Raw genomic sequence first — 57,671 nt, forward strand, 5'->3', positions numbered from 1 at the left:
CCTGCCCGGCTGATTCAGAAGGCGTCGTTGTGACCGCCGGCTCTATAACTTTCGCGGAACGCCCTGTATCGACATCACGAACTTCGTAATACCACCATTTCATCGAAGAAACGCCATAAAGCCCATAGGTACGGCCACCGACCAAATCCACGGTCATTTCAATTGGACGTGAATATCCGGTTCCAATAGCGTACTTAACGGAAAGTTTATGCCTTCCTGCGCCTAGTCGATACTCGGTTTGGCGGGCTAGCCAATATAGCGACGTATCGTCATCGATTTTGTCTATCGACAAATGCTTGTCGAACTGCCGAATTGTCGCGACCTCGTCCCAGGGTTTTCCTTCTGCGCTTTTATGTTCGTAATGAATGCACCCGGTCAGCGTGAAGCAAAACAAAATTACTGCAATAAAGCGTAGAACAATATCGTGACGCATCAATGGCCCTCCTAGGCTCAGATCAAAGGTACGGATTGTTGTACCTTCCCCATCCTAACTCGTGGCAAAAACAGGAAAATGGAGATCCACTCGCAAACTAAACCACTACAACATCACCAGAATCCAAATAAATTGAATAGGCCTCATACCCACCTTCGCTATCAGCCTCAACGACGATCGTGTCGCCAGAATGGAATGTTATCTCCAACCCCGCGCCTTCAGCCTCTTTAACCGACACGACGTCTTGCAGTAAAAAATCCAATAAAGGCGCACTCGTATACGAGTCAGAAAACTCTCGCCGCCCTAAGGTGCCGCCGACCTTATACGTTAACCCTCCCTCTATACAGAAAGAGACTTTAYAAGGAGATACACCAGGGGCCGCTYGCGGACGTGCAAAGTCCAACTTGGTGATTGCCACCCCAAAACTAACCATTTCCAAGTAGCATTCGGCCAATAGAAAAAAATCAAAATCATCTGGCAATGCGTACATACGTCACCTATATCAAATCTAAAATTCAACGACGAACCGGCGGTAAAGTGTCGGGGGGAAGAGGAACATGTGTGTCGCCCTGACCTTTCCCAGGTTTTCCTGTCGCGGGATTCATTGGTTGTTTGGTATCCATTTTCATATCCGGGCACAGGTGATGAACCTGGGGGCATTACTCGAATGTGCTCCCCTTTAGCAGGGTCGGTTCCGGGTGGAAAATATATTTYCCCTCCGTTTTTCCCCGGCCGACTGACCCATCCAGATGGAATTACAGGCCCTTGCGGAGGATTAGATATCTGCTCAGGAAAGGGGACAGATCTATTTATAAACCAAGAAAAGCAATGAGCCTGATCCTCTGCGCCTCACAAAATAAATCTGTCCCCTTTTCACAGTCCCCTTTTCACACTCGCTGTCTACGCTTCGCAGCGCCGGTTACCCGAACACCACGCAAGACTCGCTTCCGGTGGATGGCTAGTCCTTGCCGGGCGGGGTTAGTACCCGCTGGGTTTCTTACGCCATTTCGTGACGGCTTGCGCCGTCAGTCGCTGGCGACCAAGCTTTGCCATAAATCTGTTCCCTTTTCAGTCTTTTGCACCATCAGTCCTTTATGCGTCCTAAGAACTCGATCATTGCTAGTGGGTCTCGCTCTACCAGCTCTTCGATCAGATCTTCCGCCGCCCAGTGAAGAATCATGTCTACCCCATCCCCATCCTTGCAGAGGATGAGATCACTTGACAAAAAAGAGTCTACAACATTGACATCTCTCTCACTGAGTGCCATCAGACCACCGTAACCATCATAAGGAATGACCCAATAAAAGCGCTCATTCTCTATCCAGTAAATCCCGAACACCTGCACGGGCTCTTCTCGCCCAATTTCTCTAACAATCATATCCACATCACTCAATAGTTCTTCCGGGCTGCAGNTCTCTATCCAGTAAATCCCGAACACCTGCACGGGCTCTTCTCGCCCAATTTCTCTAACAATCATATCCACATCACTCAATAGTTCTTCCGGGCTGCAGCGCAGGCGGCAGCTGCTGCGGCGTGGTGATTTTCATATCATATGCCTTATCGGTGACCGAGTTGTGCTGGTAATGAACGGTTATATTTTCTCCGCTAGGTAGTCGGTGGCTTACTTCCATTTTTCTCCAGCCCTCACTCCGTGGAAAATCTTTATCGCCCGCTAGTTTCGTATCACGACCAGCAGAGGGATTATCTATCACTCTATTCCACAAAGTCTGCTCATTCAAATCTCGTGGAACCGTTGACTGATAGCTCTTTGCGGTTGAATGAGTAGCATAATTTGGAAGACCAGCGGGAAACTCATTAGCCGTATTTTCCCGTCCATAGTCCTCTCTATTTACTTTAGACCTTTCAGTAACAACGCTTGGGCTATATGGATCATCCACCGCCGTTGGTTTACCGCCACTGAACCCACTCGTGCCTCCATCTTTTGCACCATCACGCCCTACAACCCCAACCTTAACCCCGGTTGTACCACCCTTACCCCCAGCCGTCGACGAGAACAAATCCCGATCCGGATTCAACGCATCCAACGCATCCAACGCATCCAACGCAAGCTCCGCCAAAAACGCCTCACCATCGCCACTTTCGACGCGGGACTTCTCCACGATGCTGGTGTTGATAGCCTGCGAATTACTCTGATTAGACAACCAGAGTGATATCGAACGTGCAAAACTGTCTTTATCCCCGGATACCCTGACGTCCTGCAACAACTGTTCATTAGCAGGAATCTCATCCACCAGTTGCTTTGTAACTTGCGCACAACTCGCCGGATTCCGCTGACAGTACTGGCCGAACTCGCTGTTCCGAGTCGCATCTAGGTTGTTGTAATAGTCCCTGACGGATTGGCAATCCGCCGGGGAGGCGCACGTATTGAGCTTCTGTTCTCTTTCGACCAGTTCGGCATGGAACAGATAGNTTTGTAACTTGCGCACAACTCGCCGATTCCGCTGACAGTACTGGCCGAACTCGCTGTTCCGAGTCGCATCTAGGTTGTTGTAATAGTCCCTGACGGATTGGCAATCCGCCGGGGAGGCGCACGTATTGAGCTTCTGTTCTCTTTCGACCAGTTCGGCATGGAACAGATAGTTGAATTCCGTCGCTTTCTTGGCGATCGTCGAACCTGTATTCAGGTCGCCATCGACCGCAGCCGCTGCCAGAAGCCCCGTCAGTTGCGACAGCATCAGTTGCAGATYTTTGTTTTCACCCGCCACCTTGGCCATGCCGGGAATCAGCGCTTCATTCAAACCGGCGGCAACCGCACCGGTCTTGAAGTCGCTGCCCGTCAGCTCAGCCAGCAGGCCACCCATGATCGCGTGGGCAACAATTTTCTGTGGGCCGCCATCGGGGAACTTGATGGTATCGCCCACCCAGTTGAAGCCGGTCGCCATCGCCACATTGCCGGCCTCTCCCAGCAGGGCAGCATTGAAATTGCTGCCAAAGCTGCCACCACCGATCGCGGTGGAGATACCGCTGGAGATCACTGCTTGCCCGGTTGTGCGGATTGCAGTGTCAGTCGCGGTGTTCCAACGGAAGATATCCTTGGAGGAGCGTGGGCAACAATTTTCTGTGGGCCGCCATCGGGGAACTTGATGGTATCGCCCACCCAGTTGAAGCCGGTCGCCATCGCCACATTGCCGGCCTCTCCCAACAGGGCAGCATTGAAATTGCTGCCAAAGCTGCCACCACCGATCGCGGTGGAGATACCGCTGGAGATCACTGCTTGCCCGGTTGTGCGGATTGCAGTGTCAGTCGCGGTGTTCCAACGGAAGATATCCTTGGAGGAGTTACTCGCGCTCGATGCCGAACCTGCCGACCCCGCCGAACCCGTCGAAGGCTCGACGCCTTGAGTGGTCGTGCTGGAGCTGTCGGTACTACTAAACCATTCTTGGTCCGCGTATGCGGATGCATAGGCAGTAAAACCGGCAATCGCCGCACTCTTCAAACTATCGGCGCTGACTGTTTCCTTCAGCGCAAGTCCCAGGTTGCCTTTGTTCTCAATGGTGCTGGTGACCGCCGTGGTGCTCAGGCTGGTGGCGACCGCAAGATTGGTACCCGACAGTCCGAAACCTGCCGGCCCCATGATGAAAGACATCAAAATCGCGATGGCGATCTTGGCCCCAGCTCCCAGACCAGAATTGTCATACTCGAAGCTGTCGTGGATTTCCTTCACCTGGCGCCAGTCAATGTCGCCACGCGCCTGGGCCTCTTTCATCCAGGCCAGGTCCGGTTCAGCCTTCACCATTGCATCGATGGTTTGGCTGACGCTCTGCTGATCCACTTGTTTGACATCGATGCGCAGCCCATCGACGGCCTTGATCACCAACTTTCCTTGGGCAACCAGAGCGCTCTGGCGCAAGGTTTCGTCGGTTCGCCCCTCGCCTTTCATCTTGTACCAGGCCAGGTCGCTTTTACTCTTGGTATGGCTCTCGTCGTGGAAGTCCTTGACCCCTTCGAAGGTGATGCGCCCGCCGCTGTCGATGATCAGGTCGTTGCCGCTTTGCAGCTTCGCTACTTGATAGGTCTGATCGCCACCGCTGACCAACATCAGGTCGCCCCCAGTGTTGATCTCGCTTCCGATATGGGTGAGTTGCGTCACCTCATCGCGCCGTGCGGCTTTACTGCCCCAGCTGCCCTTTTTCTTCATGTCATACAGCGAGTAATCACGATTCTGCTCAGCCAGCAGACTCAGCTGCTTACCCGCCACCAGGTAGGCCTCATTACCCGCCGCAATCTTGCTCGCGACCATCAACAGATCATTGCGCGCAGCAACCCTTACATCCCCCCCGGCATCGAGGGTGCTCGCCTGCTGCGAGACATGGTCTTCTTCCTTGTTGATCTTCTTGCCGCTGCGCTTGTAGCGGTATTCGCTGGAATCCTCGTTCGCTGCCGCGATCAGGGCGACATCGTTGCCGCTCAGGTTGATGTCGCCCTTGGCTTGCAGATGGCTGGCGACGATGGTCAGGTTGTTGCCGGCGGTGACGTTCAGGTCGCCGCCCGCCTTGACTTCACTGGCGTGCTGAACGGTCTGGCTCTGTTCCCAGAAGTGGCGTTTGTCCTGACGCATCGAGCCGCTTTCTTCGCGAGCCGCGGAGATGACAACGTCTTTGCCCGCACTCAAGTCCGCGTTGTTGCCCGCAGTGATCGCGCCGCCTACGTTGAGCAGATCGCCCGCTGCACGCATGGTGAGGTTGTTACCGGCCTCGATGCGCGCGGCGTTGTCGACAACGGAGGTTTTCGAACTGAAGCCCTTGCCGCTGTTCTCGAGGGTGGTGATGGTCCGGTCGTTGCGGATGTCGCCGGTCAAGGTCGACAGCTCGACGTCCTTGCCTTTGAGGATGCCGCCTTGCATGTTGACCAGGTCTTTGCCCGCGACCAACTTGAGCCGCTCGCCAGCCTCGGCCAGGCGCGTGTTGATCAGGTTGTTCCCGGCTGCCGCCGAGAGGTTCTCGCTGGCACGCAGCGTCCCGGCGTTCTTCAGGTCGGTGCCCGCAATCAGGGTGAGGTTCTTGCCCTGGATCAACGCGCCATCGGCCATCAGCCGGTTGTTGGCCTGTGCCAGGTAAAGCACCGGCACCAGGACATGTTGGCCGCTGACGACCTGGTCTTCCATCCAGACGATGTCGTGGGTCAGCGCGGCGACTTGTTGCGAAGTCAGGGTTACGCCAACGGCCAGGTTCAGTTGTTCCTTACTGGCGATGGCATTGTTCATCAGGTACTTGAACATGCCTTCGTCGCTGGTCTGTCCGGCAATGAAACGCTGCCCAGTGCGAGCCAGCACCGCCTGTTGGATCAGGCGTTGTTCGTACAAACCATCGCCCAGGCGCTTCCAGCTGGTATCGGGGTCATAACCCAGGTTATCCAGCAAGTAGTCCGAGCTCATGAACTTCCTGAGGTCGGTCAGCGCGGGGTTGGTTTCAATCAGGTATTTGGGGCCGGTGATGACCCGGCTGGCGTCCGAGCCCTGGACAGTGGCCCGGCTCTGGTCGTGGCTGTCTTGCGCTGCGGCCGCGCTGTCGACGACACGGAACAAACCATTCTCGCCAGTCGGCAAGGTGAACCCGGGCATGGTGGTCGGGTTGACTTGTTGTTGGGCCAGATCAGGCGGCAACTGCGGGTTGAGCACCACGACCGCTGGCTGTGCGGCGCTGGCCACATCGGTGGCCGCTGACTTGGTTGCACCCGCCAGCGGTGCCTGGAACTGCACGATACTGCTGTTCTCCAGGCGCTGCGTAGCCTGGATGCTGATATTGCCGCCCGATTGAACAACCGACGGTGCCAGCGACTCTCCTGGCGTCACGATCGTGATGTCGCCCACCTGACGGAAGTTGTTGAGCGCATCGACGGGCAGTTGTTTCGGGTTGGCCTGGGCGTTGTAGGGAACGATGACCCTGCCGCGAAAACGCTCGTCGGTGCCATCGGTGACCCGGCCGGTGTTCCAGGTCCGCGTCCTGACGCTGGTGCCAGAAGCAGCGCCAACGTTGGCGAAGTTGTCTGCGGTGATCAGCAGGTCGGAAGCCGAGGCCATTACACTGTATTGGTTGGTCACCGCAGAGCCATCAACGGTCAGCTTCGCCCCACTCATCAACGTGGCACTGGCTGAGTCTTCAAGCACTGCGCTTTGGTAGGTCTCCCGGGCTATATAGTCGACGTTGTGGTGATCACCGCTACAGTCATAGCATTTGACACTGATGGAGCCCGACACCAGCTCATCGGTGGTGGAAAAGACGTCCTTGCGATTGATCAGGGTGTCGCTGCGCAGCGACATGTCCTTTGCCGATTCAAGGGTGCCGGAGATGTTCTCCAGCAGCGTGCTGCGAGCGACGCCATCTCGCGCCGCGACATTCAGTGCCCCCAGGCTGTAGACGTCCGCACGATAGTTGGTGAAGCGATTGAAACGCAGGGCCATGTCCGCGCCGCTGAAGATCAGGCCGCGATCGTTACGGGCCTCGTTGGCAAGCAGTTCGACGGTGTCGGCGCCACCCAGCGTGCCCGTATTGACCAAGCTCGTGGCGGCCAGGGAGAACTTGCCCCCGCCAGTGATCCGGCCGGCATTATTCAGCGCACCGAGACTGCTGATGGTGGTCATGCCACCGCCAGCCAGGCGCGAGCCGCTGGAGATATCTAGGCTGGCGGCGCTCAGATCGAATTGATCGACACTGCTGAGGCTGCTGTTTTCGGTGCCGACATAAGCGCCGGTAAGCTTCAGATCCAGATCAACGTCGCTGCTGATGATGCCCGCGTTGTTCCAGGTGCCGCCCGTAGCCAACAGGCTTTGCACCGCGACCAACTTGCCGCTGCGGGTCTGATTGAGCTGGCCCACCTTCAGGTTCAGGGCATTGGCTTGGATATCCGAGCTGTTGTCCCAACGCGCAGCGTCGACGGTCAGGGTGCCTGAGGTCATCAGGCTGCCGCCGATGTTGCTGAACCTGGCGAGGTCCACACCCAAAGTGCCGGTGCCCACATGACGAACATTGCCGCCAGCATTCTTGAAGCCTGCCATCTGCAGGGACAGGTCCTGGGTGGCTGCTTCAATGACGCCGCCCTGGTTGTCCAGCAATTGATCAACCGTTAGCGTCGCGGTCCCCAGCTTGCCCACCGAGCGCAACTTGCCGCCCTGGTTATCAACTGACTCAGCACGGATCAGCAGGCCATTGGAGCCTTCCACCAGACCGCGCAGGTTGTTCAGTGCCCCGGTCAGACCGAAATCAACGGCGTTTGCCGCTGCGCGTCCGTCGCTGTTGTCCAAATCCTGCGCGCGTACTGTCAGTGTCTGTTTGGCGAGCACTGCACCGTCGCGGTTTTCGAGCGTGGCCGTGGAGAGCACAACGGCCCCGGACAAGGCCGAGACCTGCCCACCATTGTTGCGCAGCGTCTGTTTCGCATCGAGGTCGACGGATTGCGCCTGGATCAACCCAGCTGCGTCGACCGAGGTGAGCGACTCGCCGTTATCCAACACCGTGTCCAGCGTGGCTTTCAGCCAACCGCCGACACTGGCAAGGACACCGCCACGGTTATCGAGACTGCTCGCCTCGATGTCCACGTTCCCAGCCTGGGTGATGACGCTGCCATCCTGATTGAGAAAATCCCCAGTGATATCGACCTTCAGGTCACCTTGGCTGAGCAGGCTGCCTTTGGTGTTATCGAGACCACCGCCACTGATCGTCAGCCCCTGCTCAGTGCTGATGATCGCCTCGCCGTTATTGAGCAGTTGCTGGTAAGCGGTCAGGCTCATCGCCTTGACCGAGGCGATATAACCATCGTCGCTGTTGTTGATGTGGTCTGCGGTCAGGGTCAGTTTCCCTTGGCTGACCAACTTGCCGTCCTTCTGGTTGAAGCTTTTCAGCGTGGCAACGAGATCACCCTGGCTGGTGATTTGTCCTGCGCTATTTTCAACGCTACCGCCCCCAAGGGTCAGAGCGGCATCGGAGGCAATCTTGCCACCGCTGTTATCCAGGGTTTTCGCTTCGAGCTTCAGGAGGTCGTTGCTGCTGATGACGCCTGCGCTGTTCTTCAGCGTCCCGACGACCAGGGTCTGCTCACCGTTGCTGGCGATGATCCCTTTATCACGGTTATCCAACGCCCCAGTGGCCGATGCTTGAACTTTGCCTTGGCTAACCAGCGTGCCGGCGCGGTTGTCGATGTCCTTACTGTTCAGCGTCAGGCTCTTGCCGGCGGAAAAAGTGCCGCCGCGATTGTCGAGGGTCTGCGTGGTCGTGGCTTTCAAGTCGCGACTGGCGATCACGTTCTGCCCGCGGTTGTCGATATTCGCCGCGGTCAGCACGACATCGCCAACCTGGTTGCGGGTATTGTCGATGTTGACGCCCGCTTCGATGATGCCGAGATTGTTGAGTTGGCCGTTGGTAGTCAGCGTGACATTGTCGCGCGCGGCGATGGCGTGCTGGTTGCCGAGGGTGCCCTGGGTCGTCGCTTGGACATGGCTGCCGGCATAGATCGTACCTCGGGCTTCCAGGCTTTGAGCCTTGATATCGACGGCGCCTGCCGCCGTGGTTTGCGCCAAACTCAAATGCCCATTGGCATCCAGCTGAATATCCCCACCACTGGCAACCATCTTGCCGTCCAGCTTCACGCCAACCCCGGCCTCGGTACCCACCAGCTTGATCGCGCCGGCGTACATACCACCCAGCGCCGAAGAGTCGATCGCCAGTTCAGGTTTCACACTGCCGTCATCGGCCCGGGCAGTGGCGTTCAGGGTATTGGCATTAACGTCATTACGCCCAGCCACGATGGTCAGGTTCTTGGCCTGGATCTCGGCGTTGATCTTGGCGCTGCGGGTGATGATTTCGAAGCGGTCGACGTTGTTCGCGTTCAGACCCGCGCCTTCAATGGCGACGCTGCCCTGGTCCACCTGATAGCGACCCACCTGGCCGTTTTCGATGATCGGCTTGCCCNCGTTGTTCGCGTTCAGACCCGCGCCTTCAATGGCGACGCTGCCCTGGTCCACCTGATAGCGACCCACCTGGCCGTTTTCGATGATCGGCTTGCCCGTGGTCAGGGTCGCCTTCGGGGTATTGATAAACCCGCAGCCATTGCAGGTGATGCCATAGGGGTTGGCGACGATCACATGGGCCGACTGCCCCGCCACTTCGGTGTAGCCGCGCAACTGGCTGGGGTTGCCGCCGTTGACTTCGTTGAGGATGACTTTCGCGGCCGTGCCCTGGAGGTTCGGGTTGCCGAGGATAATCCCGCCCAGTTGCGTGGCCTGGGCCGTGTTGGTGGCGTTGTTGAGGATCACGCCGNACTTTCGCGGCCGTGCCCTGGAGGTTCGGGTTGCCGAGGATAATCCCGCCCAGTTGCGTGGCCTGGGCCGTGTTGGTGGCGTTGTTGAGGATCACGCCGTTGCTGCCGACGTTGTAGTCCTTGAACTGGTTGTGAGACAGCCCGCTGCCGTTGGGCTTGGCGATGTTGACCACCGGCACGCCATTGCCGGCCTGGCCGAGGCTGGTGCCCGGGGCGCTGACCACGATGCCGTCCGCCTGGGCCCACATTGGCTGCCAGAACATGACGTTTGCCAGCAGGAACGCCAGGCCGCGCTTGGGCATGCCCCAGAAGGCGTCGCGGGTTTGCAGGGCAGCAGAAGGCTGGCGGGCCAGGAAGGCGTATTGGCGGTCGTCCATGATCAGGTCTCGTTGCAGCAAAAATTAGATGGATACATCCACGCGGAAGTAGATCGGCGCTTCGCGCTCGGTCAGGGCATCCGGACGTTCCAGGGAGTGAGCGAAGGTGACGCTGGCGCTCAGGTGCTCACCGCGGGCGAACAACTCCAGCGAGTTGCTCGACATGCGCCCGTGCTGATCGCCGTTGTAGCGATTACCGCTGATCACGCCCTGGTCATAACCGAGGCTGGTGCCGTATTCGGCGAAGACCGGGCGCAGCCATTCCAGGGTCACCGGGCGGCTCCAACGCAAGTCGTTGCGCCAGTAGCCGCCGCTGTCGCCGGACAATGTCTGGTCCTTGTAGCCACGAATCGACGACAGGCCGCCCAGGCTCATGCGCTGCGGGCTGAACAGCACGTCTTCGCTACGCTGGCCGGTCATCAGGCTGCTGAAGCTGAACGACTCGCCGCCCAGCATGAAGGGCTGCAAATAGCTGAGGGTCGCGGTGTATTTGCGATAGCGTGCATCCGGCAGCCCAGGGCCCGGCTCATGATCGCCCTGGGCATCGAGGGCACCGATACCTTGTTGCAGGCCCAGGTCGAGGTTGACGAAGGCATTGCCCACTCGCCGGCCATGGTTGATGCCGAACTGCGCCTCGCTGATGCGATTGCTGCTCTCGGCGAGCTTGCTGTCTTCGATGAAGTTGTTGCTGCGCAGGTACGAAAGGCCCGTGTTGAGCGAGGTCTTGCTCACTGCGTCGCGATGGACCACACGCTCCAGGCGCACCTGATGGTTCTGGCTGTCGCCGCTCTGCTTGAAATTGAAACCGTTGGCCTGACCCAGCGCGCGGTACTCGCTCTGGCTGTAGGTGTAGCTCAGGTTCCACCAGCCAAACGGCAGGTTGTAATAGAGCATGCCGTTGCGCGAGGTTTTCTGGTGATCGCTGACGGCATCGTGGCCGCCGCGCAAGGCCAGTTGGTCAGCCAGGCCCAGGGGACTGTCCCAGTCCAGGGAGGCGCCCCATTGCTGCTCGCCCGTGCTTTTCTGCCCATCGTTATGCCGTGACAGGCCGGCGCGCCAAGGTTTTTGTGGGGTGTTATTGACCCGCACTTCACTGCCGCCGATGTTTTGCCCCGGGGTCAGTTCCATTTGTGCACGGTTGGACGGCAACCGGTTCAGTTGATCGACCATCTGCTCCATCTCACGCAGGTTGAGCAGTTCGCCGGTCTTGCCGGGAAACGCCATCGCCAACTCGCGATCCGACAGCTTGCTGTTCTCGGCACCTTTCAAGCCTTCCAGGCGACCCTCGACCACCAGCACTTGCAGGTGACCGCTGGACAGGTCCTGTTGCGGCAAATAGGCGCGACTGGTGACCAGGCCTTTGTCGAGATAATGGTCGGTAATGACTTTGAGCAGCTCGTTCAGCTGCGGCACGCCCAGGCATTGGCCGATGTAAGGCTTGAGCAGGCGTTCGCGCTCCGCATCGGACAAAGCGTCGGCGCCCTTGAGCTCGATGGTCTTGATCGGGAAGCAACGGGTATCGGCAGGTGCGGTGGGCTGGGCCGGCTTCGCCTCCTTGCCGGGCAGGTCCTTGAGTTCTTCAAGGCGTCGGCGCTGCTCTTCGAGCAGCCGGTCCTGACGTTCACGGATCAGGTCCGTGTCGCCGGGAGTTGGCGCGGCGACGGCAATGTTCATCGCTAGAAAACACAGCGACGCAACAACTAGCCTCGTCCCTAAGGCAAATACGGACATGTTCGATCCCTCGATACAGAAATGACAGCAGGCATGCACAGCAATGCGCGCACACCAGACCCTGCATATCGCTTTCGGTTCAAGAGAGCGGGAATTTTCCACTCAAAAAAGAGACGCGTCTCACAGGACGCGTCGAGAAACACAACAAAAACGACGGCTCAGATTGCGCAGACGCCTACAAACACTCATCCAGGAAACTCACCACCGTTCCCATGCAAGCCATCCGCTCCTCGATATGGGGCATATGGCTGGAGTGTTCAAACAACGCCCAGCGAATGTCGGGAACATGATCCACATAGGGTTTGACCACCAATGGCGTCGCTTCATCGTATCGGCCTGAAATCAGCAGGGTCGGCACCTTGATCCGAGACAAGCGATCGGTGATGGACCAGTCCTTCATGCTGCCGATCACATGGAATTCGGTGGGGCCGTTCATGGCGTGATAAACAGTAGGATCGGCATCGATCTGGGCAAAGGTACGGGCGACGTCATCGGGCCAGGGCGTGACACGGCAGACATGACGGTCGTAGAAAACCCGAGCGGCCTCCAAATACTCGGTAGACGTCAAGGTTCCAGCCCGCTCGTGCTTGAGCAGTGTTTGCTGCACCTCAATGGGTAGAAGCTGGCGCAAGCGATTGACTTCAAGTAGCCAGGTGGACATGTCCGCCGGGGAGTTGGCGATAATCAACCCGCGCAAGCCCGCGGGCTGGAGCACCGCATGTTCGCTGGCCAACATGCCGCCCCAGGATTGCCCCAACAGTGCGTAATTGTCGCCAATGCCCAGATGAGCCAGCAGGTTCTCCAACTCATCGAGAAAGAGCGCCACGTTCCAGAACGAGGGGTCTTTTTCCGGCAGATGGGTGGAACGCCCATTGCCCAGTTGGTCGTAATGAATCACCGGATAGCCACTGTTGGCAATATCCTTGAAGGCATCGACATAATCGTGTGTACAGCCCGGGCCGCCATGCAGGATCAGCAGCGGCGTACGGCCACTGCTGAAGTCGCCAGTGAGGCGATACCAGGTTTGATACGGACCAAAAGGCGCAAAGCCTTCGTGCGTTACGGGAAAATCCATTTCGTGCCGCTCCCCAGGAATCCTGCGGCACACGATACCGGGGACTGGCCGGCGGAATAACTAGAGAAACAGATAGGTTTTTGCCCGATTTCAGCTATCGAGCAACCGATAATGCACTGCCCTGACCACGGCCTGGACCCGGTTCCTGGCGCCGAGCTTATGCATTGCAGAAGTCAGGTGGAGGGTGATGGTGGCCAAGGAACGATTCAGTTGCCTGGCGATGTCCGCCGCCGTCAAGCCTTCAGCGGCTAATCTCAAGCACTCACGCTCGCGTTTGGTCAGGCGAACCGGGCATGCGCGGGCTTCCTTGCCCAGCAGCGGAAAAGCCGCCTCTTGCAGGGCATGGGAAATCAGGCTGAAGTCGCTCAGGGTTTGCCGGACATCCTGCAGGGTGCTCCCCTTCGTATCGGCGCGCAGCCCGGTCAATGTCGCAAAGCCGCCTTTGGGCAAATGCATCGGCACCGTCACGCCGCAGGTCATGCGCGAATCCTGCAGGTAACTCACGACTGGTGCATGACTCTGGCCGATGAACGGCTGCAACACCGTGTCGGCCTCCGGTCGATAGGACCAGACAAAAGGAGAAATGGCATTGATTGCCAGATGCTGGACAGGGTCGATCTGGTAATAACCTTCTTCACACCAGAGCGAGTGCCAATCACGGGGGGTATTGCGCAACTTCAGCACAGTCGGGGTGATCAGTGCCCCATCATGATCCAGTGGCACCGGGCTGTAGTCGTACACCAAGGCGTCAAAGCCTAGCGCCTGGACCATCCCCAGGGTGTTGTCCATCTGTTCGTCCAGGCTCCTGCCAGACAAAAGACGGGTATTGAAGTCAGACAGCTTGGCCTGCATCCATTCGGCTCCCTTATTAATTTCAATCCTGAAATCGTGCAAGTAGAATGCCACGCCTGAGCGGGGGAATGCCAGATCAAACCTATAAGAATTGCTAGCTTATGGGCGCGTAGCTTCCTCGGTAAGGTTTAGCCAACGGGCGGTACCTGAGCAGGAGAGCAATGATGTGGCGTGAGATCGAGCCAGACCAGCGGTACGACGTGGAAGTCGATGGTCATCACCTGGTGGCCTATGGCTTTGGCGACGGCGACGAAGTGCTGTTGTGCCTCAATGGCGGCCCGGGATTGCCTTGCGATTATCTGCGTGACAGCCATGGCTGGCTCAAGGAAAAGGGCTTGCGGGTCATCGCTTTCGATCAGTTGGGTACCGGCGCCTCGGCCAGGCCTACTGACGAATCCCTGTGGGACATCACCCGTTATGTGGCGGAGGTAGAGACCGTCCGCCAAGCCCTTGACCTGGGCAAAGTGCACCTGCTGGGGCACTCCTGGGGTGGCTGGCTGGCGATCGAGTACGCCATTCATCACCCCCAATCGCTGAAAACCCTGATCCTGGAAAATACCGTCGGCGATATCCCTCACCTGTCCCTGGAGCTGGAGCGTCTGCGGGCTGCCCTGGGCAGCGAGACCGTCGCGATGATGCAGCGCCATGAAGCCATGGGCACCCTGGATCATCCGCAATACCAGGCGGCCATCACCCTGCTCAACTATCGCCATGTCTGCCGTCTGGACGAGTGGCCAGCACCGGTGACACGTTCCCTGGGCGACTGGAACATGGGGCCTTACCTGACCATGCAGGGCCCCAACGAGTTTCTCTATACCGGCAATCTCAAGGACTGGAATCGCATCGAGCAGATGGCCAGCTTCGAAATGCCCGTGCTGATCACCACCGGTCAACATGATGAACTGACGCCAGCCTGTGCAATGCGCATGAAAATGGCGCTCAAGGATGTACAACTGAATGTGTTCCCCAACAGCAGCCACATGCCGTTCTACGAAGAGCCCCACGCCTATTTCCCAGTCCTGCTGGATTTTCTGCTCCGCCATCGGAACTAGCCCATGAACCTGGCGCGCTACCGTTTCATACTGTCGCGCCCGCTACAGCTATTGCCGGTGCTGTTTGGCATCAGCATGATCACCTTTGTGCTCGTGCGCTCAATCCCCGGGGACCCCGCCCGGGCACTGCTGGGCTCGCGCAGCACGCCGGAGGCGCTGATCAGGATTCGTGCCCAGTACGGTCTCGACCAGCCCTTGTGGATGCAGTACTTCTACTTTCTCAAGAACCTGTTCAAAGGCGATCTCGGCCAATCGCTGCTCTACAAAGTCGATGCCTTGAAGCTGATCAGTACCCGCATTGAGCCAACCCTGTTCCTGGTGCTCGGCAGCGTACTGCTGGCGCTGCTGATTGCCGTGCCGCTGGCAACGGTGGCGGCGCGTAACAAGGGCGGCTGGCAGGATCACCTGATTCGCCTGTTCACCACGGCAGGGCTCGGTATGCCGGCGTTTTGGCTAGGCATCATGTTGATCCTGCTGCTCAGTGTGCAGTTGGGGCTATTTCCGGTCTCAGGCTATGGACGTACAGGGTGGGACAAACTGCATCACATGGTTTTGCCGTGCCTGACCATTGCCTTGGCGCTCTCCGCCGTGCTGGTGCGCAATCTGCGCGCCAGCATGCTCATGGAGCTACAAGCCGATCATGCCACCGCCGCACGGGCCCGGGGCTTGTCCGAGCGGGCGATATTTCGTCGGCATGTGCTGCCCAACTCCCTGGTACCGGCGGTCAACCTGCTGGCGGTGAACATCGGCTGGTTGATCAGCGGCACGGTGGTCATCGAAAGTCTGTTTGCCATTCCCGGCATCGGCCAATTGCTGGTACGCGGCATCTTTACCCGCGACTACATGGTGGTCCAAGGCGTGGCCATGGTGCTGGCCCTCGCCACCGTCACGGTCAATTTCCTCGCCGATGTGCTGACTGTGATGATCGATCCGCGGGTGAACATGCGATGAGCGGCCAGGCCCTCAGTCCCACCTGGCGTCTTGCGCTGCGTTTGGGCTTGCGCAACCGGCGCCTGGCCACCGTGCTGGGCCTGGCGATTCTGTTTGGCTGGCTGTTGCTCGCACTCTTCGCACCCTGGGTCGCGCCCTTCGATCCGATTGCCCAGAACACCGATATCCGTCTGCTGGGGCCGAGCCTGGCCCATCCGTTCGGCACGGACAACTTCGGCCGCGACGTTCTTTCCCGAGTGATCTGGGGCGCGCGCATCGACTTGCAGATTTCCGTGATCGGGGTGGTTTTCCCGTTCTTGATCGGCACTTGCGTCGGCGCCTTGGCCGGCTATATCGGTGGCCGGTTCGACACGATCTGCATGCGCCTGATCGATATTATTCTGGCCTTCCCCTTCCTGGTGCTGATGTTGGCAATCATGGCCATCCTCGGCCCCGGCCTGGGCAGCTTTTATATTGCGATGGCTTTGGTGGGTTGGGTGTCCTATGCACGGTTGATCCGTTCGCAGATCCTGGTGCTCAAGGAAAGCGATTTCGCCTTGGCGGCGAAAAGCCTGGGCTTCGGTCATGGACGCATTCTGTTTCGGCACCTGTTGCCCAATGCCATGTTCGGTTCGATCGTGTTTTCCATGTCCGACGCGGTGCTGGTACTGCTCAATGGGGCGGCGGTCAGCTACCTCGGCCTGGGGGTCCAGCCACCCACCGCCGAGTGGGGCACGATGGTCGCCGAGGGCCAGAGTTTTATCACCAACGCCTGGTGGATCTGCACCTTCCCGGGACTGGCGATCGTCACCCTGGCCATGGGCTTCAGTCTGCTGGCCGACGGTGTCGCCGAGCACCTCGGAGAGCGCCCATGAGCACACCGGTGTTGCGCGTCGAGGACCTCAGCGTGATCGCCGGCCACGGTAAGGGCGAAGTCACGCTGGTGGATCGTGTGTCATTTGACTTGGCCGAAGGCGAAATCCTCGGTCTGGTGGGTGAAAGCGGTTCAGGCAAGACGATGGCCTGCCGGGCCTTGATGCGCTTGCTGCCCTCTGCAAACCTGCGGGTCCAGGGCAAGGCCGTGCGCCTTGCCGGTGAGGACCTGCTGTCGCTGGATGAAGCCGACATGCGGGGCATACGGGGTCGGCGGCTGGGGATGATTTTTCAGAATCCCGGCAGTCATCTCGACCCGTTGATGCGTATCGGCGAACAGATCGGCGAAGGCATACGCCTGCATCAGGGGGCGTCCAAACGTGAAGCACGGGCGAAGGCCATTGATGTGTTACGCCAGGTGGGCATTCCCGATCCGCTAACGCGGGTCGACAGTTATCCCCATGAGTTTTCCGGTGGCATGCGCCAACGCGCCATGATCGCCGTGGCATTGGGTTGCAACCCCCAGGTGCTGATCGCCGATGAGCCAACCACCGCCCTGGATGTCACGGTACAGGCACAAATCCTGCGCCTGCTCCTGGATTTGCGCGATCAACGTGGGCTGTCGATCATCATGATCACCCACGACCTGGGGGTCGTCGCCCAGACCTGTGATTCCATCGCGGTGATGTACGCCGGTCGGCTCTGCGAGCACGGCAACAAGCTTGATCTGCTGGCTCAGCCACGACATCCCTATACGGCGGCCCTGATCGACTGCCAACCGGCTACCAGCGCCGGCCATGCCATGCTCAAGACCATCGCCGGCCAGCCTCCTCTGCTGGATGCGCTGCCCACCGGTTGCCGCTTCAATCCACGCTGCCTTCAGCAGGGCAGCCAGTGCACGCGGCTGTTGCCACAGATGCAAGTCACGACAGAGGCACACCGGGTCGCCTGCCATTACCCGCTGCCGGTGGGAGTTTCGTCATGACCCTGTTGCACGTGAAGGATCTACAGGTGCGCTTCGCCGCCCCTGGCAGTGGTCCGTTCGGAATCAACCGGCAATGGGTGAAAGCCGTCAACGGTGTATCGCTGAGCCTGGCCACCGGGGAGGTGCTTGGGTTGGTGGGTGAGTCGGGCAGCGGCAAGAGCACCCTGGGTCGGGCCATCTTGCGCCTCACCGAGGTCAGCGCCGGACAAATCCTGTTCGATGGCGTGGATATGGCTCAAGGCAAGCGGATCGACATCGAGCGACTGCGCCACGAAACCGCGATGATTTTCCAGGATCCTTATACCGCCCTCAATCCACGGATGAGCATCGGCGACACCCTGGCTGAAGTGCTGCGAGTGCGCTGTGCGATTCCTGCACCGCTGATTCGCCAGCGGGTCGATGAATTGCTGAACCTGGTCGGCCTGCGGCCGGAGCTGGCCGACCGCAAGCCCGGTTCATTGAGTGGCGGTCAATGCCAACGTGTGGGGATCGCTCGGGCACTGGCCATCGAGCCACGGTTGATCATCGCCGATGAATGCGTGGCCGCGCTGGACGTTTCCATCCAGGGACAGATCATCAACCTGCTGCTGGAACTGCGACAGCGCATGAACCTGGCGATTCTGTTCATCGCCCACGACCTGGCGATCGTTCGGCGGCTCTGTGATCGGGTCGCCGTGATGTACCTCGGCGAGATCGTCGAGCAAGGCCCCACGGAGGCCGTGTTCAGCAGTCCGCGGCATCCTTATACCGTCGCGCTGATCCAGTCCATTCCACACATCGACCCGACTCGACCGTTGCTGAGCGAACCCCTGCCTGGCGAGCCACCCAGCCCCCTGAACCTTCCATCCGGCTGCGCTTTTCACCCGCGCTGCCGGTATGCACAACCCATCTGCGCGAAAACGCCGCCCCCCATCCATGACATCAATGGACATCGTTATAGCTGTGTGCTCGGAGAGCCATTGCTCTAAAAAACATTCATCAATAGGGAGTTTGACCATGCGATCGAAACATTTGAAGTTGCTGACCGCCGCGACGCTGACCGTTTGCACACTGGCGGCCGGTGTCGCCCAGGCGGCAGGCGTGCTGACCATCGGTTGCCGTGAAGAAAGTACGACGTTCGACCCGATCAAAAGCGCGCAGAATCGTGATAACTGGGTGTTCTCCAATGTCTACGACGTATTGGTGCGCGTCGACAACACCGGTACCAAACTGGTGCCGGGGCTGGCCGAAAGCTGGCAGGTTTCCGACGATGGTCTGACTTACACCTTCAAACTACGCTCGGCCAAGTTCTCCGACGGCTCACCGATTACCGCCAGCGATGCAGCGTTCAGTCTGTTGCGCATTCGCGACAACAAAGGGTCGCTGTGGAGCGACTCCTACAAGATTATCGACAAGGCCCAAGCACCCGACCCGCAGACACTGGTGGTGACACTCACGGGCCCTTCAGTGCCCTTCCTCGCGCAGCTGGCGTTGCCCAACGTCTCCATCCTGTCGCAAAAGGCCATGGAAAAAATGGGGGAGGAAGCCTATGCCCAGGACCCCGTTGCCTCTGGTGCCTTTATCGTCAAGGAATGGCTACGCGGTGATCGCGTGGTGCTGGAGAAGAACCCCAACTTCTGGCAGGCCGACAAGGTGAGCCTGGATGGCGTGGAATGGATCTCCATCCCGGATGACAATACGCGGATGTTGAAAGTACAGGCCGGTGAACTGGATTCGGCGATCTTCGTGCCCTTCTCGCGCGTCGAAACCCTGAAGAAGGATCCCAACCTGGTCGTACACATGGATCCCTCCACCCGTGAGGATCATCTGCTGATCAACCATGAGCACGGATTGCTGGGCAAGCCTGAAGTACGCCAGGCCCTGGACCTTGCGATCAACAAAAAATCCCTGGTCGATACCGTGACGTTCGGTCATGGCCAGGTGGCTTATTCCTACATCCCTAAAGGCGCGCTTTATCACAATGCCGATAATCTGCAGCGCCCGTACGACCCGGCAAAAGCCAAGAAGATGCTGGCGGATGCAGGCGCCTCAGGCCTGAAGCTCAACTATGTGGTCAATGCGGGCAATGAAGCCGACGAGCAGATCGCCGTGCTGGTCCAGCAACAGCTCGCAGCGGTCGGCGTGACAGCCACCTTGCAGAAAGTCGACCCAACCCAGAGTTGGCAAATGCTGATCGACGGCGATTACGATCTGTCCGTGATGTACTGGACCAACGACATCCTCGACCCGGACCAGAAGACCACCTTCGTGTTGGGACACGACACCAACATGAATTACATGACCCGCTACAAGAACGACAAGGTCAAGGATCTGGTCGCGGCCGCGCGGGTAGAAGTGGACCCGACCAAGCGCAAGCAGATGTATACCGACCTTCAGGCGATCGCCAAGCAGGACGTCAACTGGATCGATCTCTACTACAGCCCGTACATCAATATTTCGCGCAAGAACATCGAGCACTTCCAACAAAACCCACTGGGACGCTTCTCTCTCGAGGAAACAGTGAAGCGCTAGCGAGTAGTGGCTTTGATCCGCGTCGGATAGGGCCCGTGGCAATGCCTTGATCACAAGTCGAGGCTTGCCACTTGATGGCCAAGGAACATCGGCCGCTCCCCGCTCATCTCGCACAGCAGCGCTGTGACGGCGCTCCCTTCAACCGTGCCGTGCTCTTGCAGAAAGCCCGCCACGGCGCTGACAGCCGGCCAGTAACGGTGCACCAGGCAACTGCAACGAGCGATGGCCTGGGATTGGGCGTCGAGCAGTTTGCGCGGAGGCAACAGGCTGATCAGTTCATGCCCCCGGTCCAGGTCTCCGCGGCCGCTGCCCCTGATCAACCGGTCGGACCGGCGGTGCCGGTAGACCGCTTCGGCCACCGGCCCCGCGAAGCAATGGAGCAGGTCACGTTCAATGGCATCGACCATCGAGGGCAGGAATTCAGCAATCCCCGGGGCGTCGAAAGCCGGGCGCGAGACCAGGTAGTCAGCTTCCACCCACCCTTCTGCGTATTGAGGGTTGCCGCGCAGGTCGAACAGAGGTCCCGTGCAGGCTTCAGCCTTGGTACGCACGGTGATGCGTTTTATCGGTTGGCCGTTCCACCAGAAAGCCAGGGCATGACCGGCTTCGTGGAAGGCCGTGCTGCGCGGGCATTTGTTCATTATTGGGTCCGTCACGGCAGGCGCCATTCATATCATCTGCCTCGCCGCTTGGCTTCGATAAAAGATTATCCCTATCGACCGTTAATACTGCGCCTATTAGCTATCTGGCAAAGGAGGGCTAGCCTGAATTCAGGCTGGTGCAATCCGGCCCGTGAAACCTGACAAAGAGATACGAAGCGTTCAGAACCGTACTGGGCTTGCCGTGGGCCACCGAATGGGTAACCAGACATCTCCCGCGTTGCCGTGTGGCCGCACACGATCAGTTGAGCGAACTGTGAGCCCTGCGCCCTGTGTCATTTATTTCGCCTGTCGCTATTCGAAGCCCGGCCGGGCTGGATAGCTGGATGAATACGACCAAAGGTAGCTTCTCATGGCAAACGAATCGAAATGCCCGTTCAATCACGCCGCTGGCGGTGGTACGACAAACCGCGACTGGTGGCCGAACCAGCTGAATCTGAAGATCCTGCACCAGCACTCCTCGCTGTCCGACCCCATGGGCGAGGATTTCAACTATGCCCAAGCGTTCAAGCGCCTGGACTTCCAGGCCCTGAAACAAGACCTGAATGCACTGATGACCGACTCGCAAGACTGGTGGCCGGCAGACTTCGGCCACTATGGACCGCTGTTTGTCCGCATGGCCTGGCACAGTGCAGGCACCTACCGCACCGGTGATGGGCGCGGTGGCGCGGGTTCCGGCCAGCAGCGGTTTGCACCGCTCAACAGCTGGCCAGACAACGTCAGCCTCGACAAGGCACGTCGGCTGCTGTGGCCGATCAAGCAGAAGTATGGTCGCAATATCTCCTGGGCCGACCTGATCGTCCTCACCGGCAACGTCGCGCTGGAATCCATGGGCTTCAAGACCTTCGGTTTTTCCGGTGGCCGCGCCGATGTCTGGGAACCGGATGAAGACGTCTACTGGGGGTCTGAAAACAAATGGCTGGGGGGCGATGTTCGCTACGGCAAGCCCGACAAAGCCGCCATGCAAGACCCCGGCGAAGGCCAACTGGTGGCCGAGCCTGGCAACGAAGAAAGCCGCACTGACGATGGACGCAACCTGGAGAACCCGCTGGCCGCCGTGCAGATGGGGCTGATCTACGTCAACCCGGAAGGCCCCGAGGGCCAACCGGACCCGGTCGCCGCCGGGGTGGACATCCGCGAAACCTTCGCCCGCATGGCCATGAACGATGAAGAAACCGTGGCGCTGATTGCCGGTGGCCACGCCTTCGGCAAGACCCACGGCGCAGGCCCTGCGGACAATGTCGGCGCCGAGCCCGAAGCCGCTGGCCTGGAGCTGCAAGGCCTGGGCTGGAAGAGCACCTTCGGCACCGGCAAAGGCGCCGACACCATCACCAGTGGCCTGGAAGTCACCTGGACCACCACCCCCACTCGTTGGAGCAATAACTACCTGGAGAACCTGTTCGGCTTCGAGTGGGAGCTGACCAAGAGCCCGGCAGGCGCGCACCAATGGACGCCGAAAAACGGTGCCGGCGCGGGCATCATCCCCGATGCTCACGACCCGTCCAAACGGCGTAACCCAACGATGCTGACCACCGACCTGGCGCTGCGCTTCGACCCGATCTACGAAAAAATATCCCGGCGCTTCCTGCAGAACCCGGACCAGTTGTCCGACGCCTTCGCCCGCGCCTGGTTCAAGCTGATCCACCGCGACATGGGCCCGCTCTCACGCTACCTCGGCCCGGAACTGCCCAACGAAGAACTGCTGTGGCAGGACCCCATCCCAGCGGTCGACCATCCGCTGGTCAACGACAGCGACATCGCCGCCCTCAAAGGCAAGCTGCAGGCCTCGGGCCTGTCGGTTTCACAGCTTGTGTCTACGGCATGGGCCGCGGCTTCCACCTTCCGTGGTTCCGACAAACGCGGCGGTGCCAACGGTGGCCGCCTGCGCCTGGCCCCGCAGAAAGACTGGCCGGCCAACCAGCCAGAGCAACTGGCCAAGGTGCTGGCGACCCTCGAAGGGGTCCGGAATGAGTTCAACGCCGCCCAGTCCGGCGGTAAAAAAATCTCCCTGGCAGACCTGATCGTGCTGGCCGGCAGCGCCGGTATTGAACAAGCCGCGAAAAATGCCGGGCTCAGCGTGACGGTACCGTTCGCGCCGGGACGCATGGACGCGAGCCAGGAGCAGACGGACGTCGAGTCGTTCGGTTTTCTCGAGCCCATCGCCGATGGCTTTCGCAACTACCTCAAGGGCCGGTACCGCGTGTCCGCCGAGGCGTTGCTGATCGACAAGGCCCAACTGCTGACCCTCAGCGCCCCGCAAATGACGGCATTGGTCGGCGGTCTGCGGGTACTGGACACCAACGTCGGCCACACGGCGCACGGTGTCTTTACCCAACGGCCCGGGACGTTGACCAACGACTTTTTCGTCAACCTGCTCGACATGGGCGTGGAATGGAAACCCCTTTCCGACACCCAGGAAACCTTCGAGGCCCACGACCGCAAGACCGGCCAGGTCAAATGGACCGGCACCCGTGTCGACCTGGTCTTCGGCTCCAACGCCCAGCTACGGGCCTTGGCCGAAGTCTATGCCAGCCCCGATGCCCAGGAGCAGTTCGTCAAGGACTTCATCGCGGCGTGGGTCAAGGTGATGAACCTGGATCGGTTTGATCTGCGGTGAGAAGAGTCCGCCGGCATGAGGTCGTGCAAGGAGGCGACCTCATGAACTTTTCTTCACCCCACGCCTGCGTGTGATTGGGTAAAGTCCCCTCGCTCATTCAAGAAACTAAGGTTTTAGCCCGCGCTCCCAGCGGGCTTTTTTTTGCCTGGCATTCAGGCTGACGAATGTGCATTACCCGACGCAGGCACGACAGCCGCCTGCGTCGCTCGCTGTGGTTTCAACACTGGCTGCTCCAAGGCCGCGCGCCCATAAAACAGCAACGCCATCAGCCAACAACTCAACCAGACAAAAATCCCCGCCCAGAACGTGTGCGACATGTAATGCCAGCCCTGCAGGACCCGTGTCGTGCCGTAGACAAACCCCAAGACCAGCGCCCCGTGCATCAAGGCTTTCGAATGACGCCAGCGGTAGCGGCGGGCGACGAAATACAGCGCCAGCATCGTGAAGCCGCCGGACGCATGACCGCCGGGCCAGCAGCGACCGTCACCGGCGACTTTCAGCAAGTCGAAATTCTGGAACCATTCCTTGTGCTCGATCTTGCCGGCGTATTGGGTGGTTTCCACCGGGCAGTACACGCTGGTGTGGCCCTTGAGGTAATGGATCACCCCGGTGCTGAGGGAAAAGGCGACGACCACGTAGAGGAAGTCGCGACGGTGTTTGTGGGCAAAACGCAACGGTGTGGCCAACCGGGTTTTCTCCAACAAGCGAAGTAATCCCGGGCGCTTTTGCGGCTGGAAGATCGTCCAGACAAACGACAGCAGCGCCCCGATGATCGCCGCCTCGCCGGTCCAGTTCGGAATGATCCTGGCCCACTTATGGGTGATTTTCTCGAACAGCCGCACGTGCTCCAACGGAAAGACCTGGTGCACTGGGTCATAGAATAAATTGCTGAAGGCGATGTCGATGCGGGTCATGTCGAACAGCAAGAACACCACTGCGGCGCAGACCAGGGGAATTCCGAGATTGAACCCGTAGAAACGGGCGCGAGCAGACGTCAGCATGGGCGGTCCTAATCGTGTGAAAAGTTACTGACAGCCACCGAGCGCCAGTCAGATGCTTCGATAAAACCGAGCAACTGCGGGGCTTGTGGCTGGGCGGTGGAGACAAACAGCGAAGCGCCGTAGCCAAACGTCGAGGTAGGCCGCTGGAGCGTGATTTCCAATGCCTGCATGCATTCGCTGTGGGTGACCAGGATCAGGTTGCGCCCGGCGACTTTGTGGGCCAGGGCATTGCGCAGAAGGTCGTGACGGCAATTGATCAGCCAGTCGTCGCCAGCACTCACCTTGTTGAACATGTAGCCCGCCGTCTGGGCCGCACGGACCAAAGGGCTGTTGTAGAGGTCGGCGTTGCCCAGGCCCAGTTGCTCGAACCGCGCGCCCAACTCCACCGCAACGGCACGGGCCCGGTCAGTGATGCCTTCGCGATCATTCAGGCACGCGGCCTTGGAGTGATCGCAGCGCTCGACATGACGCACCAGCACGATCATCTCGCCCTTGGCCCAGCCATCGGCCAAGGCCCGGGCGCCGGCGACGTTGCCGTGGGCCAGGTCCGGTATCGCCGCCGGGCTGAGCAGCCAGAGGGTCAACGGGATGACCAGCAGCGCCGAAGCCAGCACGACCACAGCGTTTCGGTAGCGGGCAAAGCGGCGCGTATTGATCGAGCGCCTCAGGCCGAAAAGGCTAAGTCTCAGTTCCACATCAAGCCGCCCCGACGGCATCCACCCAGTCATTCGATGGCGCGACAGTAGAGAGGCCGACGTGGGCAGGCGGTGAAACAGATGTGAAAAAAAGCTTAGTGTGGGAGCAAAGCTTGCTCGCGAAACAGACACCTCGATTCTGTGGCAGACCGCATCGCCTTCATCGCGGGCAAGCCTTGCTCCCACAGATACCCGGAAAAAAACTTACAGATCTTGAACCCACCGCCGATACAGCCCTGTTACATGCTCTTGCTGGCTCTTAACAACAACAATCTTCCAGCGTACCGACGATCAAGCAGCACAACGTTCCTGGAGGAATTTGATGAACAGCTGGTTTGGCAACATTAGCGTCAACATGAAATTAGGCCTGGGCTTCGGCCTGGTGCTGGTACTGACCTGCCTGCTGGCCCTGACCAGTTGGACCAGCCTGGGCGGGCTGATCGACCGTAGCAACTGGATGAGCGACATCACCCAGCTCAACGCCGGCCTGACCAAGCTTCGGGTCACGCGCCTGCAATACATGCTGACCAACGGTGACGAGACCGCCGCCCAAAACGTGCAGACCACCCTCGATGGTTTCGTGGCGCAACAGAATGCCCTGCTCAGCAGTTTCAAGAGCCCGGAAAACGTCAAGTTGCTCAAGGAGCAGAGCGCAGTCATCAGCGCCTACCAGGTGTCCCTGAACAAAATGCGCAGCGCCTACCGCACGGGCAACACCGCCCGCGATACCATGGGCGCCACCGCCGAGATCGCCTCCAAGCTGATCGATACACTGGATTCGGACGTGCGGAAAATGGCCCCCGGCGATGAGCGTTTCGCCCAGTTCCAGGCCATCACCCAGGCCAAGCAGGACTTCATGCTGGCCCGCTATGAAGTGCGCGGCTATACCGCCAACAGCAACGCCGACACCGAACGCAAGGCCATCACCCAACTGGACGCCGCCATCGCGTCGCTCAAGCCGCTGAACGAGCACTTCTCCAACACCCGCCAGGATGAACTGCGCCAACTGGAAAACGCCCTCACCCAATTCCGCAGCGCCGTGCAGGCCTTCAAGCTGGCCACCGCCGACGCGGTACAGGCACGCAAGGAAATGACTGAACAGGGCGCGTCAATCGTGACGTTGAGCGAGCAGCTGTACCAGATCCAACTCGACCGCCGCGACGCCGAAAGTGCCCAGGCGCGCACCCTGCAACTGGTCAGCACCCTGTTGGCGTTACTGGTCGGCGTCATTGCGGCCGTGATCATCACTCGCCAGATCACCGGCCCGCTGCGCGATACCCTGGCCGTGGTCGAGCGCATCGCCGGTGGCGACCTCTCGCACACGGTCATCGTCACACGCCGCGATGAACTGGGCGTGCTGCAACAAGGCATCGCGCGCATGGGCGTGACCCTGCGCGACCTGATCAGCGGCATCCGCGATGGCGTGACCCAGATCGCCAGCGCCGCCGAAGAACTGTCCGCCGTGACCGAGCAGACCAGCGCCGGGGTCAACAGCCAGAAAGTCGAGACCGATCAGGTCGCGACCGCCATGCATGAAATGACCGCCACGGTGCAGGAAGTGGCGCGCAACGCCGAAGAGGCCTCCCAGGCCGCGGCCGCCGCCGACGGCGAAGCCCGTGCCGGTGACAAGGTGGTCAGCGAAGCCATCGCCCAGATCGAACGCCTGGCCAGCGAGGTGGTGCGTTCCACCGACGCCATGACCGTGCTGCAACAGGAAAGCGACAAGATCGGCAGCGTCATGGACGTGATCAAGGCCGTGGCCGAGCAGACCAACCTGCTGGCGCTCAACGCGGCCATCGAAGCGGCACGCGCCGGTGAAGCCGGACGTGGTTTTGCCGTGGTGGCCGACGAAGTCCGTGGCCTGGCCCAGCGCACGCAGAAATCCACCGAAGAAATCGAAGGCCTGGTGGCCGGACTGCAGAACGGTACCCAGCAAGTGGCGGCCGTGATGAACAACAGCCGCAACCTCACCGACAGCAGCGTGGCCCTGACCCGCAAGGCCGGCGTGTCACTGGAAAACATCACCCGTACGGTGTCGAACATCCAGTCGATGAACCAGCAGATCGCCGCGGCCGCCGAGCAGCAAAGCGCCGTGGCCGAGGAGATCAGCCGTAGCATCATCAACGTGCGCGACGTGTCCGAACAGACCGCCGCCGCCAGCGAAGAAACCGCCGCCTCCAGCGTGGAACTGGCACGGTTGGGTAATCAGTTGCAGATGCTGGTCAGCCACTTCCGCGTCTAACGCCCGACCCGATTTGTGTGACCCCTCTGTGGGAGCGAGCTTGCTCGCGAAGGCGGAGGTTCAGCCAACTTCAATGCTGGCTGGTCCGACGCCATCGCGAGCAAGCTCGCTCCCACAGGACTTGCATCCGCCCAGCCCACGAATCGCTCTTTCGTACACATCTCCCGCTCACGTCCTACCGCCTTTTTTTGCGCGCTCCTGTACGGTTTTCTCCTGACAAGAACATTCCGTTCGAACAGGAGAGGCACCTACATGGACGCAGACAACGGCTCTCTGTTGCACACGCTCGTTGCCTCGCCAATTGGCGAGGACGCTGCAAAAACCGATTTCAAGACCGCCCTGCAGCGAATGGGGCTGACGTCGGTATTCGACATCCTGCGCCTGGGCAAGGCGCAGTTCGCCCAGGCGCTCGCCGGGCACTGCGATGCAGATGCCGGGCAGGCCTACGACAATGCTTCGAGCCACGCTCGACAGATCAGCCGCTTGTACCTGGAGCATCAACTCTGCTCCAGCGACACCAAGCCCCGTGTGCGACGCAGCCTGGACTCAGACCCGACATCCGGGCCGATCAGCTATCAAGCACTGTTCCAGGAAAACTGGGATCAGTTTTGCAAGGACGGTGACATCGCCGCGATCGACTCGCCCGTGGCCTACCTGCGTGCGCTGTACCTGTTTGCCAGGCAGTTGGAAAACAGCTCCACCCACGCCCGCAAGATCCCCCTGGAGAAACGTCGACCGGACCTCAACACGCTGATGCTCGACCCACACAGCGCCTTGGTTGCACGCCCGATGCTCAACATCGTCAACGACACGTTGCGCAGCCATATCGAGGCCAGTCTCGATGACGGCACAACCGTCCATCAGGCCTTGGCCGACGCACACTATCCCTTTTCACTGCCCTATGATCTTCACCACCACCAATGCCTGCTTGGCTTGGGCACAGGTAAACCCGCCCTGGGTGAAGTCAACTACCGGATCAGCCTGAAACTGCCGTTTTGCCAGGACGGCTCAACGTATGGACACGTTTCGCAATCGCCTGTCGAAGCGCAAAAACTGCTTTCAGGGCTCAGCCCGGCGCAACAGGCACTCCTGCTCGCACCGCTCGCTTCGGGCTCCGATTTCGAGGCCTTGGAAAAAACCTATGGCACTGAAGATGTGAAGCGCCTGGGTGATTTCACATTCTTCAAGGAGCGCACCGGGCTGACGACGGAACAGGTTGAGCAGCTACTGGCGCATGGCCGATACAGCCCTTGCATCTCGCCCCATAACCCGCCCCCGACGCGTAACCTCCAGGGCGCCGCTTACATCAACGGCCCCGCCACCGCCCCCGCGTTGGTGCTTGAAACCAGAACGAACCAGCGAGGGTTTGGCAACAAGTCCTACGAACGCTTCGACCGCATGCAGCGCATGGTCCGACTGCAACGATGGACCGGCATTACCTTTGCCGAACTGGATACGCTGATCGTCAATAGCCTGTATTCGGAAGGCAACACCGCAATGACACTCAGCGCCAACACCTTGCGCGCGCTTGGGGTCTATCAGTACATGACGCGGCGCCGTGGCATCACCCCTGAGGAGTTTGCCTCGCTATTGTACGAAATGCCGACCCGCGCTTACGCAGAACGTGTTCCGTTGTTTGACCAAGTATTCAATCGCACCCGTTTACTCAAAAGCCCGGCATGGGAGAAACAAGCGACGGACCTCGATCCCACGGATCTTGAAACCCTCAGTTATCTCGGCGCGGGCCTGGGGCTCGCCCTCACGGAAGACGCGTTGTTGTTGCTGGTGAAACAGACCGGGAAGTACCTGGCGCTAAAAAAGGATTTGCCTACAGTCTCCTCACTCTACCGCCAGGCCCGTATCGCACGGATGTTTGGCCTGTCGCCGCTGGCGTGCACGGAACTGGCCCGGTTACTGGGAGGGGATGCGTTCTGTCGGGCGTTGGTGACCGGAACACTGACCACCACCGGCCCTGACATTCTCGACGTACTGATGGCGATGGATTGGGCCCTGGACTGGCTCAAGCAAAACGATCTCGATGTGTTGCAGTGGTGCCGCCTGTTCGAGAGTGCCAGGCATGACTTGCCGTCGGATCAGAACCTGGAAAAGCGATTGGCCGCACTTCGAGAGCACGCCCAATCCACCAACGACCCTCAACGCCTGGTAGAAACACTGCTGCACGACAAGGCTGACGTGTCCGCCGAATATCTTCCCAGCGTGATGAAAATGGCCGGCACGAATGCCACGGAAATAGTCCAGGCCATCATCGCCACTGTCGGCAAAACACCGCCATTGCTCGCGCACGTGCTTCGCACCGCTGACGCCTGCCAGAAATTGCATCTGAGCAGCAGCACGCTACAGGTGTTAACGGACCATCCCACGTGGTTAGCCTCGAACAGTTCAGGAACGCTTACACCTCAAACGCTGTATTTGCTCGAACGGTTCAATCATTGCGCGCGCCATCAGGTGCAGTCAGAAGAAAACCTGTTGCATTACTTGCAACTCGCCAACCAAGACCTACCGCAGCATTCAGCAGAGACAGTCAACGGCCTGCTGGCCCACCTGCTGGGCTGGAGCACCGAGCAAGTGAGTTGCCTGACCGCGCTGCTGACGCCCAAACGCGCCACCACCATGCAAGCCGTGGATTGGGTCATGCGTTGCCAGGCGTGTTGCTTGAGCACGGGCCTGTCGGCAAACCAACTGCTCAAGGCTGCCGCACTCAATAGCGACAGCCTGACACAGGACTGGAAAATCGTCGGTGAAGGACTGATCGCTGCGTGCCATTGAGGCGTACATTTTTTATTCAAGGATTGAATATGACCGTTGCCATGAAAAAGCAGCTGGATGAAAGCCTGCGCGATGCACAGTTGGCGCTCTACCTGGACAAGGTCGCGCCCGACAATGACCCGACCGGGACGGTGCGGCTCAAGACACCCCGGGACCTCTATGAATATTGGCTACTGGACGTGCTGGTCAGCCAGAATGTACCCACCACGCCTGTGGCGTGCGCCATCGCCAGCCTTCAGCAATACATCAATCGCATCCTGATGAATATGGAGCCCGGCTACGACCAGGCAAGCATCACGCCCGAGCACCTGCAAACGTGGCGCAACGAGATGCATCAGTACCCCATCTGGGCGGCTCATCAAAAGCTGCTGTATTTCCCCGCAAGTTACCTGGACCCGGCCCTGAGGAATAACAAGAGCGACAACTTCCAGCAGTTGGAAAACGACCTCAACCAGAGCCGGATACAGGCCGATGCGGTTCAATCGGCGGTCATGGCCTACCTGACCCGATTCGAAGAAATCGCCAACCTGAATATTCTCAACGGCTACATCGACGGCGAAGACTTTGCCAACAGCACCTACTATTTCATTGCCAAATCAAGATCGGAGAATACTTACTTCTGGCGCTCGCTGGACATGGCGCAACGCCCACTGGACGGTACGCCACCAGCGTCCCCGGCCATCGCCGCCAAACGGGATCAGCCGGATCCGGATGCCTGGTCGGATTGGGAAAAAGCCGATGTGCCCATTCCCGAAAGCGCGGTCGAACACACGATTCGTCCTGTCTGGTTCAACAATCGTCTGTTTGTTGTCTGGGCAGAATGTATCCATCAGGATCAGTCGATCTCCAGTGCCCCATCGAGCGACGCCGCCGTGCAGCCGAGTACGCGTCATTCGCTTTTACGCTTGAGCTTCTGCTTCAAAAAGCAGGATGGGAAATGGAGCACGCCGCGAATTGGCCTGCAGGGTTATTGCGACGACAAAATGCTTCGTGGTAGGGATCTTGATGCCATTAAATCATCGGTAGGTACTGTAGCGAAGCAACACAACAACGGTACCCACTGTGTACTGCTTATCACCCTGTGTGCAGGAGGGTCCAAAACCGACGCCACCAATGAGGTCGGCAACGACTTCGCGTTCAATAGAACGATTTGTATCGACAATAATCTCGTCACTACTAGCCCAACCATCACCGAGAAAGGACTCATAGGCGCTGTCAACCAACGCATTCAAACAAAAGTACTTTCAAAAATCGAAATTGCTGAAGCTCCTCTCTCGAGGGACATGAGCATTCTCATATCTGATTTCGAAAGCCTGCAGGATCGGATAAACATCAGACCGAACAATGACCGGACCGCCTCCACGCTGACGCTACGCATGACTGCAAGCATCGATCTCAATAGGGTTGGGGTACATACAACGCCTGAAAAGATCAGGTTGAGACTTACAACCAGGCCCGATCAATCCCCGAGACTCCAACTTGACTTAGTACTTCCTGCCCGCAGCCTGCCAGACGCATCCTACGTGGCACTTGATGCGGGTTCACAACTGACAATCACCAACCACACCTCGTTATCTCCTAACCCTTACCAACTATCGATCGACCGCATGGTTGATGTACTCAAAGACTCTGAGCATTCGCGCGGTGTCACGCTGCATGCAGATACAAATCTTCAGGGAAAAGTTATTTCTATAGAGGCAGTGCGTCATCTGATTAAGGAAAGTAGACGGGGGAATAACAGCTCAATTTCCGGAAAAGTACGGAAAGTAACGATGCAAGCCAGCAACGTCACCGCTCTCGACCTTGGTCAGGCAGTCGTCAATCTTGATGAACCATTTAACCTTCAATATGTAATTTTCCGTCAGCCAACCACCTTGGCAACTCAAGGGCCGTCATTTAAAAGCCTGACAGTGGTAGCGGAGTCCAACCCCGCGTCTACGCTGACGGAGCCCTTCGAGTTCACTTGGCACAGCAAGGATCTCAGCTATGACGGCGATACATTTTTGTGTGGGGTCGCCTTTGTCTACCCCGATGAACCGGAAACAAAGCTCTATTCCGCCCTTAAAGCCATCAAGCTGAACTGTATCCCTACGCACCTTCAAGCTCCAGGCATTACCCCATCATCGACGGCCGGACTAGGCACCACCCAATTTATCGATTTCACCCATAGTGTCATCAAGACCAGCGATGCCGGAGACCAACTCCGCCAACCGATCAGGTTGAACACCACCTTCGCCGCAGAACTGATCCGCCGTACAGAGAACAGCCTGGATGAGCTGTTCGACTGGACCACACAACACCTGCCAGAACCCGCCATACCAGACAGCACCCACAACAGGATGGACTTCCACGGTCCTTACGGTCGTTACTTCACCGAGTTGTTCCTCTACTTGCCATGGCTGGTCGCCCAGCGCTTGAACGCCGAACAACGCTACGAGGAAGCCGAACGCTGGTTGCGCCGTGTCTTTGACCCAGGTCGCGGCACAGAAAGCTGCTGGAAGGCCGTTCCTTTGCTCGATAACAGCACACCTTCGTATGCCGACCGGGCGCCCCACGACCCTCATCAGATCGCGCTCAGTCATCCGGCGCACTTTCGCAAGGCGCTGTACTTCCTGTACCTGGACATCCTGATCAATCGAGGCGACGCCGCCTACCGCGAGCTGACCCCGGACGGCCTCAGCGAGGCAAAGCTGTGGTACGTGCGGGTGCTGGATCTGTTGGGGCCACGCCCGACCGTTCAATCGGTCGATCATTGGGTAAGCCTCAGCCTGCAAACGCTGAGCGAAACCACCAGTGACGACTTACGCACATTTGAACGATCGCTCGCCCGCTCCCTGCCCTCATTGCCCGTTCGCGGGGGCAGCCTGCACGCGTCCTGGCCAGCCATCGACAGCCCGCACTTGCGTCTGCCGTTCAACCCGCAGTTGCTCCAGTGCTGGGACATTGCTGAAAGCCGCCTGTACAACTTGCGGCACAACCTCGACATTGCCGGCAAGCCGCTGCATCTGCCGGTATTTACCGTGCCGCTGGACCCGCGCGCGTTGCTCGGTAGCCCTGTACTGAATACTTCCGACAATACGGTTCGAGGACTGCCGAGTGCGTCGATCCCACACTATCGGTTCTCGGTCATGCACAGCCAGGCCTTGAGTGCAGTGGACAGCCTCAGCCAACTTGGCGCTTCGCTGTTGTCGCTGATCGAGCACAAAGAACAGGCCCAGTTGCAGGAGCTACAGCAGCAGCAGGTGTGGGACCTGGCGAAAATCTCGGTCGACCTGCAACGCCAGGCCTTGAACATCGACCGTCAGCAACACCAGGCGCTGCTAGCCAGCCAGGCGATTGTCCAAAGCCGAATCGACCACTACAAAATGTTGCTGGAAAAGGACGTCAGTCCAAACGAGAGACTGGCCACCCAGTTTCAACTGGCCAGTGGCACGGCCGAGATCGTGGCAACGGCGTGCCAGATCGCGGCAGGGGGCCTGATGGTGATTCCGAACATTGCCGGCTTCTCCTTTGGCGGCAGCCGCTGGGAAGGTCCGATGCTCTCTGCCAGCGCATCAGCCCACAGCGCCGCCATCACCAGCCGTATGGCCGCAGAAAACATCGACCGCACGGAGTCGTTCAATCGCCGCCGGGATGAATGGATACAGGGACACAACCAGGCGCAGCTCGAACTTGCGCAGATCGACGCCCAACTGGCGCACTTCAACGAGCAGCAAACCGCCACCCGCCTGCAATTACGCCTGGCTGAAACCGGTCTGAGCCAGGCCAAGTCCCACTACGACGTTCTCAGCAAGCGCTTTACAAAGACGCAACTGTATCAATGGCTGAACAGCCGGTTCGCGCAATTCTACCGCCAGGCCTACGACACGACGCTCGCCCTGTGCCTGGCTGCCGAGACCTGCTGGCAATACGAAATTGCCGATTTCGCGACGCGATTCATCCAACCCGGCGCATGGAATACCACCTATCGAGGGCTAGGAGCAGGCGAGCAATTGAAACTCAGCCTGTTGAACATGCAGGCCGGATATCTGCGCTGTAGCGAGCGAGAGTTGGAGATCCGCAAGACGATTTCACTGCGTCAATTGAAGGACCAGACCCCAACCTCGACGATCAACAAGCCATGGCTGGACATGCATGCCGACCTGAAGAAAGGCCAATGCACGTTCGAGCTGCCCCACGAACTGTTCGACGCTGATTACAAGGATCAGAAACATTACCTGCGGCGGATCAAAACCATCAGCGTTTCCCTGCCGGTCGTCGTCGCTCCTTATGAAAACATCCGGGCCACGCTGACCCAGACCTCCAGCAAAGTGTTCATGGCCCCTGATGACCCGCGACAGGTCATGGAGGACCGGCGCGCCAACCAACAGATCGCCCTTTCCACCGGTGTCGACGACAACGGCTTGTTTACCCTGAACTTCAACGATGAACGCTACCTGCCGTTCGAATACACCGGCGCTGCCTCAACGTGGCAACTGACCTTCCCCAATCCTCAGGCACAAAAAGACCTGTTGGAATCGCTGAGCGATGTCATCGTGCACGTGAGTTATACGGCCAGGGCCGCCGGGGGTGCGCAATGAACGAGCAACCCGCATTGCCGGTTACCGCGCCGACCCTGCCCAAGGGCGGCGGCGCCATCCAGAGCATCGGCAAAGGTTGGGGAAATGTCGGCGCCCACGGTACCGCGTCCTACGAGATTGCGTTGCCGATTTCGCCAGGACGCGGCTTTGCTCCGCCCTTGTCTCTGCGTTACGACAGCTCGGTCGGCAACAGCGTGTTCGGTATCGGCTGGGGACTGTCGTTACCCAGCGTGGCACGACGCACCAACAAGGGCGTCCCGGCTTATGCCGAGGATGACGAAATCATCGGACCCAGCGGTGTGGTCTGGTTGCCCGAACGCGACGCAAACGGCGTCATCCGTTCAACCCTCATCGATTGCTACAACACGCTGGCCCTGGGCACGACCTACACCGTGACGCGCCATTTTCCAAGAGTCGAAAGCGGCTTCGACCGCATTGAACATTGGTCGTCGAACAACGACAAACCAGGTTTCTGGCTCGTGCACGGCGCCGATGGCAGCCTCCATCTGTTCGGCAAGAACCCCCAGTCGCGCCGGGCAGATCCCCAGCAAGCAAGCCGTGTCGGTGAATGGCTGCTGGAGGAAAGCCTGAACGCTCGCGGCGAGCACATTCTTTATCAATACACAGGGGATACAACGGCCCAACGCTATTTGAGCCACGTGCGCTATGGCAATTTCAAGGCCGACGCCGACCTTTACCTGTGGAAAACGAGTCAGCCCACGGCTGTGCAATGGCACTTCGAATTGGTGTTCGACTATGGCGAACGAAGTACCGGGTACGACCAGCAACCGCGCTATGAAGGCCAACGATGGCAACCCCGTAGCGATGCTTTTTCCACCTTTGCCTACGGTTTTGAACTACGCACCGAGCGCCTGTGCCGCCAGGTGTTGATGTTCCATTGTTTTCCCGAGGAGCTGGGCGCCGCCCCCGTCCTCGTTCGACGTCTGCTGCTTGATTACCGCCAGACGCCGTTGGGATATCACCTCCTGAACACAGCCCATGACCAGGCGTTCGACGACCGCGCAGTGGCGCAGAGCCGCCCTCCCGTTGAGTTCAGCTACAGCGAGTTCAAGCGCTTGCCAGATCCTCCCGCCTGGCAACGTTTCCAAGACATGCCTGGCCTCAGCGGCGACCTGGGTTTTCAACTGGTGGATCTGTACGGTGAAGGTTTGCCCGGTGTGCTCTATCAAAGCGACACAGGCTGGTATTACCGCGAACCCATTCGAGCCAAAGCCAAGACGGATGAAGTGGCTTACGACCAGTGGCAAGCGCTGCCCGGCATCCCCGTCGCCGATACGGCAAAGCCGCTGCGCCAGACGCTAGGCGACCTCACCGGCGATGGACGGCTGGACTGGGTCGTTGCCCAACCGGGGCTCAACGGTTTTTTTTCCCTCGGTGCTGATCGAAACTGGTCGGATTTCGCCACGTTTCACGCGTTTCCTGCAGAATTTTTCCATCCACAAGGGCAACTGGCCGACCTGATGGGCGAAGGGCTTGGCGACCTGGCCTTGATAGGCCCACGCAGCATTCGCCTGTATGCCAATCAGCGCGAAAAAGGCTTCGCCGCGGCCCGAGAAGTCCCTCACGACGGCGATGACGATGCCTTGCCGGTACTCACCGCGTCACCCTCCGAGCTGGTGGCGTTCAGTGATCTGCTCGGCAGCGGCCAACAGCATCTGGTGCGCATTCGTCACAACGAAGTGAAGTGTTGGCCGAACCTGGGCCGTGGACGTTTCGGCAAAGGCATCGTGTTGGACTTTCCAGGCCTTGCCCACCAGACCTTCGATGCCTCGCGCATCCGTTTTGCGGACCTGGATGGTTCCGGTGCTGCCGACTTGATCTACCTGCAAGCGGATCAAGCACTGATCTTCATGAACCGCTGTGGCAACGGCTTCGCGCCTGCGGTTGCGCTGCCCTGGCCGGAAGGCCTGCGCTACGACCGCTTATGCCAGGTGAACATCGCCGACCTGCAAGGGCTCGGCTGCTCCAGCCTGATACTGAGCGTGCCGTACCTGACCCCGGCGCAACATTGGCGCTACGATTTTGTTCGTGAAAAACCGTATCTGCTGACCGGCACCCACAACAATATGGGCGCCGCCCACAGCATCACCTACCGCAGCTCGGCCCAGGAATGGCTGGACGAAAAGGCGGCAAGAGTAAAAGCCCGCGAACCCCTTGCCTGTCATCTGCCGTTGCCTCTGCACCTGGTGTCGCGCCAGACCCAGGTGGATGAGATCAGCGGTAATCGCCTGAGCCAGAGACTCTCCTATCGCCAGGGTTATTACGATGGCATCGAACGGGAATTTCGCGGCTTCGGCTTGCTGCTGCAAACCGACAACGAAGCCCATCCCGACGATGCTGATTCACCAAGCTTCACCGCGCCCTGCTTGAAAAAAAGCTGGTTTCATACCGGACAGTCGGTGGACATGGCCCGAACCGGCTATCACGACGCTGACCGGGCAGCCGTGGCGCTGGGCAAGGCGTTGCTGTGCCAATACGATGCAGGCAGCAATAGCGACGTACTGATTGATCCGCCAGACGCCGCGACCACCCTTGAAATGTGCCGCGCCCTAAGTGGCCATTTACTGCGCTGCGAGACCTACGCAAGGGAAAAACGCCAGTTGTATTCGGTCCAGGAAAACCGTTATCGGGTACGTTTGCTACAGGCGCCCGAAGGTCATCGGCGTTACGCGCGCCTGCTGCCCTTGCTGCTTGAGTCCATCAGTTTCCTGTACGAAGGCCTGAGCGACGACCCACAGTGCCAGCACACCTTCAACTTGCAACATGACCGCTACGGCGCCCAGACTCACAGCGTGAACGTCCATTACGCCCGACGCAAAACCGCCAGCGATACCCCACCCTTCAGCGATGCTGACCAGCAACAATGGTGGCGAGACGCTCATGATCCGGCGCAACAGTTCTACTACCTGAGGGAAACCCGCGCCGAGCTCATCCATCTGCAAGCCTCCCAAGGATGGCGACTGGGCCTGCCCTATCGTCAACGCACCAACGCCTGGAAACGACCCAAGGCACCCGAGGCCGAAGGCTTAGCCCCACAAGACCTGACGTATGAAAAACTCAGCGGGCTCAGCAAGGACCCAGCCTGGGTGACCCAGGGCGTCCTGACCGGCCTTTGCGTACAACGCTACAAAGACAGCACCCGCGCAGAAACCTTGCCGGACGGCGTCGCTCATTTCGAGGCCCTGGTCGATCATCTGGAAACCGCCGAGCTGGACGAAGCCTCCCTGCAAGCCTTTCAACTATTGCCACCGAGCTCTCGCCCCAAGGGAAGACTGCTTGAACGATGTGGCTACCATCGCATGGCCGACTTTCTTCCCGCGAGCACGCCATCGAGAACCCTCTGGTCAGTCAAAAGTGGCTTCACGACCTATGCCGGGCTGGAGGGTTTCTATAACGCCAAGGGGTTACAGCCGAGCAGCAGCCACGGCGTGACGGAGATCAGCTACGACACGTGCAACTGCTTTGTCACCGCATTCCAGCTGCCCGATGGCTGTACCACTCGAGCCCGTTACGATTACCGCTCACTTTTGCCCGTGCGCATTACCGACCCCAACGGTAACGTACAGGAATGCCTCGTGGACGCGTTCGGCCAAGTGTTGGCCACCAGCGTTCATGGCGACGAGAACACCACCCGTGTGGGTTTCAAACCGCTCGAGCAGTTCGACCGAGCGCTATTCAAAGACCCGGCAGAAGCCATTCAATCGCGCAGGGAGGCTCTACAGCAGGCCGCCACGGCTACCTATTACGCCCCCTTCAGTTGGATGGGTCGCGTATCGAAGGCGGCACTGATGGACGCCGACTGGCTCGCGCGCTGTGTGGCAAACCGTGACCTGCTCCCCACCGGGCATATCTGCGCTTCGGCTCGAACCCGACTGTCGAACCTCACGGTACTTTCTGTCGACGATGAAAAACTGAAACGTGAACTTCACGCCTCGGTACGTGAGCCGATGCACATCACCACGCTGGTTGCCGATCGTTACCCCGATGATCACCAGAAGCAAATCCGCGTCACCAAGACGTGCTTCGACGGCTTTGGTCGCACCTTGCAAAGCAAGCAATGGGTGGAATCGGGCATGGCCTACGTCGTGGACGCCAACGGTGAACTGACGCTCAAGGGCGGCAAACCGCAGGAGCAGATCGCAGCCACCCGCTGGCGCATCAGCGAACGAGTGGAATACAACAGCAAGGGTTTGGCGATCCGCATCTACCGTCCTTACTTTGCCGATCAGCATCGCTACATCAACGATGCGTCCTTGCGGCAGTTTGGGTACTACGACCAGCAGTTCTACGACGCGCTGGGGCGTGCGACCCACACCCGTCTCGCCAAACGAGACGGCCTTTGCTATCTGCGACGACTTACCCGTCACCCCTGGTACAGCGTGGGCGAGGACGAGAACGACACGCTGGAAGACGTCATGGCCGAACCTTCCTCGACCGCAGGAGGTGTGGCATGAACGCACGCCTTCATCGCAAGACCCCCACGGTCAACGCCATCGACAGCCGTGGCCTGCCGGCGCGACAGGTCGCCTACCATCGATGCCGGGTGGACGAACCCGCCCAGGCGCGTATCACCCAGCAAGACCACGACCTGGTCGGACGACAGGTTGCGCAGCGAGACCCTCGCCTGTTTGCCACGGCAACCGACGCCAATCTGGTCAAGGTCTACAGCCTGTCCGGCAAGACGCTGCTAGTGAACAGTGTCGACGCCGGATGGCGGCTGAACCTGCCTGGCGATGCCGGGCAGATCGTGCACCGCTGGGAGCAAAACGAACAGCATTGGCGAACGACCTACGACAACCAACTCAGGCCGACGGCGGTCCTGGAACGAGCAGCAGGACAAGCCCCGCGCCGAGTCGAGTGCCTGCGCTACGGTGACAGTTCGCCAGAGGCGGCGGCGCGCAACCTGTGCGGTGCGCTCATCCGTCACGATGACGGGGCCGGCACCTTGCTCATCGACGAATATGCGCTTTGCGCCAAGCCGCTCAGCCAGACCAGACGCTTGCTGGCCGACATCACGCCACCCGACTGGCCTGCCGACGAGAAAGACCGCGACTCACTGCTTGAAGAGGGAAATGGCCACAAGACGAGTTGGCACTACGACGCCCTCGCACAGCCCATTCAACAGTCCGATGCGGCCCAGCACCAACAGCGCTACGCGTTTGATGTTGCCGGCCAACTGATGTCCGTGAGTTTGAAAATAAACGACACGGCCATTGAAAAAACCATTGCGAAGGATTTCGTTTACAACGCACTTGGCCAGGTTGAATCCCAGACCCTCGGCAATGGCGTCGTCAGTCGCGCCGTTTTCGATCCGGCCAACGGTCGCCTGACCTCACTCTGCGCATCGGTCTCTGGCCGTACCTTGCAAGACCTGCACTACAGCTACGACGCGGTGGGCAACGTGACGCGAATCGAGGACAAGGTCCAACCTGTGCAGTTCGGCCATAACCAGCGGGTCGAAGCCATCAGCACATTCGCCTACGACAGCCTCTACCAGTTGATCCGCGCGACGGGCCGTGAAGCGGCGGGACTGAGCGTTGCGGCACTCAGCAAGACACCGGTCGACCCCGGGCAACTGTTCAACTTTACCGAGCACTATGAATACGATGCCGGAGGCAACCTGACCGAACTGCGCCATGCTCGCGAAGGCAACCACTACACCCGGACACTGAACGTCGCAGCCACAAGCAATCGGCTCCTGTCCTGGCGCACGGGTCATTCGATGCCTGCCACAGCAATGGACTTCGATGCCAATGGTAACCAGCAGAGCCTGGACCTTGGTCGGACGTTGCAATGGAACAGCCGCAATCAACTCGACAGCGTGGTACTGGTCCAGCGCGACGACCGTCCCCCTGACATTGAACGCTATGGCTACGACAGCAGCGGCCTGCGGGTGCGCAAGATACAAACCACCTACACCTCATCAGCGACGCAGACTCGAGAAGTCCGTTACTTGCCGGGCCTCGAGATTCGCAGCCGTCCCGGCGAGCGCCTGGAAGTCATCACCCTGCAAGCCGGCCGTTGCAGCGTGCGTTACTTGCACTGGACTGAAGGCCGACCCTCTGGCCTTGCCGCCAATCAGATGCGCTACAGCCTGGACGATCATCTGGGTTCCAGCTCACTGGAACTCGACGACCAGGCCGCGCTGATCAGCCAGGAAAGCTACCTGCCTTTTGGAGGGACTGCCTGGATAGCCTCCCGCTCGGCCGTGGAAGCCGATTACCGGACCCTTCGCTACTCCGGCAAGGAGCGCGATGCCAGCGGCTTGTACTACTACGGACACCGGTATTACGCACCCTGGCTGCAACGCTGGACCAGCCCGGATCCGGCGGGAGCGGTGGACGGGTTGAACCTGTATTGCATGGTCGGGAATAACCCGCTGCGATTCGTCGACCATCAAGGGCTGGTGCTCGTTGACGCTCAAGGGCGGGACATTGACCCATTCGAATGGACCCAGCGTGATGGTCACGAACGCTCGAAAAAAATGATGCTGCCGCCGCCAACAAAGCGTACGAAACAATCCGCGCAAATGCATGGAGAGGGTTTCGATAGCAGCCCCAGCTTCAGCAAGACAAAGCGCAAGGAGCTGGTCGTTCACGCCTATGGCGTTATTCAGGACCGCACGGGCGATAACGATATGGTCCTCAACGAGCATTACAACCTGCCAGCGCCAAGATCCGGCCCAACGGGGTATCGCGGGGTAGACCCGGATTACGACGGCTCCGCCACCAGCGAGAAGTTCTACTTGAACTTCGGCAGCTACAAGATCAGCAACACGCCTGATTACATGGAACACTTGGCCGACAACTACCGCGACCGGAAAAAAGACCCAAACCATCAATTTCAAGTCGACCCTGAAGCGCTGAAGCTCGACCCAACGCTGAGCAGGACCATCGACAACCTGTATGAACTGCAAGGCCCAACCCGCGAGCTCATCGAAAAGCATATCGATGCCTGCAACGCAATCATTCCCATACGAGCCGGAGGACCGGGAGCCCATGGAGAAGTTGGCGTGTTGAACTCAGTTGTAGCGCTGTATCCGGGCCAAGCTGAACGGGTGCTTTCGGATACGACGCTGTTCACCGAAAAACTGACGGGGCAGCTGACCCAGCCGGAGCCATTTATTGCCTGCTTCAACTGCAGCGGCATCATCCCCGAAAACGTCCGTATCTCGACCGGCCGCAACCCCAGGAACTATGCGTTGTACAACTTCATGTATCGAAAATGAATCGCACTTAGCGTTGACGATACTTACTGACTAAAGCGTGTTAACGCCAAAGCGACCAACACAGGTCATGTCCCTGACGACCAGGACTTGACCTGTGTTTATGGATAACCGGAAATAGCTCAGCCTGCCCTTCAAGCCCCCCACGGATTGATCACCTCGACGCCGGAGAGCTCAAAATCCCGAACATTGCGAGTAGCAATCGAAGCCCCATGAGTTCGGCAAATGGCGGCGATCTGTGAATCGGCCATCGACGCCGTTCTCCCCCTTGCTTCGCTGTTCGCCACCAGCGCCGCATACTCAACGGCTGCATGGGCGTCAAAAGGAAATATTCGCCCTGCGAAGTCTTCTTCGAACATCGCCATCGCATGGGCTTCAAGTTTCTGTTTGCGCTTACCGGATGGAAGTCGGGCAATGCCATGGAGAATTTCCGCAACAGTCACCGCAGTGATTGCCAGATCCATCGTCGGCAGTACGTCGACCCAAGCCAACACTCTGCTATCGGGCTCAGATCGCATGAACTCTGACAGGACATTGGTATCGAGCACGATCATTCGGAAAGATCCACCGCTGCCGCTTTCTCCTGCCGCGAAGGTAGATCGAGCTCAACTCCCCCGCTTGCGCTGAACCTGTTACGGATCCGGCTGCCAAGTCCTCCTGCTTGATTAACAGAGGCCAATGCCTTTCCCAAGATCAACCGAGCCTCTTCTTCCATCGAGTGCCCATTATGGGCAGCGGCGATGCGCAGTTGCTCTTTGATCTGGTCGTCAAGGTTTCGAATAGTGATGCTGGCCATGATGCCTCCTGCAATCAATGAAATCATTGATTGAGGCTAGCACACCTTACGGCGTCAGAACTGTAGGAGCGGCCAAACGGCTCTAGACATTAATCGCATTGGTAAACACCAACCGATTCCCGAACGGATCACTGATCGCCATGTCCTGGCTACCCCAGGGCATGGCCTGGATCTGGGGGTGGGCGTAGCGGTATTGCTTGGCCAGCAATTGCTGCTGGAACGCTTCCAATTCATCGGTCTCGATCCGCAGCGCCGAGCCCGGTGTGCAATCGCCATGGTGTTCGGACAGGTGCAGGACGCAGTCGCCGCGGGAGACTTGCAGGTACAGCGGGAAGTCGTCACCGAAGCGATGTTGCCAATCGACGGTAAAGCCCAGGAAGTCGACATAGAACGCCAACGCCTTGGCTTCATCGAAGATCCGCAGGATTGGGGTGGTTTTACCGAAGCTCATGGGTTGCTCCCTGGCTGAAAATACCCAGTTTAGATGGGTTGACCTCAATGCTTCGGCCTTGAACCCGGCTTCTTGAGTGTCGCAGTGCCATTATTGTGGCGCCAATTTATACAATTTCAGCCGCTTACATGCCATTCGATGGACTGAACCCCTGGCGCAGATCGCCCTCGCGCGCCAGGAACCGCCCTTCCCGACGCCCGTTAGCCTGCCCTTCGCGATAGCTCAAGACACCATTGACCCACACGCCATCAATACCGTCGGCAGCCCGTTGAGGTTCGTTGAAATCAGCCACGTCGCGAACGGTTTTGGGATTGAACAACACCAGGTCCGCCCAATGCCCTTCACGAATTTCACCCCGATGCTTGAGGCCAAAGCGCGCCGCTGAAAGGCCGGTCATTTTGTGCACGGCGGTGTGCAACGGAAAAAGCCCGACGTCACGACTGAAATGTCCCAGCACCCGTGGGAAAGCGCCCCACAAGCGTGGATGGGGAAACGGGTCTTCGGGCAAACCGTCGGAGCCGACCATGGACAACGGATGGGCGAGGATCCGTCGTACGTCGCCTTCATCCATGCCGTAGTACACCGCGCCGGCCGGTTGCAGGCGCCGCGCCGCCTCCAGCAGCGATACGTCCCAATCGTTGGCGATGTCGGCCAGGTCGCGACCGCCCATGTGCGGATGCGCTGTCGACCAGGTGATGGTGATGCGATGGGCATCGGTCACCTGCTTGAGATCCAGGGTCGAGGAGCTGGCCGCATAGGGGTAGCAATCACAGCCGACCGGGTGGGTTTTCGCCGCGGTTTCCAAGGCCGCGAGCACCTGCGGGCTTCGTCCCCAATTACCGGCGCCCGCGCATTTGAGGTGGGAAATGATCACCGGGCTTTGGGCGTGCCGGCCAATCTGGAAGGCCTCGTCCATGGCTTCGAGCACTGGTTCGAATTCGCTGCGCAAGTGGGTGGTGTAGACCGCACCGAACGCGGCCAACTCTTCGGTCAGTTGCATGACTTCGTCGGTGGACGCCGAAAACGCATTGGCGTAGGCCAGTCCGGTGGACAAACCCAGTGCACCGGCCTCCAGGCTTTCGCGCAATTGCCGACGCATGGCGGCGATTTCTCCCACTGAGGCGGTGCGCAACAAATCGTCCATGTGATTGCTGCGCAACGCCGTGTGCCCGACCAACGCAGCCACGTTGACCGCCGGCGTGACGGCCTCTACGGCTGCGCGATAATCCGTAAAGCGCGGGTAGGCGAACGCCTGTGCCGTGCCGAGCAGGTTCATCGGATCCGGTGGATCGCCCCGCAGGCTCACCGGCGAAGCGCTGATGCCGCAGTTGCCGACGATGACGGTGGTCACACCCTGGCTGAGCTTGGGCAGCATCTGCGGTTGGCGAATGACCACCGTGTCGTCGTGGGTATGCACATCGATGAAGCCTGGCGCGAGCACGCGGCCGGCGGCGTCGATGTCTTCAACCGCGCGGGCATCGCGCAAGTCGCCGATGCGTTCGATGCGACCGGCGCGAATGGCGACGTCGGCGCAGTAGCCAGGTGTATCGCTGCCATCGATGACCAGCGCATTGCGGATAAGTGTGTCGTACAGCATGTCAGTCTCCCAGCGGCAAGTGATCGTCGCCGCCGCGGTAATCGTCCAGGGCGAGTTTGACCCGTCGCAGGCGCTCTTGATTGTCTTCGGGGTGGGCCAGCGCCAGCTCGGTGGCGAGCACGTCGATGGCCAGCAGCATGCCGTAGCGTGCCGCCGTGGGTTTATAGATGAACGAGGTTTCGGCGCCTTGCAGGGGCAGCACGCAGTCGGCCAATTGGGCCAGTGGCGAGTCGGCGCGGGTGATGGCCAGGATCGCCGCGCCGTAGCTGCGGGCCAGTTCCACCGCACCCAACAGCTCCGGCGTGATACCGGTCAGTGAACAGGCGATGAGCAGATGTTGGTCGCTCAACGAGGTGGCGGTGATGCGCATCATCACCGGGTCGCGACAGGCGGCAATCGGGTAGCCGAAACGCACCAGCCGTACTTGCAACTCCTCACCGCACAGCGCCGACCAGCCACCGAGGCCGAACGCATGGATCATCCGCGCCTTGCCGATCATCCGCACCGCATCACCGAACCGCGACTCTTCGAACGCCGACAAATGCTGGCGCAGGGTCGCTTCGATATCGCCAACGATTTGTCCATAAAACGCCGATTGCTCCGGCGCACCAGCCGGGTCGAGGAAACGGCTGCCGACACCGCTGGCCTGGGCCAGTTGCAGGCGCAAGTCCCGCAGGTCGCGGCACCCGACAGTGCGGGCGAAGCGCGACAGCGTAGCGCTGCTGACTTCCGCCCGTTGGGCCAGTTCATCGAGGCTGGCAGAGGCGGCAAAGCCTACGTCGTCGAGCATCAGCCGGGCGATTCTGCCTTCGCCGGCGCTGAAGGAATCCTGGCGGGAGCGGATCTGGTAGAGGATGTCCATGGCGGCTCCTGTTGGGTGGCGTTGCGCTCAAAGCAAGCGTGAAAGCCCGAGGGTCAAGGCGAACGCGACCACGGAGATCAGCGTTTCGAGCACGGTCCAGGTCTTGAAGGTTTGCGTGACGGTCATATTGAAGTATTCCTTGATCAGCCAGAAGCCGCCGTCGTTGACGTGGGAAAAGATAACCGACCCGGCGCCGGTCGCCAGCACCAGCAGCTCGGGGTGTGGATAACCCAGGCCAATCGCCACGGGCGCGACGATGCCCGAGGCCGTGGTCATTGCCACTGTGGCCGACCCTGTGGCGACGCGCATCAGTGCGGCGAACAGCCAGCCCATGACCAGCGGTGACAACTGGAATTCCTGGGCCAGGCCGACGATCTGTTGCGTGACCCCAGCGTCCACCAGGATCCGGTTCAAACCGCCGCCGGCGCCCACCAACAAAGTGATGCTGGCGGTCGGCGCCAGGCATTCGTTGGTGAATTTGAGGATCGACTCACGGTTGAAGCCCTGAGCCAGGCCGAGGGTCCAGAAGCTGAGGATGGTCGCCAGCAGCAGGGCAATCACCGAGTTGCCGATGAACAGCAGGAATTGATTGAAACCGCTGCCCGGTGTGGAAATCAGGTTGGCCCAGCCGCCGATCAGCATCAGGATCACCGGCAGCAGAATCGTCCCCAGGGTCACGCCGAAGCCCGGCAGGTTCGCGCGCGGCTCACGGTCGAGGAATTGTCGTTCCAACGGATTTTCAGCCGGCAGCTGGATGCGCGGCACGATGAATTTGGCGTACAGCGGGCCGGCGATGATCGCCGTGGGAATGCCGATCAGGATCGCGTACAGCAAGGTCTGCCCCACCGAAGCCTGGAAGGCCTGCACCGCCAGCATCGCCGCCGGATGCGGCGGCACCAGCGCATGGACCACCGACAGCCCGGCGACCATCGGCAGCCCCACCATCAGGATCGACACGCCCACACGCCGGGCGATGGTGAAGGCGATGGGCACCAGCAGCACAAAACCGACTTCGAAGAACAACGGCAGCCCGACCAGGAAGGCAATGCACACCATTGCCCAGTGGGCGTTGCGCTCGCCGAAGCGTTCGATCAACGTCTGCGCCATGCGCTCGGCGCCGCCAGACTCGGCCATCATCTTGCCGAGCATCGTGCCCAGGGCCACCACCAGCGCGATGTGCCCCAGCGTCTTGCCGACACCCGCCTCGTACGCCCCCACCACACCCGAGGGCGGCATCCCGGCCAGCAGTGCCAGGCCAATGGACACCAGGGTAATCACAATGAACGGATTGAGCCGATAACGGGCGATCAGCACGATCAGCGCAATGATCGCGATGGCTGCGTAGACCAATAGCCAATAACCGAAAGCAGGGGCCATGCGTTACTCCTCGAATGGGGTCACGTCGATGTGTTGTGAAACTCATAAATCATTTCGACGACGAATCTTCAAACCCACTGAAACTAATTTTCGCGCACAGATAAAATTTGTCGCTGACGGACATCGCGACACGGCGTTGATGAAAATTCAGCGCAAGACTTTCATCGCCCTCACTTGTTGATCGCTCCCACGCTCCCGCGTGGGAACGCCGCCAGGGACGCTCCGCGTTCCGCTTCTGCAAGGTGACGCAGAGCGTCACGGGATGCATTCCCACGCAGAGCGTGGGAACGATCAACACAACCGACCAACGGCTGGCCGCCCCGCACTCAATTCCGTACCATCCGCACCTGTTTTTTGCACCACTCCCCGGCAGCCGACTCTCCACCGGCGCCCAGTCAGGTAAATCATGAAATCAGCACGTCTTCGCGCCGACGCCCTCGCCGGCCTCACCACCTCTTTCGCCTTGCTCCCCGAATGCATCGCCTTCGCCCTGGTGGCCCACCTCAACCCGCTGATGGGGCTCTACGGCGCGTTCATCATCTGCACGCTGACCGCGTTGTTCGGCGGTCGGCCAGGCATGGTGTCGGGGGCGGCGGGGTCGATGGCCGTGGTCATCATCGCGCTGGTGGTGCAGCACGGCGTGCAATACCTGTTGGCCACCGTGCTGCTGGGCGGGCTGATCATGATGGCGTTCGGGCTGTTGCGGTTGGGCAAGCTGGTGCGCATGGTCCCGCACCCGGTGATGCTCGGCTTCGTCAACGGCCTGGCGATTGTCATTGCGCTGGCCCAACTGGAGCATTTCAAGCAGGGTGAAACCTGGCTCAGCGGCGATCCGCTGTATCTGATGGCTGGCCTGGTGGCGCTGACCATGGCCATCGTCTACCTGCTGCCACGACTGACCCGCAGCGTGCCGCCGGCCCTGGTGGCGATCCTCGGTATCGGCCTGGCGGTCTACCTGCTCGGCCTGCCCACCCGAACGCTGGGCGACATGGCCCATATCGCCGGCGGCTTGCCCGCCCTCGCCTGGCCCGATCTTCCCTGGAACCTGGAGACCCTGCAGATCGTCATGCCCTACGCGGTGATCATGGCAATGGTCGGTTTGCTGGAAACCCTGCTGACCCTGAACCTGACCGATGAAATCACCCAGAGCCGCGGTTATCCGGACCGTGAATGCGTGGCGCTGGGCGCAGCCAATATCGCCTCCGGGCTGTTCGGCGGCATGGGCGGTTGCGCCATGATCGGCCAGACGGTGATCAACCTCAGCTCGGGTGGGCGCGGACGGTTATCGGGCGTGGTGGCCGGGGTGATGGTGTTGCTATTCGTGTTGTTCCTGTCGCCGCTGATCGAGCGCATCCCGCTGGCCGCGCTGGTGGGCGTGATGTTCGTGGTTGCGCAACAGACCTTCGCCTGGGCCTCGCTGCGGGTGATCAACAAGGTGCCGAAGAATGATGTGTTGGTGATCATCGCGGTAACCGTCATTACGGTGTTCACCGACCTGGCGGTGGCCGTGCTCTGCGGCATCGTCATCGCGGCGCTCAACTTCGCCTGGCAACAAGCCCGGGAGCTGTACGCCGACACGCACCAGGAAGCCGACGGCAGCAAACTCTATCGCTTGCACGGCACGCTGTTCTTCGCCTCGACGACACCGTTCCTCAACCAGTTCGACCCGGCCAATGACCCGGCCCAGATCACCCTCGATTGCCGGCATTTGCGCTTCGTCGACTACTCGGCCGTCGCCGCACTCAAGACCCTGCGCGAACGCTACAGCAAAGCCGGCAAGCACCTGCGTGTGTTCCACCTGTCCGAGCGTTGCAAGCAAATGCTCAAGCGCGCGGGCGTGCACCACGACTGACGACATGCCAACACACACCCTGTGGGAGCGAGCTTGCTCGCTCCCACAGGGGTGCTTATTTTGCTGGCACTACCGGTGTCACTCACACCATCTCATCAAGAATCCACTCTACCACCGAGGTCCGCTTTGGCGTCCAACCCAGCAGCTCATGGGCGTTCTTGCCTCGTACACGGCTGTTGGAACCCAGGCCATAGTTGGCCATTTCGTAGCCCCACTCCGCTTCGGCATCGGCCAATGGCCAGTCCTGCGGTTCGCCAAGGTTCAACGCCCGGGCAATGGCGGTGGTCATGTCGATGAACGAGGCTTCGCCGCTTTCGACGAAGTAGAAGGTGCCCGGCTGGTTGCGGGTCAGGGCCAGTTTGTACAACTCGACCACGTCCTCGATGTGCACGTTGGACCAGATGTTCTGTCCCGGCCCGACATGCCGCACCACGCCACTTTTACCTGCCTGTTTGAGCAGGCGCGGCAGTTGCACGCTGTCACGCTTGACGCCCAGGCTGTGGCCGTAGATCAAGGTGTTGCAGATCACCGCCGAGTTCACGCCTTGCTTCGCCGCATCCAGGACCAGGTTGTCGATGGCGACTCGGGCAGCCTTGTCGGCGGTGGGTGCCGGCAGGTCATTTTCGTAGTAGATGGCATCGCTGGAACGACCGCCCGAAGCGTCGCCGACGATGCTCGAACCGCTGGTGTGCAGCAGCACTTTGTTCGAGCCCTTGAGCCCTTCGATCAACGCTTGGACCGCACCGCGGTGGTCGCTGCTGGCGGCATTGATCACCGCATCGGCGGCACGGGCCTGCTCGGTCAGCAGCGCGCTGTCCTCGAGGGTGCCGATAACCGGCTCGATGCCCAGCGCCGTCAGTTCGTTCGCCTGTTCGGCGCTGCGCACCAGACCGATAACTCGATGCCCCGCGCGTACCAGGCCGGTGGCGATGGAACCGCCGATAAAACCGGCAGCGCCGGTGACAAATACGTTCATGGACAAACTCCTTGGCCAGATCAGTGATGGCGGGAGTATCGAGGACCCATCCCTGACGAAACAGTCCACATTGCCCAAATCACTCTTGCCTTGAAGTCACGAATCAGTCCTTGAACTCCCGCGAGGCGTAACCGGCGAGCTTGTCCTGGATGAAGTCCAGGAAGCACTGGATCCGCAAGGCCAGTTGCGAGTTGCGGTAGTACACGGCATTGATCGGCTGGCGATATCCGCTGTTGGCATCGGCCAGCAGCACCTTCAGCCGACCGGCACGGATGTCTTCGCGGGTCATGAAGTCCGACAGACAGGCAATGCCCTGCCCCAGCAGCGCCAAGTGGCGCACGGTCTCGCCGCTGGACGCGCTGATGGCTGGCTGGATCGGCCAACGATCACCGTGTACATGGCGCAGTGGCCACTGGTTGAGGCCCTCGTTCTGGGCAAACCCCAGCAGCGCATGACCTGCCAGCTCGGCGACGCTTGACGGCGTGCCGTGCTGCTTCAGATAAGCGGGACTGGCCAGGATGTGCAACGGGCTGCAACCCAGGGCGCGGGCGTGGAGCGTCGAGTCGGTGAGGGTACCGATGCGGATGGCGATGTCGGTGCTTTGCTCCAGCAGGTCGATGATCAGGTCGTTGCTGTTGAGTTCGAGCTGGATGTCCGGGTAGAGCCTGCGGAACTCTTCGATGTGCGGGACGATGGCATGCAGCATGAACGGCGAGGCCGCGTTGATCCGTAACCGGCCTGCAGGATTTTTCTGGCGGGATGACAGGCGCTCTTCCAGCTCATCCATCTGGTCGAGGATGCCTTTGGCCTGCTCGAAGAAATACTTGCCCTCCTCGGTCAGGTCCATGCGCCGCGTGGTGCGGTTGATCAGCGTGGTGTCGAGCTTGGCCTCCAGCCGCGACAACGTGCGGCTGACCGCCGACGGCGTCTGCCCGACCTGCTCGGCGGCGGCGGAGATGGATCCGCACTCGATCACGCAGACGAAAATCTGCAATTCGTCGGATCTGGCTTTCACGTATCCCCCTGTCGACTGATCTCTCTTGTGGCGAGGGGATTTATCCTCGCTATGTGGGAGCAAAGCTTGATCGCGATGAAGACGCCGCGGTCTTTCGGGAATCGAGGTGTCTGTTTCGCGAGCAAGCTTTGCTCCCACAGTGCAGGTTCACCCACCCGCCACAGGATAGTATCGGGATGCGCAGCAAAAGAAAGGTCACACCTTCAGACCGAACACCTCAACCAAATGCCGCTCATACCGCGCCACATCCTCTTCGATGTTCGGGCGCTTCATCACGTCCACGCACAGGAAGGTCGGCAGGCCGGTCATGCCGAGGAATTGATTGGCCTTGTGAAACGGGAAGTACACCGCGTCCACGCCCTTGGCCTCGAAGAAGTCGGTCGGGTCGTCGAAGGCTTGCTGCGGGGCGTTCCAAGTCAGGGACAACATGTACAGCTTGCCCTGGATCAGGCCACCGCTGCCGTATTTCTGCGAGGCATCGGAACGGGTCCGACCGTCGCTGGCGTAGAGGCTGCCGTGGCCTTCGGTGAAGACTTCGTCGATGTATTTCTTCACGGTCCAGGGCGCGCCCATCCACCAACCCGGCATCTGGTAAATGATCACGTCGGCCCAAAGGAACTTGGCGACTTCTTCCTTGATGTCGTAGCCGCCGTCGATGAAAGTGGTTTTCACATCAAAACCGCCACGGTCCAACACGCTGAGCGCCGTGTCGTGGAGGGTGGCGTTGTAGCGACCGTCGGAGTGAGCGAATTGTTTGCCGCCATTGAGCAACAGGACTTTTTTCATGGGGAGTCTCATCGGGTTCCACGGCATGGGCCGTCAAAGGCCGCCGCATGGAAAGGTTGAAAATGATGGCGGCAGAATAACGATGAGTTTTATGGGGAATAAGCCGCCCGACGGCAAAACTGATTTGACCTATACGCACGAATGGGCGACCGATTATTGCCTTAGACTTCGAGACCTCTTTTATCTCAGGAGCCACCTCGATGAGCGAACTGCACGGTTTCATCCTGCACGCCAAGACCCGTCCGGAAAAAGCCGAAGCCTTCGAAGCGCTGTTCCGCGCCTACGTCGAGCCAAGCCGTGGCGAGCCCGGCTGCATCGAATATCACATGCTGCGGGACCAGCAGGATCCGACGCTGTTCATCTTCTATGAGATCTGGGCATCCCAGGCGCATCTGGAGGTTCACTCGAACCTGCCGCACATGCAGCAGTTCTTCGAACAACGCATGGATTATCTGGAACGCGACTTCGAAATCCGCCGCGTCGACATGCTCAGCCCGTCCTCGGCTAGCCGCTGATCAGCAGATGGCCGCCGAGCACGCCGAGGCCGATGAAAAACACCCGCTTGAACAACACGGCGCTGATCCGCTGGCGCAACCATTGCCCCAGCCACATCCCCAGCAGCGCCGGTGCCACCGCCAGCAACGAAGCGCTCAATTCGCCCCCGCCCAGTGCGCCGCGCCACAACAGGCCGGCGGCCAGGGCCAGGGTAGAAACGGTGAATGACAGGCCCAAGGCCTGTACCAGTTCGTCCTTGCTCAGGCCCAGCGCTTGCAGATAGGGCACCGCCGGAATGACGAATACGCCAGTGGCGGATGTGATGAGGCCGGTGAGCAACCCGCAGAGCGGAGCGATCCACGGCTCGACATGGGCGCCGACCCGCAGCGTTGGCAGCAACAGCCCGCTCAACGCATACAGCACTAGCGCCGCGCCCAAAGCCCGCACCACCCAGGCCCCGCCCGTCATGCCGAGCCACAGCGTACCGAGCCCGGTGCCAATGAAAATCGCCAGCAACAGCGGCCACAGACGCCGGAGAAGGGCTTGCAGATGGCCGCCGAAAGCCAGTTGCCAGAGATTGGTCAGGGTCGCCGGGATGATGAGCAGCGCCGCAGCCTGCGTCGGGGCCATAGCCAGCCCAAGCAAACCCATGGAGATGGTCGGCAGGCCGAGGCCGATCACACCCTTGATGGTGCCGGCCAGCAGGAAGGTGCCGACAACCAGCAAAGAAAGGGCCAGACCGAGGTTCTGATAGAAAGCAATGAGTGTGTCCATGGGGGTATCGTGCGCCCAGGGCCTTGGCTTGAAAATCTGCCATATACTGAGGCTGCCTCTCTTGGGGCAAGAGGCTGTGCACTCGCTGATGCGGCCCACGCCATCGCGAGCAAGCTCGCTCCCACAGTTGAAATGCAATCCCATGTGGGAGCGAGCTTGCTCGCGATGACGATAAACCAAGCGCCACAGCACTTGAGACAGGATCCCCGCCCATGCACTTCGACCTCACCGACCTGCGCCTCTACCTGAACATCCTCGACACCGGCAACATCACCGCCGGTGCGGCTCGCAGCCATTTGTCCCTGGCCGCGGCCAGCGCACGAGTGCGAGCCATGGAAGCCTCCTTGGGCATCGACCTGCTTGAGCGCGGGCGGCGTGGCGTAACGCCCACTCCCGCGGGTAAAGCTCTGGCCGAGCACGCCCGGATCCTGCTGCAACAGGCCGAACGCCTGCGACAGGACCTGGCCGAATACGCCAAGGGCGTCAAAGGCCGGGTGCGGCTGCTGTGCAACACCAGCGCCATGACCGAATACCTGCCCGAGCTGCTGGCCGGTTTTCTCCAGGCCCATCCCAACCTCGACATTGACCTGCAGGAATTGCCTAGCTCACGGATCACCCACGCGCTGCGCCAAGGCGCGGCAGACCTCGGGATCGTTTCCGACGCAGTGGACACCGAGGGCCTTCAGACCTGGCCTTTTCGCGACGATCCGCTGGTATTGATCCTACCGACCGGACACCCCCTGGCTGACGGTCGCGCCATACGTTTCAGCGAGACCCTCAGCCACGACTATGTCGGCCTGAACGCCTCCAGCGCCCTGGCGATCCACCTGGAAGAGCAGGCCCTGCACATCGGCTCACGCATGCAAGTGCGCATTCGTGCCGAGGGTTTCGACGGGATGATTCGCATGGTGGCCCATGGTGCAGGCATTGCCATCGTGCCAATGGCTGCCATCGACCGGCGCCCACCCGAGCCTTCGTATCAATGCGTCCCGCTGCAAGAGGCCTGGGCGCACCGGGCGTTGCTGCTGTGCGCCCGCAACTTCGACGGTTTGCCGGCCTACGCCACGGCCCTGGCTCGGCATCTGGCCGATTGATGCGCGCTTCTGGATAGCCCGGTGTCGACCACAGACATCTACCCGCTCATGCCGCGCGTTAGGGTGCCTGTTCTCTTCTGCCCCTTTCGGAGCTCACATGACCGCACCCATCACCGTCCTGCGCGACACCCATCCGCTGCCCGTACTCGACGCCTGCAAATGGGAAAAACTCGAAGGCGACCCGCACACCGTCAACCTCAACGCCTACACCAGCGAAGACGGCAGCAAGATCATGGGCACCTGGATCTGCACACCCGGCAAATGGCGTGTGGATTACGTGAAGTGGGAGTACTGCCATTTCCAGGAAGGCTACTGCATCATCACCCCGGACGGCATGGCGCCGATCCATCTGCGGGCCGGTGACATCTTCGTCGTCGAGCCAGGCATGAAAGGCACTTGGGAAGTGGTCGAAACCGTGCGCAAATATTTCGTCTTTGCCTGAAACAAAAAACCGAGAGGCCACCCGACATGGTCTCTCGGAAAACAATTTGCAGATTGCGCAGCCTCTGTGGCGACGGAGCAATCTGTGGGAGCAAGGCTTGCCCGCGATGCAGGCACCTCGTTCTCTCAGAGACCGCATCGCCTGTAATCGCGGGCAAGCCTTGCTCCCACAGATAATTGCCCTTGCCACAAAAGCCCGTCGATATCGCCGCTCTTACTGCGGCTTGCGATAGCTGTTCACAATCGCCGAAAAGTCCTTGCCGCCCTCGCCCCGCTGGCTCATCGCTTGGTACAACTGCTGCGCCACCGCCCCCAGCACAACTGGCTGATGGGCCTGCCGCGCGGCTTCGGTCGCCAGGCCCAGGTCCTTGAGCATCAGGTCGGCGCCAAAGCCCCCCGTGTAGCCACGGGACGCCGGTGCCGTTTCGATCACGCCGGGCCATGGGTTGTAGGTGTCCGAACTCCAGCAACGGCCCGTCGAACTGTTGATGATGCCGGCCAACACCTGGGTGTCGATCCCCAAGGCATCGCCCAACGCCATGGCTTCGCTGACACCCACCATGGAAATTCCCAGCAGCAGGTTGTTGCAGATCTTGGCGATCTGCCCGGTGCCGACTTCGCCACAGTGCACGATGTTACGGCCCATTTGCGCCAGCACCGGTTGCAAGGTGGCGAACAACTCGGCCGTGGCACCAACCATGAAGGTCAACGTGCCCGCCGCCGCACCGCCAGTGCCGCCCGAGACCGGCGCATCGGCCATCGCCACCCCTTGTTTCGCCGCGGCAGCCGCCACGTCGCGGGCGGTTTGTGGATCGATGGTGCTGCAATCCACCGCCGGTGTGCCGGCGGCGATGCCAGCCAGCACACCATCTTCACCCAGCCAGACACTGCGCACATGAGCGGCGGCCGGCAGCATGGTGATCACCAGAGCAGCGCCCTGGGCCGCGTCGCGCGGCGAGGCGCTGATCGTGCCGCCCAACGCCGCCAGTTCAGCCAGCACCGTCTGGTTCAGGTCGAACAGGTTCAGCGAATGGCCAGCCTTGAGCAGGTTGCGCGCCATGGGGGCGCCCATGTTGCCCAGGCCGATAAATGCGATGTTCATGTCCGGCTCCTTAACGCAAATTGATGGTGGTGTTCACACCGTCATTGACGCTGTCGTCATCGAACCAGCGCGCGGTCACGGTCTTGGTCTGAGTGTAGAACTGCACCACTTGTTTGCCGTACGGACCGAGGTCGCCGAGTTTCGAGCCGCGGGAACCGGTGAAGCTGAAGAACGGCACCGGCACCGGGATCGGAATGTTGATGCCCACCTGGCCGACGTCGATTTCGCTCTGGAATTTGCGCGCCGCCGCACCGCTCTGGGTGAACAGGCCAGTGCCGTTGCCGAATGGGTTGGCGTTGACCAGGGCAATCGCCTGATCCAGGGTGTCGACTTCCAGCACCACCAGCACCGGGCCGAAGATTTCTTCGGTGTAGATACGCATGTCGGTGGTCACGCCGGAAAACAGGGTCGGGCCAACGAAATTGCCCTGCTCGAAGCCCGGCACGCTGATGCCACGACCATCGAGCTCCAGCTTCGCCCCCTGCTGCACGCCACTCTCGATCAATTCGAGGATCCGCGCCTTGGCGCGCTTGGAAATCACCGGGCCGACGTCAGTGCCCGGCTCGCTGCCGGCATTGACCTTGAGCTTCTGTGCCAGGGCCTTGAGCTCCGGCAACCACTGCTTGGCAGCGCCCACCAGCACCACCACGGAGGTGGCCATGCAACGCTGGCCCGCCGCTCCGAAACCGGCGCCGACCAAGGCGTTGAGGGTCTGTTCACGATTGGCATCAGGCAACACCACCGCGTGGTTCTTGGCGCCCATCATCGACTGCACGCGCTTGCCGTGGCGACCCGCCAGGTCATACACGTGGGTGCCGACCGCCGTCGAGCCGACGAACGAAACCGCCTTGATGTCCTTGTGGGTGCAGAGCGCATCCACCACGTCCTTGCCGCCGTGCACCACGTTGAGCACGCCCGCCGGTACGCCGGCCTCGATGGCCAGTTCCACCAGGAGCATGGTCGACAGCGGGTCCTGTTCCGATGGCTTGAGCACAAAGGTGTTGCCGCAGGCGATGGCCATCGGGAACATCCACAGCGGAATCATCGCCGGGAAGTTGAACGGGGTAATGCCCGCACACACACCAATCGGCTGGCGCAGCGTGTAGGTATCAACGCCACCGGCAACGTTCTCGGCAAATTCGCCCATCTGCAGGGTGCCGATGGAACAGGCGTGCTCGACCACTTCCAGGCCACGGAAAATATCGCCCTCGGCATCAGCGATGGTCTTGCCCTGTTCGGCGCTGAGCACCGCGGCGATGCGCTTGGAGTGCTCGCGGATCAACGCCTGGAGCTTGAGCATGATGCGCATCCGCGCGCCGATGGGTGTCAGTTTCCAGGTCTGGAAAGCACGCTGGGCGGCGGCGATGGCGGCATCGACTTCCGAGGCCGTGGCGAACGGAACCTTTGCCAACACCTGCTGGGTGGCCGGGTTGACGATGTCGTGCCATTCGCTGGATTGGGATTCAACCCACTCGCCATCGATCAGCAGTCTGACGGTTTGCAGGGTGGTATCGCTGGGCGTAAGGGAAACGTTCATGCTGGCCTCCGGGATTGTTCTTATAGAGAGCGCTGGTTCAGCAAAAACCAAGGTGCATGGGACACGCTTGGTGATGAGACTGTTTTTGGAGTATAGATGTGCAAACTTCTAATAAGAATGCACATAAAAGCCGGTCCAACATGCAAAAAAACATCACCTCCCTGGGGTCGCTGAATTGGGACGACCTCAAGTTTTTCCTCGAAGTGGCTCGCACCCGCAAGGCCAGCACGGCCGCCAAGCGCCTGGCCGTCGACTACACCACGGTGTCGCGACGCATCAGCTCGCTGGAAGCCTCGTTGGGCACGCTGCTGTTCGAGAAATCCCGGACCAACGGTTTTGTCCTGACGGCCGAAGGCCAGCGCCTGCTGGGTTACGCCGAATCCATCGAAAGTACCCTGCACATGGCCTGCGAGCAGGTTTCAGGCTCTGGCGTCGCACTGTCCGGCCACGTGCGCATGGGCTGCACCGAAGGCTTCGGCAGCTTCTTCATCACCCCGCAACTGAGCCACTTCGTCGACGCCTACCCGGCCATTTCGGTAGACATCCTCCCGCTGCCGCACTTCATCAGCCTCTCCAAGCGCGAAGCCGACATCGTCA

The 57,671-nt window shown here is 60.0% G+C and carries 37 protein-coding genes and 6 pseudogenes (1 of these 43 running past the window's edge); 18 read left to right on the top strand and 25 right to left on the bottom strand.

Features of this window, described 5'->3' with window-relative positions:
- The 10 genes and pseudogenes from ASC85_RS16135 to ASC85_RS16170 form a co-directional block, all read right to left on the bottom strand.
- Positions 1-433 (bottom strand): hypothetical protein (locus ASC85_RS16135; RefSeq protein ID WP_156395648.1); only part of this gene is annotated, 433 nt, incomplete at its 3' end.
- 97 nt (positions 434-530) lie between these two features.
- Positions 531-923 carry a hypothetical protein gene (locus tag ASC85_RS16140; protein WP_057450456.1) on the bottom strand — a complete coding sequence of 131 codons (393 nt, stop codon included), beginning with the start codon at positions 921-923 and terminating at the stop codon, positions 531-533.
- Between the two features lie 1,941 nt (positions 924-2,864).
- Positions 2,865-3,555: pseudogene (locus ASC85_RS33860) on the bottom strand (DUF637 domain-containing protein); the annotation flags it as partial.
- Positions 3,540-6,074, bottom strand: a pseudogene (locus ASC85_RS33865) (hemagglutinin repeat-containing protein); the annotation flags it as partial. The pseudogenes ASC85_RS33860 and ASC85_RS33865, both read right to left, overlap by 16 nt.
- 1,452 nt (positions 6,075-7,526) lie before the next feature.
- Positions 7,527-9,357 (bottom strand): annotated as a pseudogene (locus tag ASC85_RS33870) (two-partner secretion domain-containing protein); the annotation flags it as partial.
- A gap of 1 nt (position 9,358) precedes the next feature.
- A pseudogene (locus ASC85_RS33875) lies at positions 9,359-9,705 on the bottom strand (two-partner secretion domain-containing protein); the annotation flags it as partial.
- Position 9,706: 1 nt separating this feature from the next.
- Positions 9,707-10,083, bottom strand: a pseudogene (locus tag ASC85_RS33880) (two-partner secretion domain-containing protein); the annotation flags it as partial.
- A gap of 24 nt (positions 10,084-10,107) precedes the next feature.
- The gene (locus tag ASC85_RS16160; protein WP_057450463.1) at positions 10,108-11,814 is read right to left on the bottom strand and encodes a ShlB/FhaC/HecB family hemolysin secretion/activation protein; all 1,707 of its coding nucleotides are present in this window, start codon (positions 11,812-11,814) and stop codon (positions 10,108-10,110) included.
- Between the two features lie 175 nt (positions 11,815-11,989).
- Complete coding sequence (locus ASC85_RS16165; RefSeq protein WP_057450464.1) at positions 11,990-12,889, bottom strand: proline iminopeptidase-family hydrolase; 900 nt, start codon at positions 12,887-12,889, stop codon at positions 11,990-11,992.
- Positions 12,890-12,979: 90 nt separating this feature from the next.
- On the bottom strand, positions 12,980-13,741 hold the full coding sequence (locus tag ASC85_RS16170) for a LuxR family transcriptional regulator (RefSeq protein ID WP_057450465.1): 762 nt from the start codon (positions 13,739-13,741) through the stop codon (positions 12,980-12,982).
- Positions 13,742-13,905: 164 nt separating this feature from the next.
- Between ASC85_RS16170 and ASC85_RS16175 the strand changes: the two genes are divergently transcribed.
- The 6 genes from ASC85_RS16175 to ASC85_RS16200 are packed head-to-tail and all read left to right on the top strand — an operon-like array spanning position 13,906 to position 20,092.
- Positions 13,906-14,793 (top strand): proline iminopeptidase-family hydrolase, encoded by an 888-nt coding sequence (locus ASC85_RS16175; RefSeq protein WP_057450466.1) that lies wholly within the window; start codon positions 13,906-13,908, stop codon positions 14,791-14,793.
- 3 nt (positions 14,794-14,796) lie between these two features.
- Positions 14,797-15,744, top strand: a complete 948-nt coding sequence (locus ASC85_RS16180; protein ID WP_046063111.1) for an ABC transporter permease — start codon at positions 14,797-14,799, stop codon at positions 15,742-15,744.
- Positions 15,741-16,598: an ABC transporter permease gene (locus ASC85_RS16185; RefSeq protein ID WP_003197590.1), complete on the top strand. Its 858-nt coding sequence runs from the start codon at positions 15,741-15,743 to the stop codon at positions 16,596-16,598. Before ASC85_RS16180 ends, ASC85_RS16185 begins: the two co-directional genes overlap by 4 nt.
- Positions 16,595-17,581, top strand: a complete 987-nt coding sequence (locus tag ASC85_RS16190) for an ABC transporter ATP-binding protein (protein ID WP_057450467.1) — start codon at positions 16,595-16,597, stop codon at positions 17,579-17,581. The genes ASC85_RS16185 and ASC85_RS16190 overlap by 4 nt, the downstream gene beginning before the upstream one ends.
- Entirely contained in the window at positions 17,578-18,549 is a 972-nt protein-coding gene (locus ASC85_RS16195) for an ABC transporter ATP-binding protein (RefSeq protein ID WP_057450468.1), read from the top strand. The genes ASC85_RS16190 and ASC85_RS16195 overlap by 4 nt, the downstream gene beginning before the upstream one ends.
- A 28-nt stretch (positions 18,550-18,577) precedes the next feature.
- A complete protein-coding gene (locus ASC85_RS16200) occupies positions 18,578-20,092 on the top strand; it encodes an ABC transporter substrate-binding protein (RefSeq protein ID WP_053118239.1) in 1,515 nt (504 codons plus the stop codon).
- 50 nt (positions 20,093-20,142) lie between these two features.
- Here the strand turns inward: ASC85_RS16200 and ASC85_RS16205 are convergent, their stop codons facing one another.
- Positions 20,143-20,733: a hypothetical protein gene (locus tag ASC85_RS16205; RefSeq protein ID WP_057450469.1), complete on the bottom strand. Its 591-nt coding sequence runs from the start codon at positions 20,731-20,733 to the stop codon at positions 20,143-20,145.
- Positions 20,734-21,103: 370 nt separating this feature from the next.
- Between ASC85_RS16205 and katG the strand changes: the two genes are divergently transcribed.
- Positions 21,104-23,368, top strand: coding sequence for a catalase/peroxidase HPI (gene katG / locus ASC85_RS16210; protein ID WP_057450470.1), 2,265 nt, complete (start codon positions 21,104-21,106; stop codon positions 23,366-23,368).
- Between the two features lie 152 nt (positions 23,369-23,520).
- Here the strand turns inward: katG and ASC85_RS16215 are convergent, their stop codons facing one another.
- Both ASC85_RS16215 and ASC85_RS16220 read right to left on the bottom strand, forming a co-directional pair.
- On the bottom strand, positions 23,521-24,369 hold the full coding sequence (locus ASC85_RS16215; protein ID WP_057450471.1) for a phosphatase PAP2 family protein: 849 nt from the start codon (positions 24,367-24,369) through the stop codon (positions 23,521-23,523).
- Positions 24,370-24,377: 8 nt separating this feature from the next.
- Positions 24,378-25,085 (bottom strand): histidine phosphatase family protein, encoded by a 708-nt coding sequence (locus ASC85_RS16220; RefSeq protein ID WP_082534399.1) that lies wholly within the window; start codon positions 25,083-25,085, stop codon positions 24,378-24,380.
- 436 nt (positions 25,086-25,521) lie between these two features.
- On the opposite strand from ASC85_RS16220, the pseudogene ASC85_RS33885 reads away from it, so the two are divergent.
- The 6 genes and pseudogenes from ASC85_RS33885 to ASC85_RS16245 form a co-directional block, all read left to right on the top strand.
- Positions 25,522-26,400 (top strand): annotated as a pseudogene (locus ASC85_RS33885) (methyl-accepting chemotaxis protein); the annotation flags it as partial.
- A gap of 201 nt (positions 26,401-26,601) precedes the next feature.
- Complete coding sequence (locus ASC85_RS33890; RefSeq protein WP_431496250.1) at positions 26,602-27,306, top strand: methyl-accepting chemotaxis protein; 705 nt, start codon at positions 26,602-26,604, stop codon at positions 27,304-27,306.
- A 252-nt stretch (positions 27,307-27,558) separates the two neighbouring features.
- Positions 27,559-30,093, top strand: a complete 2,535-nt coding sequence (locus tag ASC85_RS16230) for a Tc toxin subunit A (protein ID WP_057450473.1) — start codon at positions 27,559-27,561, stop codon at positions 30,091-30,093.
- Positions 30,094-30,122: 29 nt separating this feature from the next.
- Positions 30,123-34,673, top strand: a complete 4,551-nt coding sequence (locus tag ASC85_RS16235; RefSeq protein ID WP_057450474.1) for a neuraminidase-like domain-containing protein — start codon at positions 30,123-30,125, stop codon at positions 34,671-34,673.
- Positions 34,670-39,148 carry a SpvB/TcaC N-terminal domain-containing protein gene (locus ASC85_RS16240; RefSeq protein WP_057450475.1) on the top strand — a complete coding sequence of 1,493 codons (4,479 nt, stop codon included), beginning with the start codon at positions 34,670-34,672 and terminating at the stop codon, positions 39,146-39,148. Before ASC85_RS16235 ends, ASC85_RS16240 begins: the two co-directional genes overlap by 4 nt.
- Positions 39,145-41,922, top strand: coding sequence for an RHS repeat-associated core domain-containing protein (locus ASC85_RS16245; protein WP_057450476.1), 2,778 nt, complete (start codon positions 39,145-39,147; stop codon positions 41,920-41,922). The genes ASC85_RS16240 and ASC85_RS16245 overlap by 4 nt, the downstream gene beginning before the upstream one ends.
- Before the next feature lie 131 nt (positions 41,923-42,053).
- Here ASC85_RS16245 and ASC85_RS16250 read toward each other — a convergent pair whose 3' ends face one another.
- The 6 genes from ASC85_RS16250 to ASC85_RS16275 form a co-directional block, all read right to left on the bottom strand.
- Positions 42,054-42,473: a type II toxin-antitoxin system VapC family toxin gene (locus ASC85_RS16250; protein ID WP_057450477.1), complete on the bottom strand. Its 420-nt coding sequence runs from the start codon at positions 42,471-42,473 to the stop codon at positions 42,054-42,056.
- Entirely contained in the window at positions 42,470-42,715 is a 246-nt protein-coding gene (locus tag ASC85_RS16255) for a FitA-like ribbon-helix-helix domain-containing protein (RefSeq protein WP_057450478.1), read from the bottom strand. Before ASC85_RS16255 ends, ASC85_RS16250 begins: the two co-directional genes overlap by 4 nt.
- 82 nt (positions 42,716-42,797) lie before the next feature.
- Positions 42,798-43,166, bottom strand: coding sequence for a glyoxalase superfamily protein (locus ASC85_RS16260; RefSeq protein WP_003197565.1), 369 nt, complete (start codon positions 43,164-43,166; stop codon positions 42,798-42,800).
- 124 nt (positions 43,167-43,290) lie between these two features.
- Positions 43,291-44,763: an N-acyl-D-amino-acid deacylase family protein gene (locus ASC85_RS16265; protein ID WP_057450479.1), complete on the bottom strand. Its 1,473-nt coding sequence runs from the start codon at positions 44,761-44,763 to the stop codon at positions 43,291-43,293.
- A gap of 1 nt (position 44,764) precedes the next feature.
- Positions 44,765-45,625 carry a MurR/RpiR family transcriptional regulator gene (locus tag ASC85_RS16270; protein ID WP_028237588.1) on the bottom strand — a complete coding sequence of 287 codons (861 nt, stop codon included), beginning with the start codon at positions 45,623-45,625 and terminating at the stop codon, positions 44,765-44,767.
- Positions 45,626-45,652: 27 nt separating this feature from the next.
- Positions 45,653-47,002 carry a GntT/GntP/DsdX family permease gene (locus ASC85_RS16275; RefSeq protein ID WP_018613047.1) on the bottom strand — a complete coding sequence of 450 codons (1,350 nt, stop codon included), beginning with the start codon at positions 47,000-47,002 and terminating at the stop codon, positions 45,653-45,655.
- 406 nt (positions 47,003-47,408) lie between these two features.
- Between ASC85_RS16275 and ASC85_RS16280 the strand changes: the two genes are divergently transcribed.
- A complete protein-coding gene (locus ASC85_RS16280) occupies positions 47,409-48,854 on the top strand; it encodes a SulP family inorganic anion transporter (protein WP_057450480.1) in 1,446 nt (481 codons plus the stop codon).
- Between the two features lie 82 nt (positions 48,855-48,936).
- Here the strand turns inward: ASC85_RS16280 and ASC85_RS16285 are convergent, their stop codons facing one another.
- The 3 genes from ASC85_RS16285 to ASC85_RS16295 all read right to left on the bottom strand — a co-directional run bounded on the left by ASC85_RS16285 (position 48,937) and on the right by ASC85_RS16295 (position 51,631).
- Positions 48,937-49,830 (bottom strand): NAD-dependent epimerase/dehydratase family protein, encoded by an 894-nt coding sequence (locus ASC85_RS16285; RefSeq protein ID WP_057450481.1) that lies wholly within the window; start codon positions 49,828-49,830, stop codon positions 48,937-48,939.
- 103 nt (positions 49,831-49,933) lie between these two features.
- Positions 49,934-50,845, bottom strand: coding sequence for a LysR family transcriptional regulator (locus tag ASC85_RS16290; RefSeq protein WP_057450482.1), 912 nt, complete (start codon positions 50,843-50,845; stop codon positions 49,934-49,936).
- A 195-nt stretch (positions 50,846-51,040) separates the two neighbouring features.
- Entirely contained in the window at positions 51,041-51,631 is a 591-nt protein-coding gene (locus tag ASC85_RS16295) for an NAD(P)H-dependent oxidoreductase (RefSeq protein ID WP_057450483.1), read from the bottom strand.
- A gap of 200 nt (positions 51,632-51,831) precedes the next feature.
- On the opposite strand from ASC85_RS16295, the gene ASC85_RS16300 reads away from it, so the two are divergent.
- A complete protein-coding gene (locus ASC85_RS16300) occupies positions 51,832-52,146 on the top strand; it encodes a putative quinol monooxygenase (protein WP_057450484.1) in 315 nt (104 codons plus the stop codon).
- On the opposite strand, the gene ASC85_RS16305 is transcribed toward ASC85_RS16300, so the two are convergent.
- A complete protein-coding gene (locus ASC85_RS16305; RefSeq protein ID WP_057450485.1) occupies positions 52,136-52,900 on the bottom strand; it encodes a sulfite exporter TauE/SafE family protein in 765 nt (254 codons plus the stop codon). The genes ASC85_RS16300 and ASC85_RS16305 overlap by 11 nt on opposite strands.
- 212 nt (positions 52,901-53,112) lie before the next feature.
- Here ASC85_RS16305 and ASC85_RS16310 point away from each other — a divergent pair, with 212 nt between their 5' ends.
- A complete protein-coding gene (locus ASC85_RS16310; RefSeq protein ID WP_057450486.1) occupies positions 53,113-53,994 on the top strand; it encodes a LysR substrate-binding domain-containing protein in 882 nt (293 codons plus the stop codon).
- Between the two features lie 97 nt (positions 53,995-54,091).
- A complete protein-coding gene (locus ASC85_RS16315) occupies positions 54,092-54,436 on the top strand; it encodes a cupin domain-containing protein (protein WP_003197542.1) in 345 nt (114 codons plus the stop codon).
- Positions 54,437-54,649: 213 nt separating this feature from the next.
- Here the strand turns inward: ASC85_RS16315 and mmsB are convergent, their stop codons facing one another.
- Positions 54,650-55,537: a 3-hydroxyisobutyrate dehydrogenase gene (gene mmsB, locus ASC85_RS16320; protein WP_046063065.1), complete on the bottom strand. Its 888-nt coding sequence runs from the start codon at positions 55,535-55,537 to the stop codon at positions 54,650-54,652.
- Between the two features lie 10 nt (positions 55,538-55,547).
- Positions 55,548-57,074 (bottom strand): CoA-acylating methylmalonate-semialdehyde dehydrogenase, encoded by a 1,527-nt coding sequence (locus ASC85_RS16325; protein WP_003197536.1) that lies wholly within the window; start codon positions 57,072-57,074, stop codon positions 55,548-55,550.
- Between the two features lie 140 nt (positions 57,075-57,214).
- Here ASC85_RS16325 and ASC85_RS16330 point away from each other — a divergent pair, with 140 nt between their 5' ends.
- Positions 57,215-57,671 carry the beginning of a LysR family transcriptional regulator gene (locus tag ASC85_RS16330; protein WP_057450487.1) on the top strand. It continues 491 nt past the right edge of the window, so only the first 457 of its 948 coding nucleotides appear in the window; its start codon is at positions 57,215-57,217; the stop codon falls past the right edge of the window.

It is taken from the genome of Pseudomonas sp. Root401 (genome assembly GCF_001425105.1).
In the GTDB taxonomy this organism is placed as follows: Bacteria; Pseudomonadota; Gammaproteobacteria; order Pseudomonadales; family Pseudomonadaceae; genus Aquipseudomonas; species Aquipseudomonas brassicacearum.

Bases quoted from the DNA above. Each gene is read 5' to 3' on its own strand.
- ASC85_RS16195 (WP_057450468.1), top strand. From the start codon at position 17,578: ATGACCCTGTTGCACGTGAAGGATCTACAGGTGCGCTTCGCCGCCCCT.
- ASC85_RS16170 (WP_057450465.1), bottom strand. From the start codon at position 13,741: ATGCAGGCCAAGCTGTCTGACTTCAATACCCGTCTTTTGTCTGGCAGG.
- ASC85_RS16160 (WP_057450463.1), bottom strand. From the start codon at position 11,814: ATGTCCGTATTTGCCTTAGGGACGAGGCTAGTTGTTGCGTCGCTGTGT.
- ASC85_RS16260 (WP_003197565.1), bottom strand. From the start codon at position 43,166: ATGAGCTTCGGTAAAACCACCCCAATCCTGCGGATCTTCGATGAAGCC.
- ASC85_RS16205 (WP_057450469.1), bottom strand. From the start codon at position 20,733: ATGAACAAATGCCCGCGCAGCACGGCCTTCCACGAAGCCGGTCATGCC.
- ASC85_RS16185 (WP_003197590.1), top strand. From the start codon at position 15,741: ATGAGCGGCCAGGCCCTCAGTCCCACCTGGCGTCTTGCGCTGCGTTTG.
- ASC85_RS16270 (WP_028237588.1), bottom strand. From the start codon at position 45,625: ATGGACATCCTCTACCAGATCCGCTCCCGCCAGGATTCCTTCAGCGCC.
- ASC85_RS16310 (WP_057450486.1), top strand. From the start codon at position 53,113: ATGCACTTCGACCTCACCGACCTGCGCCTCTACCTGAACATCCTCGAC.
- ASC85_RS16255 (WP_057450478.1), bottom strand. From the start codon at position 42,715: ATGGCCAGCATCACTATTCGAAACCTTGACGACCAGATCAAAGAGCAA.
- ASC85_RS16175 (WP_057450466.1), top strand. From the start codon at position 13,906: ATGTGGCGTGAGATCGAGCCAGACCAGCGGTACGACGTGGAAGTCGAT.
- katG (WP_057450470.1), top strand. From the start codon at position 21,104: ATGGCAAACGAATCGAAATGCCCGTTCAATCACGCCGCTGGCGGTGGT.
- ASC85_RS16235 (WP_057450474.1), top strand. From the start codon at position 30,123: ATGACCGTTGCCATGAAAAAGCAGCTGGATGAAAGCCTGCGCGATGCA.
- ASC85_RS33890 (WP_431496250.1), top strand. From the start codon at position 26,602: ATGACCGCCACGGTGCAGGAAGTGGCGCGCAACGCCGAAGAGGCCTCC.
- mmsB (WP_046063065.1), bottom strand. From the start codon at position 55,537: ATGAACATCGCATTTATCGGCCTGGGCAACATGGGCGCCCCCATGGCG.
- ASC85_RS16180 (WP_046063111.1), top strand. From the start codon at position 14,797: ATGAACCTGGCGCGCTACCGTTTCATACTGTCGCGCCCGCTACAGCTA.
- ASC85_RS16325 (WP_003197536.1), bottom strand. From the start codon at position 57,074: ATGAACGTTTCCCTTACGCCCAGCGATACCACCCTGCAAACCGTCAGA.
- ASC85_RS16215 (WP_057450471.1), bottom strand. From the start codon at position 24,369: ATGCTGACGTCTGCTCGCGCCCGTTTCTACGGGTTCAATCTCGGAATT.
- ASC85_RS16220 (WP_082534399.1), bottom strand. From the start codon at position 25,085: ATGCCGTCGGGGCGGCTTGATGTGGAACTGAGACTTAGCCTTTTCGGC.
- ASC85_RS16250 (WP_057450477.1), bottom strand. From the start codon at position 42,473: ATGATCGTGCTCGATACCAATGTCCTGTCAGAGTTCATGCGATCTGAG.
- ASC85_RS16315 (WP_003197542.1), top strand. From the start codon at position 54,092: ATGACCGCACCCATCACCGTCCTGCGCGACACCCATCCGCTGCCCGTA.
- ASC85_RS16280 (WP_057450480.1), top strand. From the start codon at position 47,409: ATGAAATCAGCACGTCTTCGCGCCGACGCCCTCGCCGGCCTCACCACC.
- ASC85_RS16240 (WP_057450475.1), top strand. From the start codon at position 34,670: ATGAACGAGCAACCCGCATTGCCGGTTACCGCGCCGACCCTGCCCAAG.
- ASC85_RS16245 (WP_057450476.1), top strand. From the start codon at position 39,145: ATGAACGCACGCCTTCATCGCAAGACCCCCACGGTCAACGCCATCGAC.
- ASC85_RS16285 (WP_057450481.1), bottom strand. From the start codon at position 49,830: ATGAACGTATTTGTCACCGGCGCTGCCGGTTTTATCGGCGGTTCCATC.
- ASC85_RS16300 (WP_057450484.1), top strand. From the start codon at position 51,832: ATGAGCGAACTGCACGGTTTCATCCTGCACGCCAAGACCCGTCCGGAA.
- ASC85_RS16200 (WP_053118239.1), top strand. From the start codon at position 18,578: ATGCGATCGAAACATTTGAAGTTGCTGACCGCCGCGACGCTGACCGTT.
- ASC85_RS16230 (WP_057450473.1), top strand. From the start codon at position 27,559: ATGGACGCAGACAACGGCTCTCTGTTGCACACGCTCGTTGCCTCGCCA.
- ASC85_RS16265 (WP_057450479.1), bottom strand. From the start codon at position 44,763: ATGCTGTACGACACACTTATCCGCAATGCGCTGGTCATCGATGGCAGC.
- ASC85_RS16190 (WP_057450467.1), top strand. From the start codon at position 16,595: ATGAGCACACCGGTGTTGCGCGTCGAGGACCTCAGCGTGATCGCCGGC.
- ASC85_RS16275 (WP_018613047.1), bottom strand. From the start codon at position 47,002: ATGGCCCCTGCTTTCGGTTATTGGCTATTGGTCTACGCAGCCATCGCG.
- ASC85_RS16295 (WP_057450483.1), bottom strand. From the start codon at position 51,631: ATGAAAAAAGTCCTGTTGCTCAATGGCGGCAAACAATTCGCTCACTCC.
- ASC85_RS16165 (WP_057450464.1), bottom strand. From the start codon at position 12,889: ATGGATTTTCCCGTAACGCACGAAGGCTTTGCGCCTTTTGGTCCGTAT.
- ASC85_RS16305 (WP_057450485.1), bottom strand. From the start codon at position 52,900: ATGGACACACTCATTGCTTTCTATCAGAACCTCGGTCTGGCCCTTTCT.